This is a genomic window from Synechococcus sp. BL107, from assembly GCF_000153805.1.
GTDB lineage: Bacteria > Cyanobacteriota > Cyanobacteriia > PCC-6307 > Cyanobiaceae > Parasynechococcus.
Genome location: NZ_DS022298.1, coordinates 1,536,933 through 1,592,390, shown reverse-complemented (window position 1 = coordinate 1,592,390; position 55,458 = coordinate 1,536,933). Strand labels below are relative to the sequence as shown.

Here is a 55,458-nt window from a genome sequence, read left to right as displayed (position 1 = left end):
GCACTGCGAGGTGGTGTCAGCGCAGGTCTTGCTACATCATCGTTTTCAACGGCAGGGAACGAGCTGACGATCAATCTCAACCCTCCGGTTCCTCCCGGTGACCAAGTCAATATCGTCTTTCGAAGTTTCAACCCAGATGAGGGCATCTACCAATGGGCTACCAGACTGATTCCCAGTGGTAACGATGCCCTGGCTAGCGAGGGCCCGACCCTACGTCTTCACGTTTACCGGAACGACCGTTTTCGATAATCACTTGATAGTGGTCGGTCACCTGCATCCTGACGAAAGGGACTGTTCGGTTATCACCAGGGTTCTAAACCCATAAAAAATGCCACTCAACGAGTGGCATTGGGTGTGTGAGGTGTTGATCTCTTGTGTGAGGAGAACAACTCCTTCTTTGTAGCAGCGGATTGCCTGAATGAATTCTAAACTCAAAATAAGTGGCACAGTGCCAATCATGAGCTACCGTTGTTGCCTGATCGATTCGAACTGATTTGATTTCAGAATATTTATTCGCCTAAAAATCAACTTTCAGTCTTCTTGACTGATTTGTTTGCTAATAGAGTTAATATGTGATATCTGCCAGTATTAGCTTGTGCCTAAGTTCTTTGGTAAGATAGTTTGAAAATGAATAATTCTTGAAATCATTTCTTGCCTAATCCTGGCGTTCGGTCATGAAGGATTCATTGCTAGGATAGATGTTGTAAATAGATTCAGGGCTTTGGTGATGGTCAGATCCATAATCGCGGTCTCTTCGATTATCACATTGCAAATCCTCTCTTTATCGCCAGTACTGGCATGTGATCCGTATCTTTATTCGGGAGACTTCGAGGAGATGCTGAATGACGGCGAGTCATGGGAGATCGTTCTAGATTCAATGAAAAATTCAATTGGATATACAGGTCAGTCTTGCTTCTATGAATTCAAAAAGTATTCTAAGAAGAATAAATCAAAAATCCCCAATCTTTATATGATGATGTCTAAGTAAGGGGATATCTTGTGAAGAAGTCATATTCGCTTCATCAGTCTTGACTCATCGCATCGAGGTTCCTATTTGCTTCTGCAGGGCGGTTGATTTCGGCCATAAAAAAGCCCCACCGAGGCGGGGCTTCTCAGTTAATTAGAAATGTATTACTTGGTGTAGGCAACACCGCGATACTGAAGTGTTGGATGCATGTCTCGAGTGACATGATCACGGCATGTGTTGTAGTGCTCATGGCGATAGGTGAGCTCAACGCACTTCTTGGGAGAAGCAGGCTGGCTAGCGCCGTAGGTTTGACCTCTGTAGAGAAGAGCTGTCATGTCGAGTTCCTCGAAGAAATCCAGGTCCCCGTTCCGTGGCCTGGCTTGACTGCGCCTTGTGGATGCAAGGTGAACGTGTGTAGCTGTTGCTACAGAAATTTTATAGCGCATCCGTCAACCCTCCTGACGTTCAGTCTGTTACAGAATTAACTCAGCGCGATCAACCGTTGGGGTTTGGCCTGCTTTTCACGGATTGATCGACTAACAGCGTTCACGTTGTTCAGCAAGGAGCAGCCCCGCCGAAGCCATTTGGGGGGCTGCGGCCCTGTTGCGAAAGCCACCGTTGCCGATGGCCCCCTAACTCATCGCTTTGGCCAAACGATGAACTAAATGAACTCTGATCAGTCCATCGAGCTTCTTCGGATCAGAACTGACGGATCGATGCATCCGATGTGACTCCACTTTGAAACGAATAAAGTCATCAAGCCTGTCCTTGTTCAATGCATCACACAGTTTTGATACTGCGATTTGCAGCTGAAGTTACTAGAAGCTCCATGTCGAGTACACATACTGAAGTTGAAGTAGTCGATTGGCCTAACTGCCAGGTGCGGGCCAAAATGCATCGACAACTTCGCAAGAGGATGGCAGTTAACGATCTTTAACTGCCTCTCTCTTCCTCATGACGGCTGACTTGGTTCAACATTTAAAATGCATGTCAGAATTCTTACTCACAAATTGACAGCAGAAAACCCCAGCATTGACTGGGGCTTTCCACGTGTCCTTGGACGGGATAACTACTTATAACTTGTAATAGGTGGTCAGTGTGAATTGTTAGTACGATTGCTACAAACCCCTAAAAGGTCCATCCACCCCTGCATTCACCAACAGAGATGGATGTTTATTTGACCTGTCGATCCCGTCCAAGGACGACTGCTCAATATTGACTGTTCGCGTGGGAATCAGAGTGACAAACGTTTGTTGTACGGGTGACATATTTATCCAATGCCGCTGCCTAACCGGCATTAAAAGGTGATGTGAGTAGATCGCTAAAAATTTTGTTCTTATTTCTACCACTTTCGATGCTTCACTAAGACATGGTCCTATTCATGAGCCTGCGAACTGAGCGTTGAAACGAATAAATTTGTAGATCTTCAGCAAAGGCTGGAATTGATCGTTTGTTGTACCGGTTTCATCTGAAGCTCTTTCCTGTAGCAATTAAGGCAAACCAGCCTCCAGCCCTGGATAGAACCTGGAAATGGAAATTCAAATTAGGATAATTGAAGTTTAAATAATGTTCATCATGATTGTTGCCATGAGATTTATTCAACTCAAGAGTGTGATTATTCGCCGTTCCATGTTTGGAACAATAAGTCGACGTCGATATTAATATTTTTTCTCGTACTCCTGATCAGTTAGAGTCGGGCCTAGCCAATGCCCATCATTGGTGCCATCCATTCCGCATGTATTGCTGTAAGCAGAGCAATATCGAACTGATGAACGGCAGGGTTCGTTTTGTCTGCAATCCACAAAATCCCAAATGGAGCATTAATGGCAATTTGTAATCTCCAACGCCAAGTGATGATTTTCCATATCTTGTGAAGAAGTGGTTTTGGCTCTAAGTTGAGTCCGCTCATCATTTCAATTGAATTGACGCGCAATATGGCAGATTTCATCGATTAATGACGCGCTTGTTGAAATGGGAGCGTTAGTGTTGAGCCATCTGATGTGGCTCACGCCTCAGTGCAAGACTCAGTTACCAATATTTGTTGCTCTAGTTTCATGAAAATGGTTATACGACTGAAATTAGATTTTCGCTCCTCTTCAATCAGGACTGGCGCTGACTGATCAACCGACAAGGCCAGGCTTCATGAAGCTGGTGTACATGTTGCATTCATGCCTGTAAAGCAAGGTGCGGCCTCCCGTGCAGGGGAGGCACACGACCCTGTTGCGAATCCACCGGTGATCTCCAAACCTCGGCGGAATCTATCCATCGCAGCGGAGAACGATGAACTACATCAACTCTGATCAGTTCCCGGAGCCTCAGCACATCAGAACCGACGGATTGGTGCATCGGATGAGACCAAAGCCTTGATCATTCAGCATTCCTTCACTCATACGAAAGCTATGGCTCCCCCTCTGGAGTAAGAGCCATAACCTTCGATGCGAAATCTATTGAAGCAGCCACGCACCAATAGACCCTATTCATCGCCTGGAATCGATGAACTGAATTAACTCTGATCAACCCTTCGACCCGCTTTGGATCACATTCGACGAATCGGTGCATCGAATGAAACCTGGGCCACGATCACTCAGCGGTCCACCAGTTCTTGCTCGAAGTCTTCTGAAAAGAACTCATCCATTTCGAGCCCCACAAGGCTGATTAGTCTGCAGTGAGTATTCAACTCAGCTAGCAAAGCTTCCATGGCATGAGTCACAACGGAAGTTGTGAGCATCTAGAAGCGGTATCGACACATTCTGGCCACAGCATGCTCCGATTTGATGCAGTCGCTTGCTCTACAGCGCAGAGATGGAGTTCTACCAGCTCCCCTGAGAGGGGCTAATCCTGCATCTAAGCATTAAAAAACCCAGTCAGTGACTGGGATGTTGAACGGAGAGGGTCGGATTCGAACCGACGGTGGGCTTGCACCCACGCTGGTTTTCAAGACCAGAGCCATAAACCACTCGACCACCTCTCCAAAGGGGTCGTGCAACACAAGGCATTGCACGACCATTGTATTCGGACACCCTTTGGCAGCTAGTTCGGTTTCGCCAGTGGAAGCAGACATTTGTCTGAATCACATCCGGCTGGGCCAGCCTCGGTGAGTTCCCCTTGGTCGTAGCGTTGTAAAGCGTCAAAGAAGTTGCTGCTCACGCGCCGTTCGACCACCTCAGACTGAAGCTTTTCATAGGTTTCAGCGTCGATCGGTTCGAATGGAAGCCGTGGGAATGTGGCATTGGCGTCGAAACGCGCGAGCAGTGCTGCGGAGATGTAGCCCTCCCCTTCGTTCATCGCTTTGAACAGTGCCTCAGCGATGGGTTCAATTTCGTTCTCGCGAAATTCAATCGTGGCTGAGGTGTTGTGGGCGGTGTAATGACGTTGGACTTGCATGTAGAAGTCAAATTGCGCCATTGCTGAGAAGCCATTGATATCAACGGCATCAGCACCGGGGAGGTTGGCCCAGCTCACTTCAGTTGGAATTTCAACCAGCCATTCCGTGCAACGGGGGTCAAAAGGATCGTTGAGCAAACGACCCTCCTCGTCTTTGTCGGATTGGGAGGGAACGATGGTGTAGCCGTAATCCATACAGGCCATTGCGACGGGATCATCTTTTCTGAACGTGATCCGACGGATGAAGCGCTGCGCTTTGGGAGGGTGCCAGCCAGGTGCAGCACCGGTTAGCAGGCTTTTCGTTCCAGCTGGCTGAACAGTTGTGCAGCGATTAGGACGGCGTAGACCTTCGCGATCGCAGTATTCCCAAACGGTTTCATTAACGATGGCTTTCCAGCGAGCAAGATAAGCAGCTTCCTGGGATTTAAAGGCAAGCCCTTGCTCGGTATCCGGACGGCCGGCTTCCCACCAGTTCAGCCATTCGGTGCCAAAAGCATGCACAAAGAAGTCGAATAACCCGGTGAAGCTCACTCCCACGATGGGATCCCATTCCCGGCTCTGGCGATAGCGATCCACCTCAAAACGATGGTTCAACAGGCACGCCACGGAAAGGGCACCGGCACGGAACGCATCGGCTTGGCCCTCTTCATCGCTGGGATCAATTTGATTGAGGTGAACTTCAGCCAGGTTGCAGTGGAAGTCGGCACCAAGAATTTCGCCACACGGATTGAGTCCATAACGGCTTAAGCGGTGGTCGAGCTCAGCTGCACTCATTTCACCGTGATTCGTGCAGAGCCAACGGCCCGCTTCGTCACGGCCTTGGTCGCAGTAGATCTCGATGAATTCCTGACGCAATTCAGGCGTCTTGAGGAGATCGGCGTTCGAGCGTGCGATCGCTTCAGGAGCGAATTGAATCGCCCCTTCCCCAGACATAAATTGCTTGGTGACGGCGGCGTGAACAACCTCTTTGGTTGGGCGGGTGTGGTAGACGCGGGTGTGGTTTGCCATGCGAAGCGAATCCCGCTCGGGGTCGATTCGCCAATTTCCCTCATCATCCTGCTGCCAAAGATTGTCCTTTGCTGATGCGGCAGCGTGGTCGTCAGCGGCAAACTGGCGCATTCCTGCACTGCGGCGGATGTTGCCCGCCACAATCGTGACGGCGGCTTCATCGATCAGCAAACAACACTCGACTGAAGACAGACGCCGTCCAATCGCTTTATTCAGCAGTCTTGCGACGCGTTCGTAGAGATCCTTGAGTTTGACGGGATTGGCCATCCCACCGAAGCCCTTCAGGGTTTCGCCGACAGGACGTACATCATTCAGGTCGACTGCAATCTCAACAGTGCCGCCGTTGAATTGGGGGTCGCTGCTCAATTCGAGGAGAAGCTGGTAACTATCAACCCAGCCCCGACGCGTGTCACCAACTTTGATTTGGACCTTATTGCCGTCAATGCTGTGCGTACAGGTGTCTTGACGTGACTCGGCTGGAGTAATTCCGATGTCGCTCACTGAAACAACGTTCAGCGTGTTCTGGACGATTGGAAGTTGATCAATCAGCCGCGGCTCGATGATTGCGCCAGTGCCGCAACCCATCATCGCCAGGTCCATCATGAGACCGAAGGCTTCCCAATCCACAAGGTTGGTGGAGGTGCAGTTGTAGGAGCCAGAAAAGTTCTCGGGCTTTTCAATCCAAGGAGTTCCGCCGATCCATAGCCAACGACCAGACGGTAAGGCCTTCTTTTCGGCCTGCATGCGGGCCATCAACGTGAGCTCGGTCTCCGTGAGATTGCCAAGCTTCTGAAGGCCATCGAGGTTTCTGGTGCCAACTTGGCTCCAGCTTTCCCTTCCATTGGGGGTGCGTCGGCTGTAGGTCCGATAAAAAACAGGGTTTGCTGCTGGAGCCGTTGCTGGAAAGTCCCCGAAGCTGAGGCACTGTTCTGCGGTGGGCTCCACACGATTGGGGGTCAGGGTCACGTGCGTTAAGGGGCACAACTAATGGTCGAACCCTAACGCCATAGATGGGGGGAGCAAGTTCTCTTTACCACCATCTGCAGTGTCCAGTTCAAACTATTCTCAGAATTGGCAGCAATTGATGCAGCGCATCCCTGAGCCGGAGCTCATGACCACCCAAGAACAGGTGGATGCCTATGCGCATGCCGACTTCAACAGCGGTGATGCCAGAACAGTGGCTTTGGTTGCGCAATTAATACATAAGACCGGTCCCCTTCCAGAGAATCCTGTGATCGTCGACCTTGGCTGTGGCCCAGGGAACATTGCCATCCGTTTGGCTGAGTTCCTGCCAGAAGCGCAGATAATTGGTATCGATGGATCTGAGGCGATGTTGGCGGTGGCCAAGCAACGCTCCGTTGAGACGTCGCGCGAGATCAAGTTCGTCGGCATGCAATTGCAGGACACTGCAGCTTTCTTCAAGGACTCGGCAGATCTAGTAGTGAGCAACAGCTTGTTGCACCATCTCCACGATCCGGACTTGCTTTGGACTGTGACGCAGGCGATTGCTAAGCCCGGTTGTCGCGTCTTGCATCGTGATTTGCGTCGCCCATCAAGCCTTGCTGAGGTGCATCACCTGCAACAACAACACCTTTCAGAAGCACCATCGATTTTGATTCAAGACTTCACTGCATCTCTCGTGGCTGCTTTCACCACAGATGAGGTGAGTCAACAACTCCGTCGAGCTGAGATGAATCGCGTTAAGGCATGGTCTGAGGACGATCGATATCTGGTGGTGTCAGGCTTAGTGGGTTAAAAAGTTCTGATGAGCAGCAGCCAAGCACCCCTAGATATTGATTTAGCCAAGCAACTGGCTGATGCCGTTGATCGACGTCGCAATTTCGCGATCATCTCCCACCCCGATGCGGGTAAAACCACGCTCACTGAAAAGTTGTTGTTGTACGGGGGTGCCATTCAGCAAGCCGGAGCCGTGAAGGCACGGGGGGAGCAACGAAAGGTGACGTCCGACTGGATGGAACTTGAAAAGCAGAGGGGAATCTCGATTACGTCAACCGTTCTGCAATTCGACTACGGCACAACAACGATCAATTTGCTCGATACGCCTGGACATCAGGATTTCTCCGAAGACACCTATCGAACCTTGGCTGCCGCGGATAACGCTGTGATGTTGGAGGACGCCGCAAAGGGGCTTGAACCACAAACGCGCAAGTTGTTCGAGGTTTGTCGAATGCGACAGATCCCGATCTTCACGTTCATCAACAAAATGGATCGCCCCTGCCGCGAACCGCTGAGTTTGCTCGATGAAATTGAATCTGAACTCGGCCTGATTCCTTGGGCTGTGAACTGGCCCATCGGCAGCGGCGAACAATTCCGAGGCGTCATCGACCGCCGTACCCGCGAGGTGATGTTGTTTAGTCGTGCTGGTCGAGGCCAACAGGCCACGGAACGCAAGTTGTCGTTGGACGATCCGGCCCTGCGTGAACTTGTCGAGGAGGATTTACTCGATCTAGCCGTTGAAGAACTCGAGCTGCTGGAGGCTGCAGGAGCAGACCTGGACTTAGAGGCGGTGCATTCAGGCGACTTAACACCGGTCTTTTTTGGGTCGGCTATGACCAACTTTGGTGTTCGTCCCTTCCTCGATGCATTTTTAGAGCTTGCTCAACGACCGATTGGTCGCTCGAGCAGTGACGGAATGATTGATCCGCTTCGAGAGGATTTCAGCGGATTTGTTTTCAAGCTGCAGGCCAACATGGATCCACGTCATCGCGATCGTGTGGCCTTCGTTCGGGTGTGTAGTGGTCGTTTCGCTCGCGATATGACGGTGAAACATGCCAGAAGTGGCAAAGCGATTCGCTTATCGCGTCCCCAAAAACTGTTTGGCCAGGATCGTGAAGTAGTTGAAGATGCCTATCCCGGGGATGTGATTGGTTTGAATAACCCGGGGATGTTCGCGATTGGCGACACACTTTATGTGGGCTCAAAAGTGGAATTTGAGGGAATTCCTTGCTTCAGCCCAGAGATCTTCAGCTGGCTTCGCAATCCGAATCCCTCTGCGTTTAAGAATTTCCGAAAGGGGGTGAATGAACTGCGCGAAGAGGGTGCCGTTCAAATTCTCTACGACACCGATGAAAGTAAGCGGGATCCAATTCTTGCTGCGGTTGGGCAATTGCAACTCGAAGTTGTTCAGCATCGCTTGGAAAATGAATATGGCGTTGAAACGCGTCTTGAACCCCTTGGCTATCAAGTGGCGCGTTGGGTGACGGGTGGATGGCCGGAACTGGAAAAGTTGGGACGGATCTTTAATTGCAAAACTGTTCGCGATGCGTGGAATCGGCCAGTGCTTTTGTTCAAGAATGAATGGAACCTTAATCAACTCAATCAAGATCACCCTGAATTTGAGTTAAGCAATGTCGCTCCTGTGGTGAGCGGCGTTGAACCCATCAGCCTCTAGCAAAAGTGCATCGCTAAAAAGCGTTGGCGGATGTTCGCGAGCGGTCCACGGCAAAGCGTTGTCATCGCCAGACTAAGGAAAGTTAAGCAGCAGGTTGTGGATTCCCTCTGGTTACTCCGTCGCAGCATGGATGGCGGAACCGATTACGTGCTTTTCCGGGGTGGAGATGAACCCGTGGAAATGCTGGAGGGATACCACTTGCCCCCCCAAATGCCGTTTATCAAACGGCGAAAGTGGTTAAACCGTGCCGACGCGAAATCATGTCAACGCCGCCTCGAGCGCAGCGAAGGATATCGACACGGGGCACCTCTGTTTTGAGCAATCCTCGATAATGTTTAAAAGAGAGTTGAATTAGGTCATGGTCGCGGTGGGTGAGTCAGGTGCAGAGTCCGGTTCTGATGATCCATATGCTCGGCTCGGCTTGAGTCAGGACGCAACGTTTGAGCAAGTTCAATCGGCAAAAGCCCGCTGCATCGCTGAAGTCGATGGTGACGACCAGGCACGCGCTCGGGTGGAGGCTGCCTACGACTCCGTCTTGATGTCGCGGTTGCGAAACCGACAGCAGGGGCAAGTCAGTCCTGCTGCGGCAACAGCCTCTCAGCGCGAGGATGGGCTGGGTTCTTTACCGGTGTCAGGTCCTTCGTTCCCCGGGACCAGTGTTTTACAGAAAATACGTACAAATCTTCCTGATCCAAGCCAGTCCCTGGCCTCTTTCGCCCCTCAGTGGTCGTTGGTGGAAGGCCAAGGACGAATCGTGCGGCTCATCGCGGGAGTCGTTGGCCTTGGCTTGCTTGTGGTTTCCGTTGCCAGTGTTCAGCTGGTCCTTGCATTGGCCTGTATTGGAGTTTTCCTGAGCCAGGTTCGACGAGGTCGTCGTCCTTTGGCCTCCTTGGGATGGACCCTTCTAGCTCTGCTGATCGGTCTGGTGGTGGGATCGTTGTTCACCACAGCATTGTCACCAACAGCTCTTCAGCAGTTGTCCATCACTCCAGCGCAAATCCAAGCGCTGCCTGCTGCGATTTTGCTCTGGCTTGCTGCTTTATTTTTGGCTTAAACGGTGGCCGGGAGCCCCTGGATAATCTCAGTTAATTCTTCGCGTTCGACGACATAGCGGTTGCTACAAAAGTGACAGGTCAGTTCTGCTTTCCCATCAATTTCCAGCATCTCTGATAATTCTTCTCGACCAAGTAATAACAGTGCTCCGACACTTCGTTCCCGTGAGCAACGACAATTAAATCGAACATCTTGTGTAGCTTCAATGTCTTTTAATGGTTGCGGGTCGAGGTCGGGGAAGACATCCACGAGTAGATCCTCAAGGTTGTTATTGCAAGCGGCTAGTCGTTGACTAAAACCCTCAATTTCTTGACAGCGTTGTTCAATCAGCTCAACAAGAGCCGGTTCCTCCGCTGCCTTGGGAAGAATCTGCACCAGCAAGCCACCGCTGCATAAAATCCCTTCACTATTGAGTTGTTCGCCAACAAATACTCCAGATGGAGTTTGTTCTGAATGGAGAAGATAGGAAGCAACATCTTCACCAATCGCTCCCCCAACAAGTTCAACGGTGCTATTAAACGGATCCCCTTTGCCGTCATCTCGCATCACATGAAGATATCCAGTGCCTGCAGCCGCTTTGAAATCAAATCCATAAACACCATTCTCATCGGCAATGGGGTCGAGTTCTAAAGCTGGTTCTCCGACGTAGCCGCGAACAGTTCCATCGCGACCCGCATCCACCATCAATCCTTTAATCGGCCCATCCGATCCGAGTCGAAGGTTCACACGGCCATGACGCACCTTCATTGAACTGGCGAGCATCAGACCTGCACTCATCGCCCGACCCAACATCACTGTGGTGATCAACGACAACCCATGCCGTTCCTGGGCTTCACGCACTGTGTCGGTGGTTGAGACTGCAACAAGCCTGATGCCCCCCCCGGCGGCTGTTGCTCTCACCAGCCGGTCAGCCATAGCGCGTTTAAATCTCAGAGCAATGTAGTCATCGAAGTCAGCTGGCCGCTCTCCAGTCGCAATTGATCCGAATCCCATTGATGAAATAACTCAGGCTCATGGGTCACCACAATCAGCACTTGTTCTTGGGCGAGGTTTGACAAGAGCGTCAAGACGTCTGAGCGGACGGACCAATCCAAGCCGGCAGTGGGTTCATCAAGGAGCAAAACCTCAGCTCCACGCAACAGTTGAACAGCCAAAGCCAAACGGCGTTGTTGTCCTCCGCTCAGCCTCTCTGGAGCCGTATTGCGCGGAATGTCTTTCAATCCAACCCTTTGAAGCACTTGATCTTGACGATCGCTTCCCAAGCGACGATGCCCTAGACGCAGTTCTTGGCTCACATTCAACCCAAGAAAGTGACGTTCAGGGAACTGAAACACAATTCCGCAGAGCCCCCGTCGTTGCCGACGAGACATCACTTGTCCTTGCCAAGAAATAGAACCAGATCGTGCGGCCGATAAGCCGCTGATCACTTCCAGTAACGAGGTCTTTCCAGACCCACTGGCTCCCGCGATCAGCAGCGGCTTTCCCCGCTCAGCACGAAAACTGACACCGCGAAGCACGGGAGACGCAACCGTCGCGGGTGCGTAGGTGACTTCTGACAGTTGAAGCATCACATCAGCTTGAACGATGATGAGGTGTATGCCTTGGGTCTATGGACGTTCGATTCCGTGAAGTGGATCCTTTTAATTGTTGGCTTTGGCTGCGTTTTGCAGACGTGCCGAGTCAAGGGGAAAGGAATTATGTGGATGGAATTTTTGACAGCTGGTACGTGATCGGCCGGCTCGGGGGATTCAATGCTGAGAATCTGCAGGTGCATGAGGAAGGGGCTGATATGAGTTGGATGGGATACAACAACGACGAAGCCGAATCGGTGATGCCTGCGCTGATGCACAACATGGGGCAAATGGAATACCAAGAAGAATGGGCGAGGTGTTGGATTGACCTCGGTACAAGTGATGGCGTGTCGCTCGATATTTTGATCAATACATTGCGCCAACTCGATGCCGATGTGGTGCAAATCGCAGAGCTAGTGGTGGGTGGAGTGAATGAAGATTGGCCTGTTGAAGATCATCCAGACAGCATCTTCCCTGCCGGTGCGTGAACTGAGACGTCTGCTGATCCCGCCCGACCGATTTGTTGGATCGGAGCTGATCAAACTCCAGAACGATGAATCCCACTACCTCCGACGGGTTCTTCGCTTGCGAATCGGAGATCCGCTGGCGATTTCCGATGGGTGTGGCCAGCTTTGGCAGGCAGAGCTGGTCGATGAACATACGGTTAAAACCGATCCCACTCCGTGTGAGCAGCTCGTTCAACCTCAGCCACCATTGGGGTTGGCTGTGTCGATTATTCGTCGCGGTTTTGATGATGTGGTGCGGATGGCCTGCGAACTCGGCATCGACACGATTCAGCCGCTTCGGTGTGAACGAACTGTTCTCCAAGCTGAGCATCGTCCAGATCGCTGGAACACAATTGTTCGTGAAGCTGTCGAACAATGTGAGCGCCTTTGGAAACCCACAGTTTTAGAGCTCAATTCCCTTGAGTCGTGGCTGGATTCCAGTTCAGGCCAGAAAGCCGTTGGCGTAACACGCACGAAAAAGCTTGAACCACTGGGGGATTGGTTGGAGCAGATTGCTATTCCAGCTCAAACCACATGGTTGATTGTGGGTCCTGAGGGAGGTTGGACGTCGGCTGAACGCGACGCGCTTCACAACCATTCTGTGGCCCCAATCCATCTGGGGCCTTCAATTCTGAGAACATCCACTGCCGCCGTTGCTGGGGCCGTTGAGCTGGCTCGTTGGCGTGAGCAAAGCTCAACTCTTGAATAGATCTTCTGCCATGTTGCGGAAGTTTTTCACGGCAGCTCCAGGGGCACGTCTGCGCTGACTTAGGGCGGAACCCGGAACGAGATTGTCAGGGGCGTACGTGCTGAAGGTCATTTCAGGCTGAGCAGCTTCAGTTGCTGCCAATTCAGCGGCAATGGCCTCTGCTGTGGTCAGGCCATTGCTGATCGGTGCGGCGACTGGTTCAGAGCTCTCGCTGTCGGGGGCCTGGGCGGTTGGAACAGCTGCAGCAACAGGGGTTGGGGCAGGTTTCGGGGGAGCGGAAGCAACACCAACTTGATCAGACGGCGCAACGAGCAGCGTTGGGGCTGATGGCGCTTCTGGAGTGGCTTGGCTTTCCTCGGTCTCAACAGGCGCGGTTGGCAGATCGAGCCGGGCCGGCGCAGCTTCGGGATCGAGAGTCAGGAAAAACCCCTTGTCGTTGGTGACCACCATCCGCTCGACCCTTTTAAAGAAGACTGGATGATTCTCCTCCTGGTTTTGTCGTTCACAAGAGATGCTTAGAGCACTGCAACACGCGTGATGCTCTGGATCTGGATTCAAGCCCTGGTGGTGAATGGTGTTCTCATCAGCTTTGCCCAGCGCACGCCGCTCTTAACAACCCGGGGATGGATCCATGCCGCAGCGCTGGGAACAATGTTGTGGGGGTGCTTCGGTTGGCGCGGTTGGTTGGCCGTTGCCGTGTATTTGGTTTTAGGAAGCCTGGTGACGCGCATTGGCTTTGCAAACAAACAACAACGCGGGATAGCGGAAGCCCGTGATGGACGACGAGGTCCTGAAAATGTGTGGGGTTCAGCCGCGGTTGGTGCTGCTCTTGCCCTCATTCTTGCGGCCTCACCGCAAGACGCCATCCTCTGGCGCCAGGTCGTGTTGATTGGATTTTCGGCAAGTTTTGCCGCCAAACTTGCCGACACATTTGGCAGTGAAATTGGCAAGCGTTGGGGCCGTACGACCGTCCTAATCACCACACTTCGGCCTGTTGCGCCTGGAACCGATGGTGCGATCAGCTTGGAAGGAACGATGGCGAGTGCCGTCGGCAGTGTGCTGATGACCCTTGCGCTCTGGGGGCTCAGTTCCACTCAACTCCCATTCATTCCCAACGCCATCGCAGCTGGTGTGGTGATGGTGGTGGGTTTGCTAGCCACCCTCGCGGAAAGTGTTCTGGGAGCCATCGTTCAACACCGCGTTGGGTGGCTGAGCAATGAGCTGATTAATGCGCTGCAAACGCTTCTGGCTGCTGGGTTGGCGATGGCCTGGGCGGGGCTAGCAAGCCATCTTGTACTGCCAACAGTTGCAGGGCTTTGATCGCGTCTTGAATCATTTGTTTCAACCGTCGTTGGCTAAGACGATGGGATTGAACAAGATCTCGAAGGTGAACCCCTTCAATCCAATGTTGCCTCAGTAACAATTAATGGTGAGGTGCCAGCCGAGGCAAAACCTCTTGAAGCCACTCCGCTTGAGGATCTGGATTGGGGTCGCGAGGGGACTGCAAGTCCAGAGTTTCGACTGCTGTCCTTTTTTTACTGACTTCTGCGGCACAGGCATCGAGCCAGCGTTGCGGACTCACCTTCAAGTGCGCCGCAATGGATCTGTTGTTCAAAGGAGGCAACCCTCTCTGCGTCCGTTTTTCTTGCAGTCGTTGACCCGACACAAAAAGGTCCTGAAGTCGCCAAGGAATGCGAACCATGCGCGAACGGTCTCGCCGGTAGTGCAAAACCTGACCGTTCGCCCGGCTCATCAAATAGCTGCTGGGGCGAAAGCCACGGGACGGATTCAAGTTCTCCACACCCTGAATCAATCCAAGGCAGGCTTCTTGGAGAAGATCGTCCCGTTCTTCCGGTCCACGTTGGCGTTGACGCGTCGCCACGCAATGGGCCAATCCCAAGTGCTGAAGAACCTTCTGATTTCGCTCCTTGGTGCCAGGTGGTAAGCAGCGCCGCTGTTCATGGCGTTGATGGGGATTGAGAACCATGGGATGCAAACAACTGCTTTCACGGTTGCCACGCAACTTGTGAAAGCCTTCCCACCGCAGGGCCTCAATCAGGCACAAACTTGCTCGATGATGGCTGCATCAAAACGATGGTCAAGGATGAATTGGCAGTCAGACGCCCTGACGGCTCTCAAACAAGACGTGCCATTTTTTGTACGTCCAGCGGTCCGCCGCCGCGTCGAATCGATGGCCTTGGACGCTGGTCGAACAGATGTATGTCTTGACTTTTATCGCGCAGCCAAGGTCAGCATGGCGCCCAAATAGAACGATTCAGGACTGATCCAATTCACATCGGTTCAGCTCAGGTGTTGTTAGTCGATCAATGATGCGAGCCATATCCACCGCCGTGAGGTCGCCATTGTCATCCCACTTCAGTGTGGTTTTGCGTTGAGCGGGTGGCTTTTTGTTAGTGAATTGAACAGAAGGATTGAGCTCCATGCTGATCCCACTTGTGAGGGAATACAGACACTAGCTGGGGGCTCGGCTGCCCTAACTGCTGATCGGAGTGGGTGTGTTCAGTGGTGAAAGTCCGGCCCAATTCAAGAGCGGTGGCCAGTGCTGGAGAGCGTTGTGGATCCAGGAATGGCCAATCGTGTTGAGGTGAATCCCATCAGGCTCGATCCACTGCAACCAATCGGTTTGGGCCTGGATTTCGGCATGAAGGGCATAAAACGGCACATTGGCCTCACGACACTGTTCCGCTAGGGCGGATTCAGTCGCAGCAATGGCCTTGTTGCTGTACCAAAGGCACTCCGCAAAGGGCATCACATGTTCATCCACTGGAGTGAGCCCAAGAACGAAAACGTTCGTTACGGATCTCATCTCCGCAAGAAGTTGGCTGACGCCAAATGCGAAAGCATCTGGCTCTAGTTGGGGGCGACCATCAATCCGACCGATTCGGGCTGTGTCATTGAGGCCAACACTTAAAAGCAAACCATCTGGGTGTTGTCGTCGAAGTTCGCCGCGACACGACCATTCATGCCGCCATCGCGCTGCAATCCGTTCAATCCCATCACCGCGAACACCGAGTGGATAGATCACCGGTGCCAACGGAAGTTGCATCCAATCCATTCGTAATCGCTGGCACCAACCACCACCGTCCCTGTCCCCCCAGCCAAGAACGCCGCTATCACCCAAAACCACGAGTTGTCTCGGCCCCATGGTTGCCGCCATCACAACACCACAGCCTTCACAACACCACAGCCTTGCAGTTCAACCGTTGTTGCAACTGTTCCGTGATGGTCTCTCCGCAGAGAGTCAAAACAATGAATGCCAGGACCAGCCAAGCAACAAGCCACCAGTGAAAGGACGACAAAGCATCGATTAATTGCCAGCCCAATCCCGCACTTCCCACAATCCCAACAACAACAGTGTCTCTGAGGATGACGTCGCACCGGTACGACGCATAGGCGAGATAACTCCGACTGACTTCGGCCAATGGGCCGTAAAGCCAACTCATCCGAACAGTCGCTCCAGACCGTTCCAAGATCTGTGCCGAACCAAAACCTGTTGCGCGAATGTCTTGAATCAGCACACGACCCATCACACCGCTGTGATGGAGGCCTAGGGCCAAAGCTGCCAGGGGCAGGCTTGGTTTGGCCATCACCAGGAGTAAAAGAGCACTCAAAGGAGTTGGCACAAGGCGCAATGCGCCCCAGATCAGGCTTTGTAGCCGAAGGCTGCTTTGGCTCGGCAAAAGCAAGAGGAGTAATGGGGGAACTGCTGTGGCGATGCAGCTGGCCATCAGGGTGATGAGAAGTGTTGAGCCGATCGCAGCCCCCCAATGCATCTCAAACAGTGCTGCAACTGCTGCATTGTGGTTATCACCTACCCCACCGAGCACAGAACCAAGGGTTCCACTCGGCCAGGAAAGATCCAAATTTAGAGTGGCACTCCAAACCACCACCAACACCAGCAAAATCCCCGCGGCAAAACCATTCCGTGGCCTGCGCGCAATGGTCTGAATGATGAAATCAAGTAACACCATGGCCATAGCTAACAACCACAACCCACTCCACATGTCTCTGAATTGGAGGGATTGAAGGCTCAACATCAAATCGGTTCCTAGCCCCCCAAGCCCGAACACGCCCAGGATCAAAGCTGACCGAAGAGCGCAATCGAGGCGATGGCCAATGTGATGTTTGATCGAGGCGAACACTGCTGGAACGACAGCCGTCAGAAGCACTGCCATCGCCGGCCCTCCGCTGCCTTGAAGCACCGGTAAGGCCGGCGACTCATGGCAATCAATCTGATCAGCCAGCACCCTTGCCATCAAGGCGCTGTACGGGATAACAATTGCCGCGATAGCAACCCAACCGTTAAGTCCATAAACCTGAAGTAAGAGCAACCCCCAAATCAACTCATGAATGGCTCGGAAGGGGGACAACAGTCGCCGAACAAGCACTGCTGGCCAGGGGCTTCCCAAGACCGTTCGCCAAAGGGTGCGTGAACCCAGAAAGCCGAAGATCAAACCCAGACCACTACTGATTGCCCAGGAGAGAACGGCTGTCACAAAGGTGATCTGAAGTCCTTGCCACAGGCTCTTGAGAAGCGTCGGATCGAAGGACGGCTGAACAGCACCTTGAGCAAACTGGATTAACAACGGGAGTCCACCGCCATGGCCATCTCGAACGAGAATGGCCACCACAGGAATCAGGCAAAGTCCCGGTAACAGTGTGAGCAGCGGTAAGGCTGGTTTTACGAACGTCCGTACAACCATTCCAATTGCGTCTTGCTGATCTTGTCTGGTGCCGCGTCAAGAACAAGGGCTCCGTTTCGTAGCCCCAGTACACGCTCAAATCGATGAATGAGATCAGGGCGATGCAAGCTGATCAGACACCCCGGAAGTGAAAGCAGTGTGTCCAAGACATCCCTGGCGATGACAGGATCCAGGGCCGACAAAGGTTCATCGGCGAGCACCAGTTCAGGCCTCTGGCGCAGCAATCGAGCCAAGGCAACGCGTTGACGCTGACCTCCAGAGAGCTCGGTTACGGCTCGTTTGAGCAGTGAAGGCTCTAGGTGGACCTGATGCATCATCGCGAGACACGCGTCCTTTTCCAGGACACCAAGCAGATTTCTCAAGGCCCACATCAAGCCATGACGTCCAAGGGCACCGCTATTGATGTTTTGGACCACGCTCAGCTCCTCAACCAGTCGTAGGTCCTGCCAAAACGTGCCAATTGATCGCCGTTCATGGCGCGGCAATCTTTTGAGCGGTTGACCACGCCATTGGAGGGCGCCCCTCGAGGGTTGCAGGCTCCCGTTGCAGAGTTTGATGAGAGTGGTTTTTCCCGCGCCACTGGCTCCGAGTAAGACCACCCGTTCATCAGCCCTGATGGTGAGACTGGTCGGTTGGAGTCGTTGGTCCAGGCTCACCTGGTTCAACTCCAGGAGCGCTGTCAACGGATCTTGCCGAGTTGACGACCCACCGCCTCGATTTTGTCGTAATCGGAATTCTGAGCCGGAATGAACTCAGCGGCACCAAAGAGTTCGAGGATCGTTTCACCTCGAGGAGTATCCGCAGTGATCGCTAGCAGAGCGGTCTGGACCTTGTTGGTAAAGCCCTTACCGAATCGTTCATCGAGATCGGGACGAGCCACCCAGTGGTAGTCGACGTATGGAGGCGTTCTCCAAATGACTGAGACCTTATTGGGGTCAACGCGACCATCCTCAAGATTGCTTTTCCAAACCTGTTCGTTCAAGGCTCCGACTTCGTAGGCGCCGCTCTGCACCACGGCGATTGTGGCGTCATGGCTTCCGCTGAACCCAGGAGCACCACCGGCGAACTCATCGGTGCTTACACCGTTTTGGCTCATGAAGTATTGAGGCATCAGCCGACCTGATGTTGAGCTCTCTGATCCAAATGAAAGGCGTCGTCCTTTCAGATTTGTGAGCTGATCGCCTTTGCTGAATGGGCGAAGTCCGCTAGCACCATTGGCAATGAAGACACTTGTGAACTTGGCGTCGATATCGCGTTGCGCCAGAACCTTGGCCCCGGGGGTTTGTAACCGGGCCTGTACGCCCGTGAGGCCACCGAACCAAACCAAGTCGAGGCTGCCTGTTCGAAACGCAGTGACGGCAGCGGGGTAATTGCTCACCGGTACGTACTCCACCGGCACCTTCAGCTGATCACTGAGTTCGTCTGACAGTGAGCTGTAGAGACGGTTGAGCTTCTCCGGGTTCTGATCCGGAATTGCCCCGACGTGAAGGACTTGAGACTCTGTGCTTACAGGACCTGAACTACAGCTCGCCAAGGCGGTTGCAATGGTGATGCCAGTCAGAAGACGTGCAACCAAAGATGGCCGCGGTTTTTGAGTAGGCATTGGGTTTGAAATATTTCGGTTAGTCAGAACTTGCTGAGCATCCGCTGCAGTCGTTCCAAACCATTTGTGATGGTCTCATGCGAGACGGCACACGACAGACGAATGCAGTGGTCGTCTCCGAAGGCAACACCAGGCACAACGGCAAGGCCTTCGTCTTCTAAGGCACGACGACAAAAGTCCATCGAATCGGTAATGCGCTCTGGCAGCTGCGGAAATGCATAGAACGCCCCTTTCGGAGGAATCAAGGTGATGCCTGGAATGGATTGCAGTCCTTCGATCAGAAAATTTCTCCGAAGGTTGTAGCTGCAGGCCATATCCGTGACGCAGTCACGTGACCCACGAATGGCAGCGAGTGCTCCTTTTTGGGCAAAACTGCAAACATTGCTAGTGCTTTGGCTTTGTAGTGCTGAAGCCGCTTTGATCACCGTTGCGTTGCCAGCGAGGTAACCCAGGCGCCATCCAGTCATGGCCCAACCCTTTGCGAAGCCATTCACCGTGAAGCAACGGTCCTTGATCCCTTCCGATACGGAGGCAAAACTGATGTGCTGTTCTCCCTCAGCCAAAAGATATTCATAGATTTCATCACTCATTACCAACAGATTGGGGTGACGAGCAACCAGTTCAGCCAGAGCCTCAAGTTCTTGTCGCTGCATCACGCAACCGGTGGGATTTCCTGGACTGTTGATCACCAAAAGTCGGCTTTTTGGGGTGATGCGTGCTTCCAAAGCATCGAGATCGAGTCTGAATCCATCAGAAGCTGAAGATGGAATCAACACCGTGGTGGCACCAGCCAGAGCAGCCATTTCTGGGTAACTCAACCAATACGGCGAAGGGAGCAAAACTTCGTCGCCGGGGTTCAGCACCACCTGGAAAAGGTTGTAAATCGCTTGTTTACCGCCATTGCAGATCAGAACCTGCTCAGGATTGGTCGCAATACCGTTTTCCTGACTGAGCTTGTCGGCGAGAGCCGCTCGCAACTCAGGATCACCCGCCGCAGGGCCGTAACGGGTGATTCCCTGAGATAGAGCCTCCCTTGCAGCTTCAACAATGAAATCTGGAGTATTGAAATCAGGCTCCCCAGCACTAAGGCTGCAAATATCTCGGCCTTCGGCTTGAAGCGCTTTGGCTTTGGCGCTGATCTCAAGGGTCAGCGAGGGCTTAAGGGCAATCGCCCGATGGGAGAGTTCTGGGGGGCTCAAGATCCTCACGCATCTCCCCGCGATGCGTTTAAAAATCTCATCCTGCCTCAAGCAGTGACCCAAACAACCCTTTGTTCACGCAGGACATGAATCCCATGCAAATCAGCTTGGTTCTTGCGGCCCACGATCCCAAGGCCTTAAGCCACTTTTATGCGGCTCTGTTTCGCGCGACCATCAGTGCTGGTAAGGCAGATCATCACAAGATTCTTGACCTCGATAATGGCCTGAGACTTGAAATTTATCGGCCATCACAACATCGCCCATTCCCGGTGGCAGGTCGGGCGTTATCGGTCTGTTTAAAACTCCCTGCCCATCACACTCCCTTGATTGAATTGGACCATCACGTCAGCAATGCGATCGGTTTGGGAGCCTCTGTTGTAGAGCCGGCGCGGCTGGAACCCTTCGGTGCTGAATGTTGGATGAATGATCCAGAAGGCAATGCTTTTTTAATGCTGATTCCCATTGCACGATCGGAACGGAGTGCATGACGTCATTCGATCTGGATGCATGTTTGCGCTGCTCAGCCTGTGAGTTAGCCAGAACACGTCAACAGGTGGTGGTTTGTCGGGGCAATCCAAGTGCACCGCTGATGTTGATCGGAGAAGCTCCCGGTGCACAGGAAGATCAATCCGGTGTTCCCTTTGTAGGCCGATCCGGACAAGCCCTCGATCGATTGCTGATTGAGGCGGGCTTCAACATCGAGCAGGACCTCTACATCTGCAATGCGGTGAAGTGCCGGCCGCCGAACAATCGCCGCCCGAAAAAAAATGAGCTCGCGGCATGTCGTCCCTGGCTGGACAAGCAAATTGCCGAAGTGAATCCTGCTGTGATCGTGCTGACTGGCGCAACAGCGGTTCAGGCCGTGCTTGAAAAGAAAGCTGCAATGACAGAGTTACGAGGGCAGTGGCAGACCTGGCAAGGTCGTTCGGTGATGCCAATCTTTCATCCGGCTTATCTGCTCCGTCACGCGTCGTCAAAGGAAGGCGGACCAGTTGAACTCACACGCCAAGATCTTTCCGCTGTGCGTACCAAGCTGTGCGAACGTTGATGTGCATCTGGAACGGCTACACATGACCGCCCTAGATCGGCGCTACGACACCCAGATCCATCGTCGAGTCACACGGACCGTGATGGTGGGAAGTGTCCCGATCGGCAGCGAGCACCCGATTGCGGTGCAGTCGATGATTAACGAGGACACCCTCGATATCGATGGATCAGTCGCTGGAATCATCCGTCTTGTCGAGGCTGGATGCGAGATCGTTCGAGTGACCACCCCGTCGATTGGTCATGCCAAGGCTATGGGGAAAATTAAAGCGGAACTCTCGGCCAAGGGGTGCAACGTTCCCTTGGTGGCTGACGTTCACCACAACGGAACAAAGATTGCCTTAGAGGTTGCCCAGCATGTTGACAAAGTGCGAATTAATCCTGGCCTATTTGTGTTCGATAAGCCTGATCCAAATCGTCAGGAATTTACAGAATCTGAATTTGCTGAGATCGGCACACGCATTAGAGAGACATTCGAGCCTTTAGTAAAACTCTTGCGGGAACAAAACAAAGCGTTGCGTATTGGTGTTAACCACGGCTCATTGGCTGAACGCATGCTGTTTACCTACGGAGATACACCGAAGGGAATGGTGGAGTCGGCGATGGAATTCGTCCGGATTTGCGACGATCTAGATTTTCATAACATCGTGATATCGATGAAAGCTTCACGGGCACCAGTGATGCTTTCGGCCTATCGATTAATGGCCGATACCATGGATCAGGAAGGATTCAATTATCCACTTCACCTTGGGGTAACTGAGGCTGGGGATGGCGATTATGGCCGTATTAAAAGTACGGCAGGAATTGCCACGCTTCTAGCAGAGGGGTTGGGGGACACCATCCGTGTTTCACTCACCGAAGCGCCCGAAAAAGAGATCCCTGTTTGTTATTCAATTCTTCAGTCTCTCGGCTTACGAAAGACAATGGTTGAATACATTGCCTGTCCGAGTTGTGGCCGCACGTTGTTCAACCTGGAGGATGTCCTCCATAAAGTTCGTAACGCCACATCTCATCTAAAAGGTCTCGACATCGCTGTGATGGGATGCATTGTGAACGGTCCAGGTGAGATGGCCGACGCCGACTATGGCTATGTGGGTAAAGGACCTGGAACCATTGCTTTGTACCGAGGTCGAGAAGAAATTCGTAAAGTTCCAGAAAAAGAAGGTGTTCAAGCCCTGATCCAATTGATTCAGGAGGATGGTCTCTGGGTCGATCCTGATGAAACTCGGTAATCTGAACGCACAGACTTAAGACAAGACGGATATGGCTAAGTCAGTGAAGTTGCGATCCTTTCTTCGCACAACACCTCTACTGCTAATTCTGGGTTTAGGTGGAGTTACCACAGCAGTCACGTTGGGTGCACCCGGGTTGACCCTCCCGAGCGCTAGCGGAGGATCGATTAGCGATAGCCCGAAAGAGGTGATCGATCAGGTTTGGCAGATCGTTTATCGAGATTATCTCGATTCAAGTGGTGATTACGATGAGAAAACTTGGCGTCAATTACGTCGAAACCTTCTCCAAAAATCGTTTGCCGGTAGCGCTGAGTCCTACGAAGCAATTCGTGGAATGCTTGCGAGCTTGAATGATCCATACACCCGTTTCCTGGACCCGAAACAATTCAAGGAGATGCGAATTGATACGTCCGGCGAGTTGATGGGAGTGGGCATTCAATTGAGTCTTGACAAAGCAACTAAGGAATTAGTTGTTGTGTCTCCGATTGAAGGAACTCCTGCATCACGAGCAGGTGTTCTTTCGAAGGACGTAATTGTAACCATTGATGGGAGATCCACAAAAGGGATGAGTACAGAAGATGCCGTTAAGTTAATTCGTGGTCCTGAAGGATCTGAAGTTGTTTTAGGACTTCGTCGTGGTGGCGAAATCATAGATTTCCCTTTAACTCGAGATCGGATTGAGATTAATGCGGTTTCCTACAAGCTAAATACAACACAAGATCAACGTAAAATTGGATATATTCGCCTTAAGCAATTTAATGCGAATGCAGCCAAGGAAATGCGAGAAGCTGCAAGGTCGCTTGAAGACCAAGACGTTGATGGCTATGTCCTTGATCTGAGAGGAAACCCTGGGGGACTGTTAGAAGCGAGCATTGACATTGCTCGCCAATGGTTGAATGAGGGAATCATTGTGAGCACACAAACGCGAGAAGGCATACGTGATGTACGACGGGCCACAGGCAGTGCCATCACAGATAAGCCCTTGGTTGTCTTGATCGATCAAGGATCAGCCAGTGCCAGTGAAATCTTATCTGGATCTCTGCAAGATAATGCTCGAGCAAAATTGGTTGGCCAAAAAACATTCGGTAAAGGTTTGGTTCAGGCAGTGCGGGGATTATCTGATGGTTCTGGACTAACCGTGACGATTGCGAAGTATCTAACCCCCAAGGGAACCGATATTCATAAAAATGGAATTGAACCAGATGTTAAATCGGAAATGACTGAGAAACAGCTCAAGGATTTCACAATAGAAAAACTAGGTACGAGTCAAGATTCTCAATATGTACAAGCTCTAAAAATATTGACTAATAAATTAAACTAAACTAAAGAGAAATTTGAATCGATATTGAAAAACTAATTCAACAAACTTGTTTAGTTCAATGCAGAACTAGGAAATTGGCTGCATCAAGCCGCCACCGCCGCCACCGTTGGAATCATCGTCGTCGGAAGGGTCGGGTTGCATTAATGCATAGAGTCCAAGAGCTGCAGCACAGAAGACACCGCTGACAACTTGCATTGACGCCCCATTGACACCGATTTCAATGAATTCGCCCATGAAAGACCTAAACCTGTTCCCAATGTAACGAAGAATTGCGGGTCTGTGAAGTTTTTCTCAGAAAGTCGTGGGGCGAGGGCCTACACCCTGAGGACCTGATCGTTTTTCTCGGCTCTTTTGCGTTCCCGCTGGTCAGCCGTTAGCCCTTCTGTGTCTGGGATTTGAGCTGACATCAGCTTGAGCCAATCCATCAGTTGCTCCAATTGTTTCTCCATCGGGAGTGCACCAAGGCCACGAGCTAATGCCTTGTGCTGAAGACCACTCCCGGCTTGATAGACAAAGCGACCGTGGAGGTGTTGCGGCAGTCCCTGACGCAGCAGCCGGAAGGCTGGTTCTTCCATTGGGGTTTCCAGCACGATGTTTGGTTTCTCCGGCTTGATCCTGGAGAAACCGCATCGTTTCGCCAACATCTTCAACTCCATGAGTTGCAACAGCGACTGAACAGCAGCAGGAATGGCCCCATATCGATCGGCCCAGCCCGCTGCTAATTCCACCAATGCTTCGGAGGACGCGCAGTCGGCTGCTGCCCTGTAGGCAGCAATTTTTTCATCGGGATCCGTGATCCAATCGGCAGGAACAAAAGCAGTGACGGGTAAGTCCACTTGGGTGTCATCCACCGATGGAATATCTTGTCCTTGGATCTCAGCCAAAGACTCCTGAAGCATCTCCATATACAAATCAAAGCCAATCGTTTCCATCTGACCACTTTGTTCAACGCCAAGAAGATTTCCGACACCTCGGATCTCCATATCTCGCATTGCTAATTGATAGCCACTCCCCAGTTGAGCGAATTCCTGAATGGCACGGAGTCGTTGTCGGGCATTATCACTAAGGGACGCATTTCCGGGATAAAACAGCCAGGCATGGGCCTGAATACCACTGCGACCCACACGACCGCGCAGTTGATAAAGCTGCGCTAATCCAAATCGATGTGCATCTTCAATCAAAATTGTATTAACACGCGGTATATCAAGACCACTCTCCACAATCGTGGTGCAAAGCATCACATCTGCTTCACCAGCATTGAAGGCCACCATGGCACTTTCCAACTCTCCCTCGGCCATTTGACCATGGGCAACAAGAAGTTTGAGCCCAGGAAGCATGGCACGAAGGCCCGTGGCTACATCTTCAATGCCTTCCACGCGGGGGACTACATAAAACACTTGACCCCCACGATCCAATTCCTGTCGGATGGCACTTCGTACGGCCTCTGGATCGAGGGAGGCTAAGTGCGTCTTAATCGGTCGACGAAGGGGAGGTGGAGTTGTGATTAAACTCATTTCCCGAACGCCCGACAAGCTCATGTAAAGAGTTCGTGGAATGGGTGTAGCAGACAGGGTTAAAACATCGACATCCTTACGGAGAACTTTGATTTTTTCTTTTTGATTGACTCCAAAACGCTGTTCTTCGTCAACAACAAGGAGTCCAAGCTGTTGAAAGCTTGTTCCCTTACTTAAAAGTTGATGAGTTCCCACGACTGCGTCAATGGTGCCCTGTTTTAAACCTTCAAGAATACTTTTACGTTCCGTTGTTGTACGAAAGCGATTAAGGAGTGCAACCTTGATCGGATAGGGGGCAAATCGTTCAGAGAGAGTTCGCCAATGTTGTTGAGCCAAGACTGTTGTGGGCGCCAACATGGCGACCTGCTTTCCAGCAGTAATGGCTTTGAAAATGGCACGAATCGCCACTTCAGTTTTACCGAAGCCAACATCTCCACAGACCAAACGATCCATGGGTTCGGCCCTCTCCATATCTCGCTTCACATCCGTGGTGGACTTCAATTGATCGGGGGTGGGTTCATACGGAAATGACTCTTCTAGCTCTGTCTGCCATGGACCATCCGGAGGGAACGCAAATCCATTTGACTGTTGGCGTTCGGCATAGAGCTTCACCAGATCAAGAGCGACCTTCCGAACGGCCTTTTTGGCCCGGTCTTTGGCCTTCGTCCAAGCTGCCCCACCCATGCGACTGAGTTGAGGCGGTGATTCACTCGTCGCCCGGTAACGACCCAAGCTTCCCAATTGGTCAGCCGCTACACGAAGGATTCCATCGGCGTATTGAACGACCAGATAGTCGCGGACATCTCCGGATAAAGCGAGTTTGTCCATGGCTTTAAAACGACCAATTCCATGGTTTCGATGGACAACAAAATCGCCTGGTCGCATTTTGTTGGGATCGACCGTGCGACTCGCGGCTTTGCGCCGTCGTCGGACATACCCGGTGGAGGTAAGGGTTTGTTGTCCGAAAAACTCTCGATCTGTAACGAGTGCGATGCGCCAAGCGGGCAAGAGCACCCCCTCAAGCTCTGCGTTGCCCTTTGCCTTGAGGGCAACGGGGGTGTTTTGTTCGATGAGTCGCCCAATGGCGGGAAGATCGCCAGCGTTTGGAATAAATCGACTGATGCAATCGTGCTCTTCAAGAAGGGCGACAGCACGACTTGGCTGGGCCGAAATCAGCCAAACGGCCATCCGATCTGTCTGAAAACCCTTGATTAATTCACCGAGTTTGCCGAATTGATTGGGGTATGCAGGAACAGGCCGACTCGCGAAATCGAAGGAGTTTGGATGGTTGTCCTCTTCGAGCAATTCCGCAAGATCAAACCCATCAAACACTTCCGCAAAGCCATATGCAGCACCAACGTCACGATGAAGAACTCCAGGCCAGAGCAAATCACGATCCTGCTCAGAAAGACCAGCCTCGATCGCCATTTCCTTGTGGTGCTCAATGGCGTGATCCAGCCAAAGCTGACCATGGGCAAGACCCTGCCGCCGTTCATCGATCACAACGGTGGTGACATCGGGGAGATAATCCAAGAGGGAAGCGGGCTCATTCCAGGCCAATCCCATCAGGCGACGCATCCCCTCTGGGGTTCCACCCTCGAGGAGTTCATCGGTGGCTTGATCCCCCAGTAATGCCGACAAACCATCCGGCATCGTGGCGCGTAGCTGATCTGCAATAAGTGGATTAAAGCCAGTGGGAGTCAGTCTTAACTGATCAATAGGGTCAAGAGATCTCTGCGTTGATGGATCGAACTCACGTAACTTGACAAGTTCTTCCCCAAAAAACTCAAGTCGAACAGGTAACTCACTGCTGACTGAAAAAATATCAACAATGTCACCCCGACGACTCCAAGTCCCTTCCTGATCAATCGTCGAAACACGTTCATATCCGAGTTTCGCAAGTGTTTCAGCAAGCGAGTCCAGATCAACCTCATCCCCCCGAGTCAGGACACGACAGGTCGTCTTTAAAGCGTCTGGTGGTGGCAGATGAGGTTGCAGAGACCGTTCTGTGGCAACAATCGCGCGACCGCTTGATTCGGGATCATTCAGCAGGTCACTGAGAACCTGTAATTGACCCCAAATAATTTCACTGGTGGGATCAAATGGCTCATAGGGAGACCCCTCACTTGTTGGATAAAGACTGGCTATTGACCAACCCATCAGCTCGAGAAGAGCAGTCCAACGACCCGCTTCTTCCAACGTGGGAACCACAACGAGCAAGGGCGAGCCATCCCGTTGGGCCATCGCGCTAGCCACAAGCGCTCGGCAATTACGACCGGCTCCTCGCATCAGGAGCCGCTCTGACCGACGGCTCCGCTCTAACAATTCGCCAGTGAGCGCCCCGTCCCGCAGCTGATGCACCAGGGAACGAAGAGGCATGGGCTCACAACGAAGATGCTTGATCTTCGCAACGGGTGAAGCCGGACTGTTGGCAATGGGACATATGAACGAATTCCGGGAGAAATCGTGTATTTGGCGTACCAATATTGATACTGAAACGTGTTGGAGCCAATCATTGCCCGCCAGCAACAATCGATCTTGCATCCCGGGTCAAGGTTGGTTGCGCCTGCGCTGATGCACCTTCAAGCGCCATCAGCAAGGGAGTGATACAACGACGCGTGTGCATGATCATCAGCGTAAGCAACAACCAGTGGACATCAATCCAATTTTGATTGGGATTAAAAATACAACTTAAATAATGTGATCACATCTAATCTTCAGCACAGTAAATACGCAAGGAGTCCGTTGTTAGAATGTTAGGGTCGACTCATCAAATATTCAATGAAAAACTTAGTGCCGATGACAAGACCCATCCTTGAAGTTGCTAAGTTTAATCAAGCATTGGCATCTTCATTCTTAACCGAAGAAGAAGAATCAATCATTGATTATATTAGATACACGGGCGTTTTTGATGAATTAAAAATGAGGAAAGATTTGTCGCTCCCCTCAAAGCCTCCTGCTCTTTGGCTCTTGGCCAAAGCCTGTGAGAAAATTGGTGAGAAAATGCCTGAACATTTTTCAAAAATAAAATCTTGGTCAAAATCTATAAGTGAAGACGCAATAGCTTGGGATGGGAATTTGGTTTGTTGTATCGTTTATAACTGTGATGGAATAGAGATTTCGCCCACATCAGGTACGACGCTGTATCACACTTTTGCAGTGCATCGAGAATTATTTTCGGGATTAGACTATTAGCTTCAGATTTAAGTTAGTAGACATCATCTTTTTAATTATTCGATGCACATAGCGATGTTCTGGATTTGAGATTCAGCTGAGTGAGAAGAGTTCTTTTAGGATTGGTTTCTAGTTCGTTTTAACTGAATGCCTCGATACCGCTGCCCTTCATGCTGCTGCGGTCCAGCTCTTGTTCTGCGCCCCCCTAAAGGTGCGATCCCGATCTGCGCAACATGTCGTACACCCTTGGAGAAACAGCCCGTTGTTAAGCCGATTCCTCTCATGGTGCTTCTCGCTGTAGGAAGTGTGCTGATTGCTTCCTCAATCCCATTGCTGTTCGATCCGAGTCCTCCACCTCCGTTAAGGCGTTCAAGACAAATTACTTAGGTAAGATATTCGAAGCACACATTATTGGTTAGTAGAAATCAAGGTGCATAAATCAAAGGGACGCTTGCAAAAGATAGACTTCTACTTTTAAACCAAGTCTATTTAATGAAGAGTTTAATTATTCTGTCTTACATTAAAAATGCTAAAGCTTACCCTTTAAAGTTAGAAATCTTAGCCCTGAATGAACGGATCAAGTTATAAATAGCAATCGTCTCAGTCATTCACGAGATGGCAAAAAAGCAAAACCTCCATAAAATTCTATAAGGGCTGAGATAGTGTTGATTAGATTTCATCGCAAATGATTTTAAAACCAATTAAGAGTGGTAGGGTGTCAATGTTAGGAATATCCGATTCCTTTTTCTCGTTTAAACGCATTAACTCGCTAAACAGTAATGAAAAGTGACTTTGATTTCTCTGCTCATATATTATTTATGGATGTGAGGGAAGATCTTCCTTCTATTGATCCAGAAAATTTGTCCAGAAAAGATGTCTTACAACTTTTATTGTATCTAATGAATCAAAAGGAGGGATTCCTTGATCGCGGGCATGAAGAAAATAACGAACAGACTGCTTGGATTAATGGTTTTCTTCTAAAACTCATTCCTAATATCGATGCAAATGGAATGCAGGGCTATGTCGTTCAATGTGTCGGTTCAAGTATGGATAAAATTGCCTTGCTCGAATGAATCTAGATAATTTTTTTAACATGAATGTCATTACTAAATAATAGTTCTGAAACTTAGAAATATAAGACTGCATGACGTAAAAAATTACGCAAATTGCTTTTGAGCTATCAATGCACACCAAAAAAGAAGCCCTATGCCAACAGTTGGATGTTGACATTGGGCCACTCTCGCCGTAGATCACTCGCTCTAGGCAACTCAATGTCTCCGATCAGTCGATTTGGTTTTGCTCACAGTGAGCAATATGCAAAATGTGCAAATTATTGAAGTGGCGATATTTAGATATTAATCTTTTGAGAAGACAGTTTGGAGCTCATCATTGGCCATGACAGGAATTATAAAGCCGATTTATCAGGAATTGTTGAGTATTTGTTCTTCAAGAAGCATATTAAGTTGCAGCAATTGTTCATCGCTTAAATGTTGTCGACTGATCGAATTTAGAGTCTGCTGAAGGAATGAACGCGCTTGTTCTCCTGTCCAACCAAGTGTCAACAACATTTGATCCCCTTGTGAAATCAACTCACCGCGATGAATCGGGACCGCGGATTGATCGGGGCTTTCACCCGGTTGGATCTGACGTAATTGCCTCAGAAACGCAACCAGGTCGGCATACCGCGTCAACCGATGACGACTGCCGTGTCCAAATGCGCGCTCCAGGTACTGACGCTCCTCATCTCTTGTCCATCCAACGCGCTTTAACTCGAAATCAATGGCAGTCAGCTCTTCGCTCCAGTCGTCTGGATCTGTCGGTGATTCCGAGGGAGGTTCAATCGTCGATTGGGGTGCTCTTTGAATCAGTTGAGCATTGGGTTCTGGATCCGACGCTGAGATTGACGATTTTGATGCTGGATCGGACAGGCGGACTGGGCTGGTTTGATTCTGAGTAGGCGCTTCATGGCGAATTGGATCAGAGGGGGCTGCACGGGTTGGCACTGAGGCTGCCTTGACGGGTGGTTCATTCGCCAACGGAGGATGGTTTGTACTCTCGAGGCGTCGACTGAGCCGTTGAAATGCTCGGTCCTCAGCGTCTTCAGCCGTGGAGGCTTCACCAAGGGAAGACCCCATTAATTTCGAATCGTTCCACGCCTCAACGCGGACTACGCAACGAAGGGTGTCGACATGACACAGTTCAACCCGAATATTCATGTCCATGGATCATCGCAATCTCTTTCTAGGGTGGCGTGATGGACATCACAGCGCTTCCTTCCCTGACAGACCTGTATGAGGGAGCTGACCAATGGCGGGAGGTGGTTTCGCTGTTGCCAGTGTTGGTTTTACTCGAGGTTGTGCTGTCGGCAGACAACGCTGTGGCCTTGGCCGCGATAGCCCGTAGTGGAAACAACCCAGAACGAGAGCGTTTATCTCTCAACATTGGAATTACGATGGCACTTGTACTGCGAATTGGCCTAATTGTTGCTGCACAATGGGTTTTGCAACATCTCTGGGTACAACTAGTTGCGGCTGCTTATTTGATGTGGCTAGTTTTCGACCATTTCTGGCAACGTAATCAAGCAGAAATTCAGGATAATCGAGATGAAAAAGTAATTGACAGGCTGCCGAGAAGTCTTGTAAAAACTGTAATTTTATTAGCCTTTACAGATCTTGCATTTTCAATCGATAGTGTTGCCGCTGCTGTGGCTGTAAGTGATCAGGTGATTCTCATTGCTACTGCAGCGATGATCGGAATTGTTGCTCTACGATTTACATCAGGTTTATTCATACGGTGGCTTGATGAGTATCCGAGATTAGAAACTGCAGGATTCCTTGCCGTTGGATTTGTCTCGATAAGACTCATTCTTCACGTTCTCTTTCCTCTGCTTAATCAACCAGATTGGTTCACATTATTAATCGTTCTAGTCTTCTTTGGTTGGGGACTTTCGATCAAAAAGTCTGATTCAATGATCGACCCTCGCCATGCTGGTTGAGCTTAGAGATGCAGGGAGCGGAACCCTTTTGAACCGGGTTCAATTGGATGATCCACCCCATCCTGGTTCATGGCTTGAATTGGATGGCATATGCTATTTGATCATGCAAAGACAGCATCGATATTCCCTCAAAGGGGGGGCATATCAACTTTCTGCTGTTGCCCTTGTTGTTAAACCCCAGTCCCGTCCAGTGGATGCCAAATATTGGCGCCATGGATGGGTCATTGGTGATCCGACATGTCGGTTTAATGCTCTAAGCCCTCTTTTGCGATGCGTTGTTTGGCCTGATGGGCCTTGTGGAGAATGCAGTCATTTTGAGGCTCGTTAGACATGATGAATGGATGGTTTGAGGGTGTCGTTCGACAAGGTCATGGGGTAGCTTCTGGTGTGAATTCTGAATCCCCGTATACGAAAGGAACAATTGCAATTCAATCTCCATTGTTTAAAAGGCTTGGATTGGATTTGTCGGCCTACTGGCACGGAACAATTAATCTCTGTTTTAAGCCCCTAGAGATTGTTCTACAGAATCCCGACTATAAATTTGAGAATATGTTTTGGACCGAGCTACATCCTCCTGAAACATTTTCCTTTTGGAATATCAAGATACGTATGTCGGATGGTGGCCAAACAAATGGATTAATTTATTATCCACATCCCGAAACAAAAATACGGCACTGGCAATCAGCCTCCATCCTAGAAATCCTTGCACCACGATTGGAAAAATTAGGATCTGGGACTCCGCTCCAAATCCAGACAGCTGATGGATGCATGCAACTCATTGATGGTTGCCGACTACGAGCCAAACTCCTGGAGTTTTTAAAATTTAGGGTGCTTGCCTCTCCAGACTATTTTTTTTCCGACTCTTCTCAGCAGGGCAAACGAGAATGGCTGAGCTCTACCAATCCAGAATTTCTTATCCTTCCAGATGCTGATCTTAATTATGTATGGGAGCAGGCAAAAAATCTATACACTGAAAACAAATAAGATCAATGACTGTTCATTACTGAAACGTATCCCCAGTCGATGCGTCTAATTGCTGTATCAAACCCTGAGCTCGACTTCTCCCTTTGCCTTCCAGCTGTGCTTCGCGTATAAGAATTGGGCATCCGCTAGTGCTCACAACAATTCCCACATGATTGATACAAGCCAAAACAGTTCCAGGTTGATCTCCTCCGGTGGACCATTGTCCAAGCAATACCCGTGCATCCGCTGAAATCTCGTCCCTAAAGCGCTCAATCAATGGCTCAGTGTCTGTCAATTTTAATCGTTTATTACGCCAGATCGTATAGGCACTGGGATACAAACCCATCACCTTTCTGTGGGTAAGGAGGGCTGAGTCGTTCCAATTAATTTGAAAATCATCTTTTTTAAGCATCCTGGCGTAACTGGACTTTTGCCCTTGATTCTGAACATTTAACCGAATTAAACGTTCGGCCTCGCTTCCCATTCCGGCTTTGAAAATTAAGTCCATAGCTTCGACCATGAGCTTTGCTGTGAGCTGACTTAATTCCATTGCGACGGTCTCAGCGTTTTGACATAGGCAAATTGGAATCCGTTGCTCGAGTAGGACTGGTCCAGTATCCAATCCTTCTTCCATGGCCATAATCCCGACGCCTGTTTCAGAATCACCTTCTAACAACGCCCACTGAATCGGACCGGCACCTCTCCAACGCGGTAAAAGTGAACCATGGCCGTTCCAACACCCGAGGGGTGGTTGTTCAAGGACCGATTTCGGAAGAATTTGACCAAACGCCACAACGACCGAGATGTCTGGCTTGAGATTGGCTAACTCATTTTGACAATCAGTATCTATCTTGATTCGTTCTGGGGTATAAACAGACAACCCAAGTGACTGTGCACAAACTTTTACAGCTGAAGGCAATAATTGTTTTCCTCGTCCCCGCCGGCGGTCTGGCTGGGTTACAACACCAACGATCTCATGACCTGCAGTATGCAATGCAAGTAAGGTCGGCACTGCATAATCGGGTGTACCCCAATAGAGGATTTTCATAGTTGATGGAAGCTGTTCTTATGCTTCGCCAGTAATCGATAAACCTTCAACCCAAACATGGGGAGAAACACCACGATGGGTAATCTCGCAGTTGGTTTCTAAGTGAAGAATTGAATTTAAAACCGTACGAATGTCACCAGCGACTGTGGCTGCTTCAACGGAAATACGTTCTCCACCCTTCACTAGCCAACCATCAAATGGAAGAGAGAATGAGCCTTGAGTGGCCTTAACTCCGGCATGTAACGCCGATAAATCTTCGATCAATACAAACGTATCTTTCTCAGTTGATTGATCGAGATTGTTCCCGCTGCTACAGCCTTCGCTGGTACTTAGCACAAACCAATCAGGCCCTACAGAAACTTTCGCGCCAAGGCCAGCATGGCCGGTGGGTTTAACATTAAAAGCACGGGCGGTTGCTTCGGAATGAAGAAAGCTTTTTAATTTTCCGCGATCAATCAAACAAAGATTGTTTGTGGGTGTCCCTTCTCCGTCAAATGCTGCAGCACTGATATGACCAGGATGAAGGCCATCATCATGCAAGGACAGAAAGGGCACTGCAAGTGACTCATCAATCGATTCACGTTTACTGAGACTTACACCATCGAGAACCGAACGCGCATTAAACATGCTGCTGAAGGCCCCTAATAAAGAGAGGAATGCCTCCGGAGTAAAACACACGTTATAAGTACCTGTCTCTATGGGCTGATAAGCAAGGTGGCTAACTGTCCGCACAACAGCCTCATCAACACAGCCTGCGATATCCAGTTCAGCACTACCTAAACCAAGTCGTAATGCACCGCCACTACGGGGTTTTCGTCCAGTTTCTTCAGCTCTGGCATAGAGATACAAACTGGCCTGCGTTCTTTGCATCTCGCGAAGAGCACCATCGCTATTCAGGTAAAGACTCTGAGACAACGATTCAGCCAACCCGTTGTAAGGAACTGTTTGAATCGAGGGATGGCGACTGAGCAAATCCGCTTCTGCCTCACGAAGCGTCTCGAGAAGAGGAAGGATTCCACGTCGCTCCTTAAGAGGACGATTCAACTCGGGAAGAGGTGCCTTGGCCAGAGGCGAGAAGTGAGGGATGTCATCGGGGTTTCCGAAGCGGCTTGCCTCATGAGCTCCGACCAGTGCTTGCTCCAGCCCCGGGTCAGATAAATCTGTCGTACTGGTGATACCAACAAGGCCATCGTTGTTCCAAACACGAACTGTGATGGAGGACCGTTGGGATGCCTTCAGTTGTTTGGCTTCACCACGATCGACTTGGACGGAACAGTCGTCACTGCAAGCGGCACCGAGATCCCAAGAACGAATCCCCTCACGTGTCGCTAGTTTTTGCAAGGAGTCGCGTAATTCGGAGGCATTAAGACCGTTATTCGTAGCCATAATCAACGGCCTCCAACAGTGATTGAGTCAACTTTGATGTGGGGTTGACCAACCGTGACGAATACACTTCCGCTCACAGATCCACAAAAACCGGCAGCTAATTCAAGATCATCCGCACACATCGATATTCTCGGCATGACCTCTTTTGCATCACCAATGAGTGTTGCTCCTTTCACAGGTTTTGTGAGTTGACCATCTTCAATTAGGTAACCCTCTTCGACGGAGAAATTAAATTGTCCAGTTGGACCAACACTCCCGCCTCCCATTGCCTTGCAATACAAACCACGATCAACGGAAGCAAGTAGGTCTTTCGGTTTGTGGGGGCCAGCTGCAATAAATGTGTTTCTCATTCGACTTGCGGCTGCATATGCATGGCTTTGTCGACGACCACTACCGGTTCGTTGATGACCGGTGCGGAGTTCGCCTGCCCGATCGCTGATGAATCGCTGAAGAACGCCGTCCTTAATCAAGACGGTGCGTTGGGGCTCCATTCCTTCGTCATCCATCGATAAGGAGCCGAATGATCCTCCGCTTAGCCCCTCGTCAACAGCGGTGACGGATGGATGGGCAATCAGTGAGCCAACTTGATCGGCGAACGGAGTTGTACCACGTTCGATTTGAGTGGTTTCCAGCAAATGTCCACAAGCCTCATGAAAAATCACGCCACCAAAACGATTGGCTAAAACAACTGGCATCTGACCAGCATCGACATATTCAGCGCGAAGCATTGTTCCGGCGCTTTGACACACTTCCGCTGCACTGGTTTCTACGTTCCATTGCAGGAGATCGTCGGGCCGGTCTGTACTGCCATAACGACGACCAACGCTTGAACGATGATCGCCATCAGCGGCCAGGACCGAGAGCCCCGTGGATTGATGGAGGCGTATATCGCGAGCAAATGTGCCATCAGAAGCAGCGACTAAAACCTCCTGCCAGTCCCGTGAGTAACTGCCACGACGAACTTGTAGGTGTTGTCCGATTCGGTCAAGTTCGCTTGTTCCTTCTAAGAGTCGCTGACTGGCACTGACAAGGGTGGGACAGCGATTTAACCAATCGTTCTTGGTATCACCATGATCGATGAGTGAATTCAAACCATTGAAACGATCAGCACTGCTCGACAGCGACTGCACCTCAAGCCCCAACATGGCCAAGGCTTGATCGAGAGCGCGGGTTAAGCCTTCTTGGCTCAAGTCGTTTGTGCTGACAAAGCCATCTCTCCCCCCAAGAAAAACACGCAATCCTGCACCCTTCGCGAATGAAGGATTCACGCTGGTGATCTGATCCTGCTCAGCTAAAACACCGACATGATTCGTACGTTCAAGGAATACCTCAACGAGGTCGGATCCAGCCCTAGCTCCGCGGTTCAGAAGGGTCTCAAGAAGATCCCTCCACTGATTTGAAAAAACGTCAGTCAATGGATTGAAGTAAAGGTAACGAAAGGCGGAGTTATCAGCGCACTGCTGGCTGATATTTAGAACTATCGATGGCTGGCATCAAGAAGAGCTTTGCCATCTCAGCACCATTGGCGATCCAGAAGGGGAGTTTGCGGATCACCTTGATCGGAGCTGGAGAGTCACTTGCATCAGCAGCATTAAGTGCGGCATTGTTATTCACTAATCGTTCAAGCCGTACCCAAAACTTTTGGTTGTTGACGTCAAGAACCACCGGAAACACCCTTGCTGACGTGTCGTTGGTTTTTTCAATCACCATCTTGTCGTAGGTGCGTGCATCGAGCCCTAGTGATTCATAGAACTCTTTCCGAGCAACGTCCCTGACGTACATCGTTGCGAAGACAGCCAACAAGAAGAATCGACACCAAAGTTTGGCGATAGGGCCACGAACTGTGTCGGGTTGGGCCTTCATTAATGCATCGAAGAAATCACCGTGACGATTTTCGTCTTGGCACCAGTTTTCGAAGAAATTAAAGATCGGAAAAATCTTGCTATCAGGATTCTTTTCTAGGTGACGAAAAATAGCAATGTAGCGCCAATATCCGATTTTTTCAGAAAGATATGTAGCGTAAAAAATAAATTTAGGTTTAAAGAAAGTATAATTCTTGCTGGCGGTCAAGAAACCAAGGTCGAGTTGCATTCCAAAATCGCTCATCGACTTATTTAGGAATCCTGCATGGCGAGCTTCATCGCGCGCCATGTGACCAAAACATTCAGCCAAGAGGGGATTTGTTTTCTTGATCCGACGGCTCAGCTCTTTATAGAGAAGGAAGCCCGAAAACTCTGAGGTACAACTTTGCTCAAGGAATTCAACAAAAACTTTTCGAGTTTCAGGATCAAGTTTGTCCGCAGCTCCGTCGAATTCATCATTTCTTACAAAATGATGACGGTTGTAATCTTTCCGGAACTCTTCGCAAATAGCTTCTAACTCTGCTTCATTAGGACGCAGGTCCATGGCCGCCATGGCCTCGAAATCTGTGGTGTAGAAGCGTGGCGTCAAGATTGTGTCCTTGACTGGAACCTTGGTGGCAACAGCACTGTCTACCGTCTGACTAGCTACAGCGGTGGGAGGGACCATCAGCTTCGATATCGCGATCTTTCCAATGTAGGCGTGTTAGCGCATTGAAAGGGGCGCCTGTAACTCTGGACTTAATTACCCCCCAGCCATTTTTGGCCATTTAACCGCTGCAACAGACGGGAGACGAGCAACGGCAATGACATGCGTTTCTCGTCGATTAAAAAACTCTCCAATAAGGTTGGTTCACTTCCGGGATCAGCCAACGCAATCACCTTGCCACTACTGATATCTTCCTTGGCAAAACAAAGCCAAAATCGGCGACCACCGGGGAGATCACCCACCACCATCGGGCAACGACCACCAACGACAGGGCGATCACCGTCGATGCGCTCGAGACGATCAGCCGTAATTCCGTTTTCCAACAACTGTTTTGCGACTGCAGGCAAAAACAAAGTGTCGATGAATTCCGGGAAGGGCTTGTCCTCGGGTTTTGGTGGTTTTGGCTTGGCAGCTGGTTTGTTTGCTGGCGCTTCGCTCACCGGATCATGGTCTCTGCGGTAACTGTACGCAGATCCACCGACCGTCTACCAGTCGCGATTGGGATCATCTCCCCACTCAGAGGCTTCTTCGGGTTTTGATTCTGAGGCAAGTGGGTCGGAAACGCTTCGAGGGGCAGGCTCGTTGACCCTTTGAACTGAGTCCACATCGGCTGCATGGCTGCTGTGCTGGGGTGGGACTCCTCGTTTGATGACGCGATAGGCAACGGCGACTGTTGGAGCAGGCTCACGCAGATCTCGTTGCGGCGGAGCTGGAACGGGGATATGCGGAGTAGTGAAGTCTTCCTGCCTATTTGATGGGGAAACAGGCTCATAAGACCGATGCAACCGTCGTCTTAATGGTTGCTTGCGTGTCGTGATCAAGATGGAACTCGAGGCTGCAAGACCTGCTGCACCCGTTGCCGCAAGAGCTGTCCACACACCAAGGGGAACTTCTGGAGATGACCATCCCAATAAATGCAGACGGGTTGGTTCCCCCCGATGAAGCACCGACAACACAAGAACAACCACGAGGGGAAGCAAACTTGGAATCAGCAGAATTCGCTGGAGAAGCGTCATTGAAGCGGGCCTGTCCAACGTTGAAGCGGAGCTAGGTCTTCATCAAGGCCATCGAATAAACGAACGACCAAAAAGTCCACCATGTCGCTCAACGATTTGGGTTGGGTGTACCAAGCAGGGGTCGGCGGCGCAATGGTGGCACCGGCCTCAGCCAAGGCGGTGAGGTTGCGTAAGTGAATGAGATTCCAAGGAGTTTCTCTTGGAGCAATCACAAGGGGACGCCGTTCTTTCAGATGAACGTCGGCGCATCGTTCAATTAAGTCCGTAGCAATACCTGCATTAATCCGTCCAACAGTTCCCATGCTGCAAGGAACAATCACCATCGCTTTCGTTCGATAACTCCCACTGGCGATTGATGAACTTTGATCATTCCATCGATGACAGATCAGTTCGCCGCTTTCAACCTTTAAACGTTCTCTCCAAAAGGGAATTTGTTGCTCCGGATCGACGGGAATTGACAATCCCTGCTCAGCCCGAAAAACTTCATGAGCACCTCGACTCAATACAAAATGAACTTTCCGATCGTTCTCCAAAAGAAGCTGTAGGGATCGTTCAGCCAAAGGTTGTGCAGACGCACCAGTAACAGCGAGTACATAAGGATGCATGGATTATTGATCACTCATAGTGACTGATAGAGCTGGATTCGTCTCGGTTTCATCGTGGGAACCATCTACATCCGCAGGATTGACTTCCAGATCTATTTGATTGCGTAAAACATCTACTTTGATCACTCGAACTTGAACAGTATCTCCCAGTTGATAGACACGTTTGTTCTTCCGACCTACGAGTCGGTTTTGGCGAGATCGATACTCATACCAGTCGTCGTTGAGGGAGCTGACATGCACCAAGCCTTCCACACGACTTTCTCCAACTTCAACGAAGAATCCGTAGCTTTGAACTCCACTAATGCGACCATCGGTCGTCAACCCCACCAAAGGTTGGGCAGCGCGTGCCTGAACCATGGATAAGAGGTCTTTTTCAAGCTCCAGCACTTGCCGGCGGCGTCCATTCAGTCGTTGGACTAAGCGATCACTCACCAACGACTTGAGTTTGTCGTTTTGACTTCCAGTGAATAAAGCCCAGTTGAGATCTTGCTCGGAACCCTTACGGCCAAGCACCAATCGTTCCTTCTGGCGCACTGTTGGTCGATCTTTGCCGTCTTGAAGCAATGACACCAAGATTTGCTGATTCACCAGATGGGCATAACTCAGCGTGGGGCAACACCAAGGCGCGGAAGGCGTCTTTTCGACGGTCTTAACAGCCGCGTTGCCAGGTTCCAAGGGGGAATCTTCGGGTGAAGTTTGCTCTGTCTCAGGTGATTCAGACGTTGGGACAACAGCCTCAAAATTGAGTGCAGGCAAAGCATGGCTGAGTTGCTGTTCAAGAACCCGTCGATGCGGTGAATCAGTGAAGACACCGATCAACTCCTGAGCAGAAGGACTCCCTTCTTCATCCAATTCCAAGGGCAACTCAAGCGCGATCGCACTTTTAGCCACATCGGTAAGAGTTGAAGGATCTGGATCTCCTGTTTGAGTGGTGATGCCTGGAAGATTCAGTGCTTCTCGATGAAGTTGCCAGGCACGATCTGCAGCTCGAATCAGAGGCTGCAGCAGAGATTGGGGATCCGAAGAAACAGATGCATCAATCCAGCGATGACGCAATCCAATCGGGTCTACCCAGCGCAAATCACCCAGGCTTTCTAATTGTGGTGGACATAGGTCCAACTGAACAAAGCCTTGAGCCTGTTCATGCTTTCTCAAGCAACTTTCACAAAAGCGGAGCGTTTCAAGTTGACCTAAATAATCCTTGATCCCCTTGAGAGCAACGGGAATGCTTCGCGATTTGGGTTTGCGTTCATCGAGTGCCTTGAGTTGTGCAACACCAACGGAGGCCACCGGCTTGACCGTTGAAAGACTGAACTCCCAGTGCGTGAGTTCTCCAATATGGGACACATCCATGCATACGGTGACGGCCTCGCCGACTTCACCAGGTTGAAAGCAGGTGGTTGTGTTGAGGGAGGGTTGGAGCAAGGATTGCCAATTTTCTCCTAGGCAAAGGGCTTCCATCCGTTCCCTCAACCAAACGTCGAGGGCATTGCTCCCCAAGATGCGTTCTGCCACCGCAGGAGCATGGACCCACAGACGACAACCCCCATCGCGCGCTTCCACATGAACTGCTGGAAGCCCTGGTGAACTGGGATCAGTCCAACTTCTCAACAACAAAGCGGGTTGATCTGTGAGGTCGATACGACCTTTCGCGGCAGGCACCTTGCCACTTCCACGGGGGGGAGAGGGGCGTTGGTGAAGTCCTGCTTTGGTGAGCAGAAGATCGCGATCGGCGGCTGGACCGCCATTCAGTGGGAGTGGACGAACCACTTGACCCAGGGCCGGATGTTGAGCAATCGGATAGCGATCCACAAGCACCTCAACCACCGCAGTTGGGTCCTCACTGGATAGATATTCCTCAGCTTCGTTCGGCAGTCGGATTGTGGTGAGCATCCGATCGTCTAGGGGAACGGCAAACAATTGATCGTCTCGACGTTCAACCTGTCCAAGCAGCGACGTCGTGGAACGCTCCAAAATGCATTGCACACCCCCTTCTGGGGAACGACGACGCCCTCCCTCGCGCGTAATCCTCACAAGGACGCGATCACCGTTCCAGGCGTGATTGAGTTGATGATCTCGGACATAGATATCGTCTCCGCCGTCATCCCGAATCGCAAAACAAAATCCCTTACTGCTACATCGAAGTCGAGCATCTATAAATTCGTCGTTGCGCGTGCGGGCGATAACGTCTCCTTCACCGCGAGTCAGAACGCCAATTTTTGAGAGGGCTTCAATCGCGATGTCCAGAGATTGCTTATCTGATTTATTTGTCAGCTTCAGAATTTTTGCGATAACAGCTGTCTCAACCGAATCGTTGGTGGACAACTGGTCGAGCAGATCGGCGACCGTGAATTTCATCGAAATGGAGGAAGAAACCGGCTAACAGAACCGGGGGGAAGGATGGAGCGGCTGACGCAGCCGTCAAACCTGCAGAGAACCCCAACCTCAGACCAGCTTAAGAGTTCGATGGATCGGTTTCGTCGGGCTCCTTTGCTTGGTTTGCCAGTAATGGCCACAGAAGACGAAATCCGATCACTAAAAAACCAAATGACGCGACAAGTTGCAGCAGATCACTGGGAATCACAGTGGCGACAGAACCACCCGCCAATGCTCCCAGCAGACTCGCCACGACAAGAGCGGATGACGACCCAAGAAACACCGCCAGTGGACGATCGGATGTGCCACTTATCGCGACCGTTGCTAACTGGGTTTTATCACCAAGTTCCGCAAGAAAAACGGTGACGAATGTGGAGAGGAGAAGAGCAAAATCCATGGCTTAAGCCTGGGATCCGATGACGATGAGCGAGCGGCTGGCTTGGAGTCCAAGCCATAAACCGAGGCAAACCATGAGCACGCCCGCCATGAATTCAAGGCGTTCTGGGGGCAGGGTTTTAGCAAGCCATTGCCCAACCAAAACACCGACAAGGCTTGAGCAAATCAAAGCAAGCGCTGCACCCAGAAAAACAAGGCCAGGCGAACCGGATTGAGCCGAGAGAAGGAGCGTGGCGAGCTGTGTTTTATCGCCAAGCTCGGCAAGAAAAACAGTTGTGAAAGTGCTGAATAAAACAGCAAAGAAGCCAGGGCGGCCAGAGGGCTTTTCACCTGACTCAGTCATGTCTGTCACCTTTCGCTCGGTGGGCACGATTAAACCTTCGCATTACGCCACTCCGCCCGCCATGGGTTGCGCGGATTTGTTGCCTGCAACAAGCAATTGCGAATGAATCGATGTCATCAGTGGGGACATCGAACAACGCTCCCAACTCACTAACGCGACAAAAATCAGGACGATCGGAATAAATAGTGCAGCGTTGTCCCCCGCTGTCGTAGTGAATGCACCATCCATCGTCTCCAACCATGGATAGGTATTTGGTTCGTTGATTTTCGCTCAAAGCCGCGAGTGCTTCACCACGTTCTTCGGGACAAAGCCTGCAGCAGGCTCCGCACTGATGGATGCAGTGCCATGAAGGGGATTGCTTGTTCATGGGTGTGGCTGTGACAAGCCATCACAGTCAAAATGAAAGAGTGGTCGGCTCGGGCCGAATGCCCCGTAGCCTGGTGTCAAACTTTTCGTTAGAACGCACGCATTTGCCATGGGCTTCGATTTCCACCTGATCGCCAACTTCGCTGCCCTCGCCCTCATCGCTCTTGCTGGTCCGGCCGTTGTGTTCATCCTCTTCTATCGCCGCGGAGCACTCTGAACAAGGCAAAGTTAAGGACGTAGTCCTAGGCCTAGGACAGCCTCTTCAAGCAACTGACTCACCCTTGCATCATTGGCAAGCTCATCGTTGCTAACGAGTGAATTGTCGTCGTTGATCGCGGCTTGCAATGATCGCCCGTCGCTGTTGGTGAGGGTGAATTCTGAGCTTGATATCTGCTTTGCAACGTAATTTCTAGGACCCCTTTGCAACATCACTGAGTCGCTGTGAATACGGATCGCCTTGAGTTCCAACTGGAGCCTCTGCTCGCCCTGCCAGCGATTCAAACTGACGCGATATGCCACATCACAGTGATCTGGAACATGGCTAGCTGGATCCCATCTCCAGGCAATCGCTCTGCGCTCGGTTTCACCTTGACGCAACCTCAGGGCAAGATGTCCACCCTTTAAATCACGTTTTTCCTCAACACTGCATCCCCGCGACCAGAACAAGGGCACTTCATGGCCTATTCCAAAGGGTGCCAAGGATTGCAGGGCCTTCCAGAGATCCCAATTCACTTCATCCAATCGGAGTAAAGCATCGGGTTGGATGGGCAATCCCTGGCCCTGTTGGGTCAACCACGAATCCGCTTGAACACACAGTTGTTCATGCAGGGCATGAACATTCTCGGCTCGGACGGTAAATCCTCCTGCAGCTGGATGACCACCAAAGCGCTCCAAAAGCTTGGCGCAGTGATTAAGTGCTTGGTCAACGGCAAACCCGCGAGGCGATCGCACGGAGGCGCGCATCAGTCCCTCGCCATCGCCGGCAAGGAGCGCAGCCGGGCGGTGATACCGCTCCACCAGCCGAGCAGCAACAATGCCGATCACGCCATGGTGCCAATGACTCTGGGCTAAAAGAAGAAACGACGGCAACTGATCTGATGAATCGGCTTCGACCAAAGCAACAGCCTCTGCCTCAATCGCATCGCAAAGATCACGGCGTTGACGATTGAAATCATCACAACGTCGGGCCAAGGCCATCGCTGATGAGGGTTCCGACGCTGTCAATAAATCCACAACGAGCCGAGGTTCACCCAAGCGTCCAACCGCATTGATGCGTGGGGCGAGTTGAAAACCAATGTCTTCGGCTGTGATTGGGTTCTCACCCAAACCGGCAAGACGTTGAAGTGCCTGTAACCCGAAGCATTCGGTGTGATGGAGGTGACCAAGTCCCTCCAACAACCAAGCGCGATTGGCACCAATCAGGGGAGCCATATCGGCGACGGTGCCAACGCAGAAAAGGTCTCGGGCTGAGCAGATAGCAGCAGGTTGATTCAGTTGTTCAGCAACGGCTCGCGCCAGGACGTAGGCCAAACCAACGCCGGCCAAACCTCGGTAGGGAGATCCGTTGGGCGTTGTCGCCGGGTGAATCAAAGCCGTCATCGGTGCTGGGTTGTCCGGAATGGTGTGGTGGTCCGTCACGATCACTTCCATGCCCAATTCCGCGGCTCGTTGAAGTGCTGCCGACGCTGCCACCCCGTTATCCACGGTGACGAGAATTTGAACACCATCGCGGTGCTGTCGATCCACCATGGACGGATTGAGTCCATAGCCCTCTTCCATGCGAGAGGGGATGGCTGCCCTAGGGGCAGCTCCTAAGGGAGCCAGGGCCCGCAATAGCAACGCGGTGCTCGTCATTCCATCGGCGTCGTAGTCGCCACAGATCGCCACGGTTTCGTGGTTCTGACACGCTTTCACCAAACGATTCGTTGCTTTTTTCAGATCGGGAAAATGAAGTTCTGCCTCCGGCAGTGATGTTGGGATCAGGAATTGTTTGGCTTCTTCGACTGAACGAAATCCACGACGGCGCAATAGGGCACGAAGCGGTAGGGGAAGTTCAAGACCCGGCAATGGGTTTGGATCAACCACTGCTGGCAAGGACCAGCACCAATTCGGGGGATCTAACGGCAACTGTGCGCTGACCTTGAGCAGGATGATTGCTGCATTGTGCCCTTGGCTTGGCGATTGATGACTGCTCTAAGGGCTGTGTTCTGGGATGTAGACGGCACCCTGGCTGACACGGAGATGGAGGGACATCGTCCAGCGTTCAATCAGGCCTTTCGTGATTTAGGCCTCCCATTTCATTGGAACAAAGAGTTGTATGCCGAACTGCTGTCCATTGCCGGTGGCATTCCCCGTGTTGCGATCTACGCAAAGGATCAGGGGATCAACCTCACGCAAGACCAACTGAAGCGTTTGCGTGATGTGAAACGCGAGCATTATTTATCCCGCGTTTGTGAGGGCCATGTGCAGTGGCGGCCGGGTGTCTTGAGGCTTGTGAACGAATTGCACAACGGCCAGATCAAGCAATGGATCGTGACCTCCAGTGGTGGTCCATCTGTTCAAGCACTGTTGAATCAAGCCCAAGGAGTTATGCCAGCCTTTGATGGTGTGGTGTCGTCAGATGATGTGGCGACTGGCAAGCCCAATCCGGATGGTTATCGGTTGGCGCTCAAGCAGAGCGGCCTGCCGTCCGACTGTGTTGTGGCCTTGGAGGATTCAGCTGCAGGGCTCAAGGCTGCAACAGCCGCGGGTTTGTCCTGTGTTTTGACCCCTTCCCCTTGGGATCGAGATCTTGTGGGCGCAATCCATCTCGCCGCAGCTGTTTTTGATCATCTTGGGGACGAGCACAATCCTTCCTTGCTTCAGCAAGGCCCCCCTTGTCTAGAAGGCATGTTGACGCTGAACTATATGAAGTCGTTGTTGCTCTACTCAGGTTCATGAGCACGCTGCAGCGCACCCGTTTAGCGGCACTTCAACGCACGGCTGGTCAACAGCTCAAAGCCAGTTTTGGCGGACCCTGGTGGAGACGAAGTTCTCGAATTCTGTTGTTACTTACTGGCTTCTTTATAGGAAGCAATCTCACGGTGCATCTCGATAACGCCACAGGAGCTCGGACGTTTAGTGCCTTTTTTGCCTTACTGGCTTGCGAGTTGCTCGTGTTAATTCGGCGACGATATCCCTTGCTTGACTCCCTCAGATTGGGATTCATCTACGCCGTTGTTTTGGAGGCCTTCAAAGTTGGATCTTGACGGTCGTCAGCTCATACCTAGGGAAGATCAGCGCAAATTGCTCGATTTCCTTGGGATCGACGACCCCGATCAGTGGAGACGGTCTTGGATCAGCCCATCCATCAATCTTGGCCTTGATGCTTGGCATCCAAACAGCAGTGCTGATTGGCTCTGGTCTCTCGGACTACCGATCTTGAGCCTGGCCCGTAGTCAACCCGCCAGAAAAGAGTTGATTGGCTTGAGTGCACTCCCCGGTTGCGGGAAGTCGAGTTTGGGGCAATGGCTTGAAACCGCTGCCCACAATTTGGGATTGTCCTTGCAGGTGATTTCAATTGACGACTTTTATTTCCCGGCCGACCAATTAGAGCGATCGATGAAAGGAAATCCATGGGGAGTGCCTCGCGCTTTGCCTGGAAGCCATGATTTGCAACTGCTTCAACGCACCCTTGAGCTTTGGCGAAAAGGGCAGTCGATTCAATGTCCTCGTTTTGACAAGGCCTTGCGTAACGGACGGGGAGATCGCTCAGGCTGGCGTGCTTGCCATGCCGATCTCCTTGTTCTGGAAGGCTGGTTTGTCGGCTGCCCAGCGGGATACGAAGCCGAAAGGAAGGAGGAGGGTCTGGAACCACCCGTCACGGCGAGTGAATTGGCCTACCGCAAACAAACTGAGGAGATCTTGCGGAGCTATCAACCGGTGTGGACTGAACTTGATCAGCTTTGGCAACTTCGGGCCACCGATCATCAATCGCCGCAGCTTTGGAAGCGTCAACAAGAAGATGCCATGCGGACGACTCGAGGAAGTTCCCTAAACGGAAGCGAATTGGATGGTTTTATCAGAATGATTTTGAGTGCGATTCCCTCAGAAATCATCCAAAACATTCCTGCTGATGTCGTTTTCGAGGTGGATCCGGGTCGTGATCTGACCCGAATCCATCTCAGTCGTGCCTCTTAGGCCTCGGCCTCGTCTGTATCACTGACGGGGTATACAAATCCTTGAGCACGACCGCTCAGGACGGACTTACCGATCGACATGGCGCGCTGAGCGGCTACGGCGGCCTTGCCTTTCCAAGTGGCACTGCGCTGATTGCGCTTGGCCTTCGATGTTTTCTTCTTCGGAACGGCCATCGCGGCTGAGAGATCGTCAAAAAAACATTCTCTCGCTTGAAGAGGCCTTGCGTCAAATAGCTAGGCTCATTTCAGCATTGTGTTGTTGTGGCTCCAGGTTCGAAGCAGTCAACGAATTCACCCGCGAACCAGCAGGTGGCAGAACCGTTCTTCCAAAAATTGTGGAAGAAAGAGGAAGGCGTCAGCTATTCGACGTTGATCAGGGATATCGACAACAAAAAAATTAAGCAATTGGATCTTGTCCCAGCTCAACGGGAGGTTCGAGTTTTGTACGACGACGGACGCAAGGTGAGCGTCCCGATTTTCCCAAATGATGACCGTATTCTGCGGGCCGCTGAAAGCTCTGATACCCCCTTAACCGTGGTGGATGGCCGGCGAGAACAGGCGAATAGAGATCTCGCCGGCACCTTATTTGTGGTGCTTCTTGTAGTGATCGGATTGTCGTTATTGCTGCGTCGTTCAGCACAAATGGCCAACCGCGCACTTGGGTTCGGCCGCAGCAAGCCACGCTTAAAACCACAGGAAGACTTGCAAGTTCGTTTCGAAGATGTGGAAGGCATCAATGATGCGCGTCAAGAGTTAGAGGAAGTGGTGACCTTTCTCAAGCAACCAGAAACATTTATCCGGCTCGGCGCAAAGATTCCCCGTGGCGTGTTGTTGGTTGGCCCACCGGGCACGGGCAAAACGTTATTGGCCAAAGCCATTGCCGGCGAGGCGGGGGTTCCGTTTTTCTCAATGGCGGCTTCGGAGTTTGTCGAAATGTTTGTGGGGGTCGGCGCCAGCCGGGTTCGAGATTTATTCCGTCAGGCCAAAGAGAAAGCCCCATGCATTGTTTTTATTGATGAAATCGACGCCGTTGGTCGACAACGGGGAGCCGGGATCGGTGGCGGGAACGACGAACGCGAACAAACCCTGAACCAACTGCTTACTGAGATGGATGGCTTCGAGGAAAACTCCGGGGTCATCCTTTTAGCGGCAACCAACCGGGCCGATGTACTGGATGCAGCTCTAACGCGGCCAGGTCGGTTTGATCGACGGATTGATGTGGGCCTTCCTGATCGACGAGGCCGCGCAGCCATTCTCGCTGTTCACGCTAGGAGTCGCCCCCTTGCTCTCGCCGTCAACTTGGAGCAATGGGCGAGTCGAACTCCTGGCTTTTCAGGTGCCGACCTAGCCAATTTGCTGAACGAAGCGGCCATTTTGGCCGCCCGTCAGAACAAAACTGAAATTGATGACAGCCACCTGGAAGGTGCTCTGGAACGCATCACCATGGGATTGAGTAATCGTCCCTTGCAAGACAGCGCTAAAAAGCGATTGATCGCTTACCACGAGATTGGCCATGCCCTGGTGGCAACGCTTCTCCCCGCCGCAAATGACGTCGATAAAGTGACCCTCCTCCCCCGTGGAGGGGCCGGTGGTTACACCAGGTTCATGCCCGATGAAGAGCAATTGGATTCGGGTTTAGTGACCCGATCGTCGTGTATGGCGGACTTGGTGGTCGCCCTTGGCGGCCGAGCGGCAGAACAGGTGGTGTTCGGGCCGTTGGAAGTCACTCAGGGGGCCAGTGGCGATTTACAAATGGTGGCCCAACTCTCCCGAGAAATGGTCACCCGGTTTGGCTTCTCAAGCCTCGGTCCACAGGCTCTTGAAGGAGCTGGATCTGAAGTGTTCTTGGGACGTGATTGGTTCAGTCAACGGCCTGGTTATGCCGAAACAACAGGCCAAGCCATCGATGGGCAAATTCGCACTTTGGCGAAAAACGCCTTATCGCAAGCGGTGTCGCTGTTGGAATCAAAGCGTGAACTCATGGATCAGCTTGTGGAAGCGTTGATCGAGGAGGAAACATTGAGCGGTGAGCGATTTCGAAGCCTGGCTGAACTGAACTGACATGAAACGCTTGCTCTGGATTCTGTTGCCACCGCTCTTGGTTGTGGTGGCACGGATGCACGTGGAGTGGGTTTGGTTTTCCCAATTCAACTGGCAGTCGGTTCTGTTTCAACGCTGGATGCTTCAGCTGCTTTTCGCAGGAATTGGCTCCATACCAGTTGCTTTAGCGGTGCTTTGGCTGAGAGCCTTCGATCGAATCGACGATCCACCACGGCAACAGATGCGCCCCATCGAAGGGGTGCGATTCAGCCTCGTGCTGTTGTTGAGTGGCTTGGCATTTCTCGCCTGCAGCGTTGTGCTGACGGATCTTGCGATCCTGGCTTGGAAACAACCCTTCAGCCTGAGTCACTGGCACGAGTCAAGTCACTCCATGGCTTCGGAGTGGAAAGCCATGCTCCCCGTGCAATTGGCCATCGCGGGAGTGTCGTTATGCCGACCGCAGTGGAGACGATGGCTTGCCATTGCAATGGGATTTGCACTGCTGTTGGTGGTATCCCGAGCTTGGGGAGTGTGGAGTTTGGCTTGGTTGATCCCTGATGAAGGACTCCGTGAGCCATTACTTGATACGGATCTCAGTTTTGGTCTCGGTCGATTTTCTGCACTCCAGTTAGGCCTAGAGCTATTAGTTCTCTCAGGCACGTTCACCACCGCACATGCTCTGTGGGGACGGGTAACAGTCGCTCCCCACCTATCGGACTGGTCGATGCCAGCCCTTGGCTGTCGCTCCTACCGATGGCTATCGATTGGGGTCGGCACCAATTTGATTGGTGTGGCTGGCCTGGTTTGGTTATCACGACACCAATTGCTCTGGCATCAGCACGGCTTAGTGGCGGGGGCCGGCTGGTTGCAACACCACCTCACCCTTCCTTTTCGAAGCCTGCTGGCCTTAGTTCTGCTGGTTTTAGCCGTGAGCTGCATCGTCAGTGGGTTTGGTCGTGTCCAACGACTTCTCCTCCTTTGTGTTGCTGCAATCGTGATCATTGAATTCACCCTGACGCCACTAACGCGTTGGCTGGTGGTACGACCACAAGAATTGAATCTTCAATCGCCATACCTTGAAACCGCCATTCGATTAACCCGGCATGGTTTTCAATTGGATCGAATCCAACGGCGGCGTACTGAGCCAAATGTTGATCTCACTGAAGAAGATTTGGAGTCTGGAGCTAGCACCCTGCGCAATGTTCGCCTTTGGGATAGCGGACCTCTTTTAGAAACCAACCGCCAGCTTCAACAACTAAGAGTTTATTATCGTTTTTCAAATGCTGCTGTTGACCGTTATCCATTAATTCCAGATAGTGATACATCACAGCAGGTAATTATCTCAGCACGAGAGTTAGATCAATCAGCACTTCCACGTCGTTCAAAAACATGGCAGAACAGACACTTTGTTTTCACCCACGGGAACGGATTTACTGTCAGCCCTGTGAATACAAGGGGAAATGATGGACTTCCCTCTTATGTGATCAGTGATTTAGGTTCAAATACACGAATCGAAGGAAATCAAGACCTGGGCATCAAGCGTAAAGATGTGGAAGCTGCAATTCCCGCCCAAAATGCAGCGCTTTATTTCGGAATGCTTCCCTCACCCTATGCAGTTGTCCCAACTGATGTTGATGAATTCGATTATCCAGACGGCGATCTCAATGTTTATTCCCACTACGAAGGATCTGCTGGCGTATCGATAGGGTCATTGATACAAAGACTGTCTGCTTCGATTTATCTTGCAGAACCGAGACTACTTACAACAAAAGCAATACAGAAGGATTCAAGGGTACTTCTACGCCGCGAAGTAAGACAACGCATACGGGCGATTGCTCCATTCTTGGATCTTCGAGGTGATCCTTATCTAGTTTCTGTACCTGGTGAAAAACGTAAACTAGGAGTCGCTAATCCTCGTACCCAGAATCAATTTTGGATTGTAGAAGGATATACTCATAGTGCAACATATCCCTATAGTGCTGCTGTAAGCAATACTGATTCTGATCGATACTTACGCAACTCAGTTAAAATCGTAGTCGATGCATACAATGGAAGTATGCGTCTATTCGTCAATGAACCAAATGACCCGCTTATTCAAGCCTGGCAAAGCTTATTTCCACAACTTTTTGAATCAATCGAGAACATGCCGAATACTCTTAAATCGCATCTATTAGTGCCGGAGAATTTTTTCAAGGTACAAGTCAGTCAACTGCAGAGATATCACGTCGAAGATCCTCGGATTTTTTACAGTGGTGACGATGTATGGCAAGTGCCACTGGAGGTATATGGAGGACAACAGATATCGGTGGAGCCGTATCATATAACTGCACAAATAGAGGGGAATAACAGTTCTGAATTTTTGTTGCTTCAACCCCTTACGCCGTTGGCGAGGCCGAATCTCACCGCTTGGTTGGCGGCAAGGAATGATGCTGAGCATTTTGGAGAATTATTGTTGATCGATTTCCCAAAAGACCGACCAATTCTTGGGCCTGAACAAATCCAAGCGCTGATTAATCAAGATCCAGAAGTTAGTAAAGTGTTTAGCCTTTGGGATGGTGGGGGTTCAGAACTTATCCAAGGAAATCTGTTGGTTTTGCCAGTTGGCACGAGCCTTCTATATGTAGAACCTGTTTACCTAAAGGCAACAAAGGGTGGACTTCCATCATTAGTACGTATTGTCGTGAGTGATGGACGTGGTATCGCAATGGATGTGAACTTGTCAGCGGCGATTAATCGTCTAATTAAAAAAACCCCAACGGAAAAACCGAAGGGGTTATCAACTGATCGACTTGAAAAACCGAGTGAACAGTTAGTTAGCTGATAGCAGAAAAATATTCTTTGCTACCCTCGGGATCGGGTTTCATTGTTTTTTCACCAGGTGTCCAGTTGGCTGGGCACACTTCGTCAGGGTTGGCCTGAACGTACTGGAAGGCCTGCAACACACGCAGAGTTTCATCAACATTGCGACCAACGGGTAAGTTGTTGATCGTGGAATGCATGATCACACCATCTGGATCGATGATGAACAGGCCACGCAAGGCAACACCCTCAGCATCATCAAGCACGTTGTAGGCCGTTGCGATCTCCTTCTTCAGATCAGAGACCAAGGGATAGTTGATATCGCCAAGACCACCCTGGTTACGAGCAGTTTGAATCCAGGACAGATGGCTGAATTGACTGTCCACAGAAACGCCTAGAACTTCAGTGTTCTTGCTGGAGAAATCTGAGTAGCGATCGCTAAACGCGGTGATCTCCGTAGGGCAAACAAACGTGAAGTCCAACGGATAGAAGAACAACACCACGTACTTCCCTTTGTACTGAGACAAGGAGATCTCCTTGAATTCCTGATCCACCACGGCGGTAGCAGTGAAATCAGGGGCCTTTTGGCCCACACGCAGGCAACCGTTATCGGTCATAGTCGTCATACAGTGAGGAATAACTGGAAGTCGAGATGGACTAACCCGTAGTCGAAACGACTTCCAGTCTTACGTATCAAATTATCACGTCTTCGTAGATGTCACGCCATAAACTGAGCCAATGACTGAACAGACTTCTCGTTGGGACCCCTCCCTACTCCGCAAATTCAGTGCGACGGGGCACTTCAGGCTTCTAAATCAATTGAGGGGAGATTTGAAAAAAAAGCCCCTCGAGCGAGATCAGCGCACGGGTGGTCTTCGTCGTCCAGGCAGTGGCTCACGGAGCAACACAACGCGCCGGGGACCAGTACAACGCAAGATTCCAACTCAGATCATCAGCGAAACGGTAGATCTCGGCCAATCAGAGAATCCACAATCGTTTCGAGACCGGTTGAATGCGATTGAAATGCGCTAATCGGTCAACCTTGAGATGTATGATGGTGACTGGCCTAAAGGCCGTTTGTCAGAGTAGCTCAGCTGGTTAGAGCACAGGATTCATAACCCTGAGGTCGGGAGTTCAAGTCTCCCCTCTGACATTTTTAGTCACCATGGATCAAGTCAATTCAATCGATTGATTTGTTTTCTTGAATTGATCAACAATGCACGGACAGACTTAACAATTTCAGGCTTTTCGTGTTGGAAGCTTGCTCAACGGATTAAGCGCCGCACCACCAGCGCGGCGTATTTCGAAGTGAAGATGTGGACCTGTGCTGCGTCCAGTGCTTCCCATCAAAGAAATACGAGAACCTTGGGGAACGATTTGCCCTTTTCTCACCAAGATTCGGCTGTTGTGGGCGTAGCGGGTCGAATCTCCATCCGCATGGGAGATCTCAACCAAATAGCCATAGGCTCCGCTCCACCCAGCAAAAGCCACAACGCCATCACGGGAAGCGAAGATTGGTGTTCCGGTGTTATTGGCAATATCAATTCCCTTGTGCATGCGACCCCAACGCCAACCAAAACCAGAGGTGAAAACACCCTTTGTAGGCCAGAGGTAATGGCGACTAAATTTCAATCGTTCTGTAGGTGTGCTCCCAGGATTGAACGTTGATCGAATAGGCCAAGCAGCACCACCGCTCATTGTTGGACGAATGGCCAGCATGGATTGCGCCGGTGAAGCTTGAACCACTCGTAACTCGCGCCCGACTGTTAGCTCATTCAGCTGAAGTCCGGGGTTGAAGGTTTTTAGTTCTGCGCGAGAAACACCATTACGGGCCAAAAACGATGCCAATGAATCGCCCTTTTGAAAAGCAGCAACCTCTGAAACGGGAGGGGGTGTTGAAAGTGGAGCCGTATCTCGACGTGACTTCTTGTTGAGTCCGATGATGGATTCCGCTGAATCACCAAGGGACTCAGGCACCACGACCCAACTATCGACTAAAAAGCGGTGGGTGGTTGGATGACCATTCAACTCGGCCAGTTGTACGGGATCAAGATCAAGTGATTTGGCGAGCCGGGTGAGCGATAACGAACGGGTGAGCTGAAACCAAAGGGACCGATCTAAGGCTGACGCATCGTCTGTGGGCGATGAAAGCTCTGTTAAAGACTGGGTAGTGGGTCGTTTTGAAATCTCGACAGGAAGGGGAGGAAGCTCCGCCAGATTGAAAACGTTGTTATCTGCATGCCCTGGCAAGCCACTCCAAGCGGAGAGTGCCAATAAAGGAGTAGTGGCACTTGCTAGTAGGAGCAGTGCGCGCATACAACCTCAGAAGATCCGCTGAAAGTAACGAATCGATGCAGTTGGCGCAAGGGGGGTTGGCGCAGTCCTGTGATCACCACAACTGCAACCGATGGCCCGCCACATACGTCACGAGGGCACAAGCAACAGACAAATTGAGGCTTCTGACACCACCTTGACCACTGGGGGCCGCCGCACCTGGCATTGGAATCGTGACAATGGAATGGCACTGGTCGCGAATGTCCTCAGGAAGACCTGTGTCTTCGCGCCCGAAGAGCAATACATCTCCGTGTTGAAATTCAAATTCGCTTAGGCAACTACCACCTCGACGGCTGCAACCAATGATCCGGTTATGGGGAAGCAACCCATCTTTCAAGGCATCAAAACTCCCATGCGTCGAGACCTGGACATGGGGCCAATAATCAAGTCCGGCTCGACGGAGGCTGCGGTCGTCAATTTGAAACCCCAGCGGCTCGATCAGCGAAAGGGGGAGCTGGAATGCTGCACAAGTTCGAGCGATGTTTCCAGTATTCGGAGGAATTCGAGGTTCAAACAAAGCAACCCGCAATGGGGCTTCTGGGTTGACGATGCTCATGGCACGGGGTGACTGATGGCGCGAAGATCAACAGCTCGTCCTTGCAAGACCAGCCAACTCAGATCAGCAATCTGATCCAGCTGTTGTGCTATCTGACCAAGTCGATCTCGGAATAAGCCGCCGATTTGGGTGGCAGGAACGACACCCCATCCAGTTTCTTCGATCACCACAACGCATTTAGAAGAGAGATGAGCAAGGGTGGTGATCAAATCGTCGGAATGCTTGGTCCAAGCCGGACCATCCATATCCAGATGGGTGGCAACAAATCCACCCAATGAGTCGACCAAAACAGATTGCCTTGGCTCAATGGTTTGGAGCGATTGAATCAAATCTGGGCCTGGCTCCAGCAAGCTCCAATGCGATGGACGCCGTTCGCGATGAATGCGCAATCGCTCAACCCAAGCAGAATCATCATCACGCTTCATGCCGGTTGCGACATAAATCACAAAAGGATCATTGGTAAGCAGGGATTCAGCCCATCGACTCTTGCCGCCACGGGAGGGTCCACTGACAAGGATTAGCTGCGAATTGTTCACTTGTGGATCAACCAGAACCATTCATCCCTTTGAGTGTGGCCACAGAGGATGGCGAAACTCGGTTGAGATAACGGAAAATCCAATACTTAAATATTGTTGCCAATATAACGGGGAAAGTGGCTATGAATAACATCACAAAATTTTCCTGAGAAGGTAATCCTAAATGTTTCGCAATCCCATTGAGTAGAACAGTCCATCCTTCAGGACTGTGAAAGCCAACAAAGATATCTGTGAATAAAATAATTGCAAATGCCTTTGCAGAATCACTCAAGCCATAAACAGCCTCATCAAAAAATCCGCGCATCACTCGTAAATCATCTCGACTGACAAAACAAACAACCGTGAAGGCTATAAGAGCACTTAAATCAGAAAATACATTTTTAACAGCTTGAACACTTAGACCATCAGCCTCATCCTTAAGCTCAATGGCTTTTTCAACTAATTTTTGACGTAACTGATCCTCCTCCATTGGTTGATCGGAATTGAGAAAAGCATCAAATTCAAGTTCTTGCTTATAGACGCGCAATTTCTC

General features: G+C 51.1%; 62 protein-coding genes and 2 tRNA genes (2 of these 64 running past the window's edge). 28 read left to right on the top strand and 36 right to left on the bottom strand.

Annotated features, from left to right (window positions below; translation table 11 throughout):
• Positions 1-249, top strand: partial view of a DUF2808 domain-containing protein gene (locus BL107_RS08230; RefSeq protein ID WP_232192893.1) — the 3' portion only. The gene continues 273 nt to the left of window position 1, outside the view; the window shows 249 of its 522 coding nt (coding positions 274-522); its start codon lies off the left edge, out of view; the stop codon is at positions 247-249.
• A gap of 882 nt (positions 250-1,131) precedes the next feature.
• Here the strand turns inward: BL107_RS08230 and BL107_RS12290 are convergent.
• Positions 1,132-1,302 carry a DUF4278 domain-containing protein gene (locus BL107_RS12290; protein WP_009789857.1) on the bottom strand — a complete coding sequence of 57 codons (171 nt, stop codon included), beginning with the start codon at positions 1,300-1,302 and terminating at the stop codon, positions 1,132-1,134.
• Positions 1,303-1,476: 174 nt separating this feature from the next.
• Between BL107_RS12290 and BL107_RS12645 the strand changes: the two genes are divergently transcribed.
• Positions 1,477-1,632 carry a hypothetical protein gene (locus BL107_RS12645; RefSeq protein ID WP_156779427.1) on the top strand — a complete coding sequence of 52 codons (156 nt, stop codon included), beginning with the start codon at positions 1,477-1,479 and terminating at the stop codon, positions 1,630-1,632.
• 1,034 nt (positions 1,633-2,666) lie between these two features.
• On the opposite strand, the gene BL107_RS08220 is transcribed toward BL107_RS12645, so the two are convergent.
• Entirely contained in the window at positions 2,667-2,876 is a 210-nt protein-coding gene (locus tag BL107_RS08220; protein WP_037988901.1) for a hypothetical protein, read from the bottom strand.
• 259 nt (positions 2,877-3,135) lie between these two features.
• Here BL107_RS08220 and BL107_RS13245 point away from each other — a divergent pair, with 259 nt between their 5' ends.
• Positions 3,136-3,267 carry a hypothetical protein gene (locus tag BL107_RS13245; protein WP_255344619.1) on the top strand — a complete coding sequence of 44 codons (132 nt, stop codon included), beginning with the start codon at positions 3,136-3,138 and terminating at the stop codon, positions 3,265-3,267.
• Positions 3,268-3,551: 284 nt separating this feature from the next.
• On the opposite strand, the gene BL107_RS13110 is transcribed toward BL107_RS13245, so the two are convergent.
• The 3 genes from BL107_RS13110 to nrdJ all read right to left on the bottom strand — a co-directional run bounded on the left by BL107_RS13110 (position 3,552) and on the right by nrdJ (position 6,325).
• Positions 3,552-3,695: a hypothetical protein gene (locus BL107_RS13110; protein ID WP_232192891.1), complete on the bottom strand. Its 144-nt coding sequence runs from the start codon at positions 3,693-3,695 to the stop codon at positions 3,552-3,554.
• 156 nt (positions 3,696-3,851) lie between these two features.
• Positions 3,852-3,938: transfer RNA gene (locus BL107_RS08215), tRNA-Ser, on the bottom strand.
• Between the two features lie 59 nt (positions 3,939-3,997).
• Entirely contained in the window at positions 3,998-6,325 is a 2,328-nt protein-coding gene (gene nrdJ / locus BL107_RS08210; protein WP_009789855.1) for a ribonucleoside-triphosphate reductase, adenosylcobalamin-dependent, read from the bottom strand.
• A gap of 118 nt (positions 6,326-6,443) precedes the next feature.
• Here nrdJ and BL107_RS08205 point away from each other — a divergent pair, with 118 nt between their 5' ends.
• The 4 genes from BL107_RS08205 to BL107_RS08190 all read left to right on the top strand — a co-directional run bounded on the left by BL107_RS08205 (position 6,444) and on the right by BL107_RS08190 (position 9,825).
• Positions 6,444-7,115, top strand: a complete 672-nt coding sequence (locus tag BL107_RS08205) for a class I SAM-dependent methyltransferase (protein WP_009789854.1) — start codon at positions 6,444-6,446, stop codon at positions 7,113-7,115.
• Between the two features lie 9 nt (positions 7,116-7,124).
• Positions 7,125-8,771, top strand: a complete 1,647-nt coding sequence (locus tag BL107_RS08200) for a peptide chain release factor 3 (RefSeq protein ID WP_009789853.1) — start codon at positions 7,125-7,127, stop codon at positions 8,769-8,771.
• Between the two features lie 96 nt (positions 8,772-8,867).
• Entirely contained in the window at positions 8,868-9,089 is a 222-nt protein-coding gene (locus tag BL107_RS08195; protein WP_009789852.1) for a hypothetical protein, read from the top strand.
• A 40-nt stretch (positions 9,090-9,129) separates the two neighbouring features.
• Complete coding sequence (locus BL107_RS08190; protein ID WP_009789851.1) at positions 9,130-9,825, top strand: CPP1-like family protein; 696 nt, start codon at positions 9,130-9,132, stop codon at positions 9,823-9,825.
• Here BL107_RS08190 and hslO read toward each other — a convergent pair.
• Together hslO and BL107_RS08180 are read right to left on the bottom strand one after the other, a co-directional pair.
• Positions 9,822-10,739, bottom strand: coding sequence for an Hsp33 family molecular chaperone HslO (hslO, locus tag BL107_RS08185; protein ID WP_009789850.1), 918 nt, complete (start codon positions 10,737-10,739; stop codon positions 9,822-9,824). The two genes, BL107_RS08190 and hslO, sit on opposite strands and share 4 nt — an antisense overlap.
• A 14-nt stretch (positions 10,740-10,753) precedes the next feature.
• Complete coding sequence (locus BL107_RS08180; protein ID WP_009789849.1) at positions 10,754-11,392, bottom strand: ABC transporter ATP-binding protein; 639 nt, start codon at positions 11,390-11,392, stop codon at positions 10,754-10,756.
• A 41-nt stretch (positions 11,393-11,433) separates the two neighbouring features.
• On the opposite strand from BL107_RS08180, the gene BL107_RS08175 reads away from it, so the two are divergent.
• Both BL107_RS08175 and BL107_RS08170 read left to right on the top strand, forming a co-directional pair.
• Positions 11,434-11,883: a DUF3531 family protein gene (locus BL107_RS08175; protein WP_009789848.1), complete on the top strand. Its 450-nt coding sequence runs from the start codon at positions 11,434-11,436 to the stop codon at positions 11,881-11,883.
• Complete coding sequence (locus BL107_RS08170; RefSeq protein ID WP_232192878.1) at positions 11,843-12,610, top strand: 16S rRNA (uracil(1498)-N(3))-methyltransferase; 768 nt, start codon at positions 11,843-11,845, stop codon at positions 12,608-12,610. Before BL107_RS08175 ends, BL107_RS08170 begins: the two co-directional genes overlap by 41 nt.
• Here the strand turns inward: BL107_RS08170 and BL107_RS08165 are convergent.
• Positions 12,596-13,060 (bottom strand): hypothetical protein, encoded by a 465-nt coding sequence (locus BL107_RS08165; RefSeq protein WP_009789846.1) that lies wholly within the window; start codon positions 13,058-13,060, stop codon positions 12,596-12,598. The genes BL107_RS08170 and BL107_RS08165 overlap by 15 nt on opposite strands.
• 87 nt (positions 13,061-13,147) lie before the next feature.
• Between BL107_RS08165 and BL107_RS08160 the strand changes: the two genes are divergently transcribed.
• The gene (locus BL107_RS08160) at positions 13,148-13,930 is read left to right on the top strand and encodes a DUF92 domain-containing protein (RefSeq protein WP_009789845.1); all 783 of its coding nucleotides are present in this window, start codon (positions 13,148-13,150) and stop codon (positions 13,928-13,930) included.
• 103 nt (positions 13,931-14,033) lie between these two features.
• Here the strand turns inward: BL107_RS08160 and BL107_RS08155 are convergent, their stop codons facing one another.
• Entirely contained in the window at positions 14,034-14,633 is a 600-nt protein-coding gene (locus tag BL107_RS08155; protein WP_232192876.1) for a sigma-70 family RNA polymerase sigma factor, read from the bottom strand.
• Positions 14,634-14,714: 81 nt separating this feature from the next.
• Here BL107_RS08155 and BL107_RS08150 point away from each other — a divergent pair, with 81 nt between their 5' ends.
• Positions 14,715-14,879, top strand: coding sequence for a PCP reductase family protein (locus tag BL107_RS08150; RefSeq protein WP_009789843.1), 165 nt, complete (start codon positions 14,715-14,717; stop codon positions 14,877-14,879).
• 6 nt (positions 14,880-14,885) lie between these two features.
• On the opposite strand, the gene BL107_RS12955 is transcribed toward BL107_RS08150, so the two are convergent.
• From BL107_RS12955 to BL107_RS08125, 6 genes are read right to left on the bottom strand one after another with little or no spacing between them, the layout of a single operon-like run.
• Positions 14,886-15,053: a hypothetical protein gene (locus BL107_RS12955; RefSeq protein ID WP_009789842.1), complete on the bottom strand. Its 168-nt coding sequence runs from the start codon at positions 15,051-15,053 to the stop codon at positions 14,886-14,888.
• A gap of 51 nt (positions 15,054-15,104) precedes the next feature.
• The gene (locus tag BL107_RS08145; protein ID WP_037988897.1) at positions 15,105-15,788 is read right to left on the bottom strand and encodes a GDSL-type esterase/lipase family protein; all 684 of its coding nucleotides are present in this window, start codon (positions 15,786-15,788) and stop codon (positions 15,105-15,107) included.
• A 16-nt stretch (positions 15,789-15,804) separates the two neighbouring features.
• The gene (locus BL107_RS08140) at positions 15,805-17,334 is read right to left on the bottom strand and encodes an ABC transporter permease (protein ID WP_009789840.1); all 1,530 of its coding nucleotides are present in this window, start codon (positions 17,332-17,334) and stop codon (positions 15,805-15,807) included.
• Positions 17,313-18,017: a phosphonate ABC transporter ATP-binding protein gene (locus BL107_RS08135; RefSeq protein ID WP_009789839.1), complete on the bottom strand. Its 705-nt coding sequence runs from the start codon at positions 18,015-18,017 to the stop codon at positions 17,313-17,315. The genes BL107_RS08140 and BL107_RS08135 overlap by 22 nt, the downstream gene beginning before the upstream one ends.
• Complete coding sequence (locus BL107_RS08130) at positions 18,014-18,937, bottom strand: putative selenate ABC transporter substrate-binding protein (protein WP_037988346.1); 924 nt, start codon at positions 18,935-18,937, stop codon at positions 18,014-18,016. Before BL107_RS08130 ends, BL107_RS08135 begins: the two co-directional genes overlap by 4 nt.
• Positions 18,938-18,960: 23 nt before the next feature.
• Positions 18,961-20,139: a pyridoxal phosphate-dependent aminotransferase gene (locus tag BL107_RS08125; protein WP_037988896.1), complete on the bottom strand. Its 1,179-nt coding sequence runs from the start codon at positions 20,137-20,139 to the stop codon at positions 18,961-18,963.
• A gap of 83 nt (positions 20,140-20,222) precedes the next feature.
• Here BL107_RS08125 and BL107_RS08120 point away from each other — a divergent pair, with 83 nt between their 5' ends.
• The 4 genes from BL107_RS08120 to BL107_RS08105 are packed head-to-tail and all read left to right on the top strand — an operon-like array spanning position 20,223 to position 23,733.
• Positions 20,223-20,624: a VOC family protein gene (locus BL107_RS08120; RefSeq protein WP_037988342.1), complete on the top strand. Its 402-nt coding sequence runs from the start codon at positions 20,223-20,225 to the stop codon at positions 20,622-20,624.
• Complete coding sequence (locus tag BL107_RS08115) at positions 20,621-21,184, top strand: uracil-DNA glycosylase (protein WP_009789835.1); 564 nt, start codon at positions 20,621-20,623, stop codon at positions 21,182-21,184. The genes BL107_RS08120 and BL107_RS08115 overlap by 4 nt, the downstream gene beginning before the upstream one ends.
• Before the next feature lie 22 nt (positions 21,185-21,206).
• The gene (gene ispG / locus BL107_RS08110; RefSeq protein ID WP_037988338.1) at positions 21,207-22,412 is read left to right on the top strand and encodes a (E)-4-hydroxy-3-methylbut-2-enyl-diphosphate synthase; all 1,206 of its coding nucleotides are present in this window, start codon (positions 21,207-21,209) and stop codon (positions 22,410-22,412) included.
• A gap of 31 nt (positions 22,413-22,443) precedes the next feature.
• Positions 22,444-23,733, top strand: a complete 1,290-nt coding sequence (locus BL107_RS08105; protein WP_050749843.1) for a S41 family peptidase — start codon at positions 22,444-22,446, stop codon at positions 23,731-23,733.
• Positions 23,734-23,799: 66 nt separating this feature from the next.
• Here BL107_RS08105 and BL107_RS12950 read toward each other — a convergent pair whose 3' ends face one another.
• Both BL107_RS12950 and mfd read right to left on the bottom strand, forming a co-directional pair.
• Positions 23,800-23,967 (bottom strand): hypothetical protein, encoded by a 168-nt coding sequence (locus tag BL107_RS12950; protein WP_009789832.1) that lies wholly within the window; start codon positions 23,965-23,967, stop codon positions 23,800-23,802.
• 80 nt (positions 23,968-24,047) lie between these two features.
• Positions 24,048-27,626 (bottom strand): transcription-repair coupling factor, encoded by a 3,579-nt coding sequence (mfd, locus tag BL107_RS08100; RefSeq protein ID WP_009789831.1) that lies wholly within the window; start codon positions 27,624-27,626, stop codon positions 24,048-24,050.
• 420 nt (positions 27,627-28,046) lie between these two features.
• Between mfd and BL107_RS08095 the strand changes: the two genes are divergently transcribed.
• Entirely contained in the window at positions 28,047-28,442 is a 396-nt protein-coding gene (locus BL107_RS08095; protein ID WP_009789829.1) for a hypothetical protein, read from the top strand.
• A 758-nt stretch (positions 28,443-29,200) separates the two neighbouring features.
• On the top strand, positions 29,201-29,494 hold the full coding sequence (locus tag BL107_RS08090; RefSeq protein WP_009789828.1) for a hypothetical protein: 294 nt from the start codon (positions 29,201-29,203) through the stop codon (positions 29,492-29,494).
• A 348-nt stretch (positions 29,495-29,842) separates the two neighbouring features.
• Here BL107_RS08090 and BL107_RS08085 read toward each other — a convergent pair whose 3' ends face one another.
• Entirely contained in the window at positions 29,843-30,643 is an 801-nt protein-coding gene (locus BL107_RS08085; protein WP_009789827.1) for a hypothetical protein, read from the bottom strand.
• 32 nt (positions 30,644-30,675) lie between these two features.
• Here BL107_RS08085 and BL107_RS08080 point away from each other — a divergent pair, with 32 nt between their 5' ends.
• From BL107_RS08080 to BL107_RS08070, 3 genes are read left to right on the top strand one after another with little or no spacing between them, the layout of a single operon-like run.
• A complete protein-coding gene (locus tag BL107_RS08080; protein WP_009789826.1) occupies positions 30,676-31,416 on the top strand; it encodes a DUF475 domain-containing protein in 741 nt (246 codons plus the stop codon).
• Positions 31,406-31,744 (top strand): DUF6464 family protein, encoded by a 339-nt coding sequence (locus BL107_RS13105; protein ID WP_006169695.1) that lies wholly within the window; start codon positions 31,406-31,408, stop codon positions 31,742-31,744. Before BL107_RS08080 ends, BL107_RS13105 begins: the two co-directional genes overlap by 11 nt.
• A gap of 5 nt (positions 31,745-31,749) precedes the next feature.
• Positions 31,750-32,400: a hypothetical protein gene (locus BL107_RS08070; RefSeq protein WP_037988892.1), complete on the top strand. Its 651-nt coding sequence runs from the start codon at positions 31,750-31,752 to the stop codon at positions 32,398-32,400.
• Positions 32,401-32,416: 16 nt separating this feature from the next.
• Here the strand turns inward: BL107_RS08070 and fmt are convergent, their stop codons facing one another.
• From fmt to BL107_RS12280, 11 genes are all read right to left on the bottom strand, one after another.
• Complete coding sequence (fmt, locus tag BL107_RS08065; protein ID WP_037988336.1) at positions 32,417-33,427, bottom strand: methionyl-tRNA formyltransferase; 1,011 nt, start codon at positions 33,425-33,427, stop codon at positions 32,417-32,419.
• Between the two features lie 18 nt (positions 33,428-33,445).
• Positions 33,446-34,813, bottom strand: a complete 1,368-nt coding sequence (locus tag BL107_RS08060; protein ID WP_037988333.1) for a TldD/PmbA family protein — start codon at positions 34,811-34,813, stop codon at positions 33,446-33,448.
• A gap of 2 nt (positions 34,814-34,815) precedes the next feature.
• Entirely contained in the window at positions 34,816-36,228 is a 1,413-nt protein-coding gene (locus BL107_RS08055; RefSeq protein WP_009789821.1) for a TldD/PmbA family protein, read from the bottom strand.
• Positions 36,229-36,262: 34 nt separating this feature from the next.
• A complete protein-coding gene (gene acsF, locus BL107_RS08050) occupies positions 36,263-37,342 on the bottom strand; it encodes a magnesium-protoporphyrin IX monomethyl ester (oxidative) cyclase (protein WP_009789820.1) in 1,080 nt (359 codons plus the stop codon).
• 71 nt (positions 37,343-37,413) lie between these two features.
• Positions 37,414-37,821 (bottom strand): DUF2996 domain-containing protein, encoded by a 408-nt coding sequence (locus BL107_RS08045; protein ID WP_009789819.1) that lies wholly within the window; start codon positions 37,819-37,821, stop codon positions 37,414-37,416.
• A gap of 45 nt (positions 37,822-37,866) precedes the next feature.
• Entirely contained in the window at positions 37,867-38,397 is a 531-nt protein-coding gene (locus BL107_RS08040; RefSeq protein ID WP_009789818.1) for a hypothetical protein, read from the bottom strand.
• Positions 38,394-39,002, bottom strand: a complete 609-nt coding sequence (locus tag BL107_RS08035) for a flavin prenyltransferase UbiX (RefSeq protein WP_009789817.1) — start codon at positions 39,000-39,002, stop codon at positions 38,394-38,396. The genes BL107_RS08040 and BL107_RS08035 overlap by 4 nt, the downstream gene beginning before the upstream one ends.
• A gap of 3 nt (positions 39,003-39,005) precedes the next feature.
• On the bottom strand, positions 39,006-41,360 hold the full coding sequence (locus tag BL107_RS08030) for an RNB domain-containing ribonuclease (RefSeq protein WP_009789816.1): 2,355 nt from the start codon (positions 41,358-41,360) through the stop codon (positions 39,006-39,008).
• Between the two features lie 97 nt (positions 41,361-41,457).
• On the bottom strand, positions 41,458-41,775 hold the full coding sequence (locus BL107_RS08025; RefSeq protein ID WP_009789815.1) for a TMEM165/GDT1 family protein: 318 nt from the start codon (positions 41,773-41,775) through the stop codon (positions 41,458-41,460).
• Positions 41,776-41,778: 3 nt separating this feature from the next.
• Positions 41,779-42,117 carry a TMEM165/GDT1 family protein gene (locus BL107_RS08020; protein ID WP_037988331.1) on the bottom strand — a complete coding sequence of 113 codons (339 nt, stop codon included), beginning with the start codon at positions 42,115-42,117 and terminating at the stop codon, positions 41,779-41,781.
• The gene (locus BL107_RS12280) at positions 42,110-42,484 is read right to left on the bottom strand and encodes a YkgJ family cysteine cluster protein (protein ID WP_009789813.1); all 375 of its coding nucleotides are present in this window, start codon (positions 42,482-42,484) and stop codon (positions 42,110-42,112) included. Before BL107_RS12280 ends, BL107_RS08020 begins: the two co-directional genes overlap by 8 nt.
• Positions 42,485-42,592: 108 nt before the next feature.
• Between BL107_RS12280 and psb30 the strand changes: the two genes are divergently transcribed.
• Positions 42,593-42,700, top strand: coding sequence for a photosystem II reaction center protein Ycf12/Psb30 (gene psb30 / locus BL107_RS08010; RefSeq protein WP_009789811.1), 108 nt, complete (start codon positions 42,593-42,595; stop codon positions 42,698-42,700).
• 11 nt (positions 42,701-42,711) lie between these two features.
• Here the strand turns inward: psb30 and recJ are convergent, their stop codons facing one another.
• Complete coding sequence (recJ, locus tag BL107_RS08005) at positions 42,712-44,568, bottom strand: single-stranded-DNA-specific exonuclease RecJ (RefSeq protein WP_232193080.1); 1,857 nt, start codon at positions 44,566-44,568, stop codon at positions 42,712-42,714.
• A gap of 99 nt (positions 44,569-44,667) precedes the next feature.
• Here recJ and BL107_RS08000 point away from each other — a divergent pair, with 99 nt between their 5' ends.
• Genes BL107_RS08000 through BL107_RS07990 form a run of 3 tightly spaced genes read left to right on the top strand, consistent with a single transcriptional unit; the run spans position 44,668 to position 46,662 of the window.
• The gene (locus tag BL107_RS08000) at positions 44,668-45,423 is read left to right on the top strand and encodes an HAD-IA family hydrolase (RefSeq protein ID WP_037988891.1); all 756 of its coding nucleotides are present in this window, start codon (positions 44,668-44,670) and stop codon (positions 45,421-45,423) included.
• Positions 45,420-45,731: a DUF565 domain-containing protein gene (locus tag BL107_RS07995; protein WP_009789808.1), complete on the top strand. Its 312-nt coding sequence runs from the start codon at positions 45,420-45,422 to the stop codon at positions 45,729-45,731. Before BL107_RS08000 ends, BL107_RS07995 begins: the two co-directional genes overlap by 4 nt.
• Positions 45,721-46,662: a phosphoribulokinase gene (locus BL107_RS07990; protein ID WP_009789807.1), complete on the top strand. Its 942-nt coding sequence runs from the start codon at positions 45,721-45,723 to the stop codon at positions 46,660-46,662. Before BL107_RS07995 ends, BL107_RS07990 begins: the two co-directional genes overlap by 11 nt.
• On the opposite strand, the gene rpmF is transcribed toward BL107_RS07990, so the two are convergent.
• Positions 46,659-46,835, bottom strand: coding sequence for a 50S ribosomal protein L32 (gene rpmF, locus BL107_RS07985; RefSeq protein WP_009789806.1), 177 nt, complete (start codon positions 46,833-46,835; stop codon positions 46,659-46,661). The genes BL107_RS07990 and rpmF overlap by 4 nt on opposite strands.
• An 87-nt stretch (positions 46,836-46,922) precedes the next feature.
• On the opposite strand from rpmF, the gene ftsH reads away from it, so the two are divergent.
• Both ftsH and BL107_RS07975 read left to right on the top strand, forming a co-directional pair.
• Positions 46,923-48,722, top strand: a complete 1,800-nt coding sequence (ftsH, locus tag BL107_RS07980; protein WP_009789805.1) for an ATP-dependent zinc metalloprotease FtsH — start codon at positions 46,923-46,925, stop codon at positions 48,720-48,722.
• A 1-nt stretch (position 48,723) separates the two neighbouring features.
• Positions 48,724-51,522, top strand: coding sequence for a UPF0182 family protein (locus BL107_RS07975; RefSeq protein ID WP_009789804.1), 2,799 nt, complete (start codon positions 48,724-48,726; stop codon positions 51,520-51,522).
• On the opposite strand, the gene BL107_RS07970 is transcribed toward BL107_RS07975, so the two are convergent.
• Entirely contained in the window at positions 51,515-52,117 is a 603-nt protein-coding gene (locus BL107_RS07970) for a peroxiredoxin (RefSeq protein WP_009789803.1), read from the bottom strand. The genes BL107_RS07975 and BL107_RS07970 overlap by 8 nt on opposite strands.
• A gap of 121 nt (positions 52,118-52,238) precedes the next feature.
• Between BL107_RS07970 and BL107_RS07965 the strand changes: the two genes are divergently transcribed.
• Complete coding sequence (locus BL107_RS07965) at positions 52,239-52,532, top strand: hypothetical protein (RefSeq protein ID WP_009789802.1); 294 nt, start codon at positions 52,239-52,241, stop codon at positions 52,530-52,532.
• 47 nt (positions 52,533-52,579) lie between these two features.
• Positions 52,580-52,653: transfer RNA gene (locus BL107_RS07960), tRNA-Met, on the top strand.
• Positions 52,654-52,739: 86 nt separating this feature from the next.
• On the opposite strand, the gene BL107_RS07955 is transcribed toward BL107_RS07960, so the two are convergent.
• From BL107_RS07955 to pxcA, 4 genes are all read right to left on the bottom strand, one after another.
• A complete protein-coding gene (locus BL107_RS07955) occupies positions 52,740-53,816 on the bottom strand; it encodes a M23 family metallopeptidase (protein ID WP_037988327.1) in 1,077 nt (358 codons plus the stop codon).
• A 73-nt stretch (positions 53,817-53,889) separates the two neighbouring features.
• Complete coding sequence (locus BL107_RS07950; protein ID WP_009789800.1) at positions 53,890-54,390, bottom strand: tRNA (cytidine(34)-2'-O)-methyltransferase; 501 nt, start codon at positions 54,388-54,390, stop codon at positions 53,890-53,892.
• Entirely contained in the window at positions 54,387-54,947 is a 561-nt protein-coding gene (locus tag BL107_RS07945; protein WP_009789799.1) for a bifunctional adenosylcobinamide kinase/adenosylcobinamide-phosphate guanylyltransferase, read from the bottom strand. The genes BL107_RS07950 and BL107_RS07945 overlap by 4 nt, the downstream gene beginning before the upstream one ends.
• Positions 54,934-55,458: the 3' portion of a proton extrusion protein PcxA gene (gene pxcA / locus BL107_RS07940; RefSeq protein ID WP_009789798.1), read on the bottom strand. Its footprint extends 627 nt past the window's final position; 525 of the gene's 1,152 nt are visible here — the last part of the coding sequence; its start codon lies beyond the right edge, outside the window; it ends in the stop codon at positions 54,934-54,936. Before pxcA ends, BL107_RS07945 begins: the two co-directional genes overlap by 14 nt.

Bases quoted from the DNA above. Each gene is read 5' to 3' on its own strand.
- acsF (WP_009789820.1), bottom strand. From the start codon at position 37,342: ATGGTCCCTCCCACCGCTGTAGCTAGTCAGACGGTAGACAGTGCTGTT.
- BL107_RS08040 (WP_009789818.1), bottom strand. From the start codon at position 38,397: ATGACGCTTCTCCAGCGAATTCTGCTGATTCCAAGTTTGCTTCCCCTC.
- hslO (WP_009789850.1), bottom strand. From the start codon at position 10,739: ATGGCTGACCGGCTGGTGAGAGCAACAGCCGCCGGGGGGGGCATCAGG.
- BL107_RS07950 (WP_009789800.1), bottom strand. From the start codon at position 54,390: ATGAGCATCGTCAACCCAGAAGCCCCATTGCGGGTTGCTTTGTTTGAA.
- BL107_RS08060 (WP_037988333.1), bottom strand. From the start codon at position 34,813: ATGGCTACGAATAACGGTCTTAATGCCTCCGAATTACGCGACTCCTTG.
- BL107_RS08205 (WP_009789854.1), top strand. From the start codon at position 6,444: ATGCAGCGCATCCCTGAGCCGGAGCTCATGACCACCCAAGAACAGGTG.
- BL107_RS08145 (WP_037988897.1), bottom strand. From the start codon at position 15,788: ATGGCGGCAACCATGGGGCCGAGACAACTCGTGGTTTTGGGTGATAGC.
- BL107_RS08030 (WP_009789816.1), bottom strand. From the start codon at position 41,360: ATGAAATTCACGGTCGCCGATCTGCTCGACCAGTTGTCCACCAACGAT.
- BL107_RS08165 (WP_009789846.1), bottom strand. From the start codon at position 13,060: ATGGTGGTCACCAACGACAAGGGGTTTTTCCTGACTCTCGATCCCGAA.
- BL107_RS08095 (WP_009789829.1), top strand. From the start codon at position 28,047: ATGACAAGACCCATCCTTGAAGTTGCTAAGTTTAATCAAGCATTGGCA.
- BL107_RS08035 (WP_009789817.1), bottom strand. From the start codon at position 39,002: ATGCATCCTTATGTACTCGCTGTTACTGGTGCGTCTGCACAACCTTTG.
- BL107_RS08020 (WP_037988331.1), bottom strand. From the start codon at position 42,117: ATGACTGAGTCAGGTGAAAAGCCCTCTGGCCGCCCTGGCTTCTTTGCT.
- psb30 (WP_009789811.1), top strand. From the start codon at position 42,593: ATGGGCTTCGATTTCCACCTGATCGCCAACTTCGCTGCCCTCGCCCTC.
- BL107_RS08105 (WP_050749843.1), top strand. From the start codon at position 22,444: ATGGCTAAGTCAGTGAAGTTGCGATCCTTTCTTCGCACAACACCTCTA.
- BL107_RS08160 (WP_009789845.1), top strand. From the start codon at position 13,148: ATGCTCTGGATCTGGATTCAAGCCCTGGTGGTGAATGGTGTTCTCATC.
- BL107_RS08180 (WP_009789849.1), bottom strand. From the start codon at position 11,392: ATGCTTCAACTGTCAGAAGTCACCTACGCACCCGCGACGGTTGCGTCT.
- BL107_RS07965 (WP_009789802.1), top strand. From the start codon at position 52,239: ATGACTGAACAGACTTCTCGTTGGGACCCCTCCCTACTCCGCAAATTC.
- BL107_RS07975 (WP_009789804.1), top strand. From the start codon at position 48,724: ATGAAACGCTTGCTCTGGATTCTGTTGCCACCGCTCTTGGTTGTGGTG.
- BL107_RS08175 (WP_009789848.1), top strand. From the start codon at position 11,434: ATGGACGTTCGATTCCGTGAAGTGGATCCTTTTAATTGTTGGCTTTGG.
- BL107_RS07995 (WP_009789808.1), top strand. From the start codon at position 45,420: ATGAGCACGCTGCAGCGCACCCGTTTAGCGGCACTTCAACGCACGGCT.
- BL107_RS08070 (WP_037988892.1), top strand. From the start codon at position 31,750: ATGAATGGATGGTTTGAGGGTGTCGTTCGACAAGGTCATGGGGTAGCT.
- BL107_RS08115 (WP_009789835.1), top strand. From the start codon at position 20,621: ATGACGTCATTCGATCTGGATGCATGTTTGCGCTGCTCAGCCTGTGAG.
- BL107_RS13105 (WP_006169695.1), top strand. From the start codon at position 31,406: ATGCTGGTTGAGCTTAGAGATGCAGGGAGCGGAACCCTTTTGAACCGG.
- BL107_RS07945 (WP_009789799.1), bottom strand. From the start codon at position 54,947: ATGGTTCTGGTTGATCCACAAGTGAACAATTCGCAGCTAATCCTTGTC.
- mfd (WP_009789831.1), bottom strand. From the start codon at position 27,626: ATGCCTCTTCGTTCCCTGGTGCATCAGCTGCGGGACGGGGCGCTCACT.
- rpmF (WP_009789806.1), bottom strand. From the start codon at position 46,835: ATGGCCGTTCCGAAGAAGAAAACATCGAAGGCCAAGCGCAATCAGCGC.
- BL107_RS08080 (WP_009789826.1), top strand. From the start codon at position 30,676: ATGGACATCACAGCGCTTCCTTCCCTGACAGACCTGTATGAGGGAGCT.
- BL107_RS08200 (WP_009789853.1), top strand. From the start codon at position 7,125: ATGAGCAGCAGCCAAGCACCCCTAGATATTGATTTAGCCAAGCAACTG.
- BL107_RS12950 (WP_009789832.1), bottom strand. From the start codon at position 23,967: ATGGGCGAATTCATTGAAATCGGTGTCAATGGGGCGTCAATGCAAGTT.
- BL107_RS08090 (WP_009789828.1), top strand. From the start codon at position 29,201: ATGAAAAGTGACTTTGATTTCTCTGCTCATATATTATTTATGGATGTG.
- BL107_RS07955 (WP_037988327.1), bottom strand. From the start codon at position 53,816: ATGCGCGCACTGCTCCTACTAGCAAGTGCCACTACTCCTTTATTGGCA.
- BL107_RS13245 (WP_255344619.1), top strand. From the start codon at position 3,136: ATGCCTGTAAAGCAAGGTGCGGCCTCCCGTGCAGGGGAGGCACACGAC.
- BL107_RS08000 (WP_037988891.1), top strand. From the start codon at position 44,668: ATGACTGCTCTAAGGGCTGTGTTCTGGGATGTAGACGGCACCCTGGCT.
- ispG (WP_037988338.1), top strand. From the start codon at position 21,207: ATGACCGCCCTAGATCGGCGCTACGACACCCAGATCCATCGTCGAGTC.
- BL107_RS08120 (WP_037988342.1), top strand. From the start codon at position 20,223: ATGAATCCCATGCAAATCAGCTTGGTTCTTGCGGCCCACGATCCCAAG.
- BL107_RS08025 (WP_009789815.1), bottom strand. From the start codon at position 41,775: ATGGATTTTGCTCTTCTCCTCTCCACATTCGTCACCGTTTTTCTTGCG.
- BL107_RS08150 (WP_009789843.1), top strand. From the start codon at position 14,715: ATGAATTGGCAGTCAGACGCCCTGACGGCTCTCAAACAAGACGTGCCA.
- BL107_RS08085 (WP_009789827.1), bottom strand. From the start codon at position 30,643: ATGGACATGAATATTCGGGTTGAACTGTGTCATGTCGACACCCTTCGT.
- fmt (WP_037988336.1), bottom strand. From the start codon at position 33,427: ATGAAAATCCTCTATTGGGGTACACCCGATTATGCAGTGCCGACCTTA.
- BL107_RS08220 (WP_037988901.1), bottom strand. From the start codon at position 2,876: ATGAGCGGACTCAACTTAGAGCCAAAACCACTTCTTCACAAGATATGG.
- BL107_RS12955 (WP_009789842.1), bottom strand. From the start codon at position 15,053: ATGGAGCTCAATCCTTCTGTTCAATTCACTAACAAAAAGCCACCCGCT.
- BL107_RS07970 (WP_009789803.1), bottom strand. From the start codon at position 52,117: ATGACCGATAACGGTTGCCTGCGTGTGGGCCAAAAGGCCCCTGATTTC.
- BL107_RS08130 (WP_037988346.1), bottom strand. From the start codon at position 18,937: ATGCCTACTCAAAAACCGCGGCCATCTTTGGTTGCACGTCTTCTGACT.
- BL107_RS12280 (WP_009789813.1), bottom strand. From the start codon at position 42,484: ATGAACAAGCAATCCCCTTCATGGCACTGCATCCATCAGTGCGGAGCC.
- BL107_RS08190 (WP_009789851.1), top strand. From the start codon at position 9,130: ATGGTCGCGGTGGGTGAGTCAGGTGCAGAGTCCGGTTCTGATGATCCA.
- BL107_RS08140 (WP_009789840.1), bottom strand. From the start codon at position 17,334: ATGGTTGTACGGACGTTCGTAAAACCAGCCTTACCGCTGCTCACACTG.
- BL107_RS13110 (WP_232192891.1), bottom strand. From the start codon at position 3,695: ATGCTCACAACTTCCGTTGTGACTCATGCCATGGAAGCTTTGCTAGCT.
- BL107_RS12290 (WP_009789857.1), bottom strand. From the start codon at position 1,302: ATGACAGCTCTTCTCTACAGAGGTCAAACCTACGGCGCTAGCCAGCCT.